This window comes from Caballeronia sp. LZ035, assembly GCF_031451175.1.
Lineage (GTDB): Bacteria > Pseudomonadota > Gammaproteobacteria > Burkholderiales > Burkholderiaceae > Caballeronia.
Genome location: NZ_JARUXS010000001.1, coordinates 495371 through 550062 on the forward strand (window position 1 = coordinate 495371; position 54692 = coordinate 550062).

The following is a 54692-nucleotide window of genomic DNA, read 5'->3' on the forward strand; positions in this document are numbered from 1 at the left end:
GCGGATTCGGGCATGTAGCACGTTCAGCACGGTGACGCGGTCGCTGACCCGATAAATCACGAGGTAATTCGGGTGAACGACCATTTCACGTGTGTTGGGAACGCGTCCACGGCGATAAATGAAAGGATTCTCAGCCAAGGTCATGACACTTTCCCTGATCGATTCAACCAGGCTTTCAGCCGCCGGCGGGTCACGCTCTTCGATGTATTCGTAGATTTCCTTCAGCTGCCTACGTGCGCGCGGCCTCCACTCAACGAGCATGCCGAGCCCTGCGCCGTGCGGCGATCAATGCGTCCATTTCCGCGAACACCTCGTCGTGGGGAATGGATGGTACAGGGTCTGAAAGCGAAGCCTCAACCTCCTCGCGAAACCATTTTTGGTAGCGTTCGGCGTCCTCGAAGGACTCGAATTCGGAAATACGCGGATCCAGTTTTCCGTCCATGTGATATGCCCTCGAATTGATGAAGTCATCATAGCGCGACGCCTCAAGCGCATGACAAGCCGAAAAATCCCAGTTTCACGCGCAGCGCCCATCGTGCCCGCAACCCCCATCCCGCTTCCCCAAACCAACCTTCGCTACAATGTCCCTTCACCCTTAACCGCGTCTTACCGCGCCATCGATCCTTGGACTTCGACACGCCGCCGCGCCTGAGAGTGGAAGCCGGTCAGCAGGGCAAGGTGGTCCGGCTCTCGGGTCAGTGGACCGCGCTCGCGCTCGCCCGCGACCGGGCCAAGAGCGGCGTCACGCGGCGGCTGCGGGCCATCGGGCGGGAGGCGATCGGCGAATGGGACCTGCTGGCCATCGACCGTCTGGATCACGTCGGCGGCCAGGCGCTCTGGCGCATCTGGGGCCGCAAGATGCCCGCCGCCATCGAGCTGTCCGACACCCAGCGTGAAATCTTCGAGCGCGTCGCGCTGCTCGACGCCGAGCGCGAGGAGCCCGAGCCCGTCGATCGCATCGATCCCGTCACGCGGCTCGGCCAGCTGATCTTCACGTTCTTCGACCACCTCCACGGCGGCCTCGCGCTGTTCGGCGGCTTCATGCTGGACCTGGTCGGTCTCGTGCGCCGTCCGCGCCGTATCCCGTGGACCGAAATCTCCGCCAACATCTATAGCGCCGGCGCCCAGGCGCTGCCGATCACCGCGCTCGTCGCGTTCCTGATCGGCATCGTGCTGAGCTATCTTTCCGCGCAGCAGCTGCGCGCGTTCGGCGCGAACCAGTACATCGTCAATATCCTCGGCCTCTCGGTGATCCGCGAACTCGGGCCGGTGCTCTCGGCCATTCTGGTCGCCGGCCGTTCGGGCTCCGCGATCACCGCGCAGATCGGCGTGATGCGCGTCACCGAGGAGCTCGACGCCATGCAGGTCATGGGCATCCCGCATGGCCTGCGGCTCGTGCTGCCGCGCGTGATCGCGCTGGGCGTCGCGATGCCGCTGCTCGTCATGTGGACCAACATCGTCGCGCTGATGGGCGGCGCGCTCGCTGCCAAGCTCGTGCTGTCCATCGACATGAATTTTTTCGTCCGCTCGCTGCCCTCGGTCGTGCCGATCGCCAATCTGTGGATCGGGCTCGGCAAGGGCGTCGTGTTCGGCATGCTGATTGCGCTGACCGCGTGTCATTTCGGCTTCCGCATCAAGGCGAATTCGCAGAGTCTCGGCGAAGGCACGACCACGTCGGTGGTGTCGTCGATCACCGTGGTGATCCTCGCCGACGCCGTGTTCGCCATCCTGTTCCAGAACGTGGGGCTGTAGACGCACATGTCCACGACGCTCGCCACCGCCGTCCGCCATCAGCCGCCGCCCGTCATCGCGGAGCCGGTGATCGAAGTGCGCGACGTGACCAAGCGCTACGGCCGCACGGTCATTCACGAACATCTGGACCTCGATGTGCGGCGCGGCGAGATCGTCGCGCTGCTGGGCGGCTCGGGCTCGGGCAAGACCACGCTCGTGCGGCAGATGCTCGGGCTCGAAGCGCCGACTTCGGGCAGCATCCATGTGCTCGGCGAGGAATGGGCGCGCATGGACGAGGACACCGCCAAGATGCTGCGCACGCGCTCCGGCATGATGTTCCAGCAGGGCGCGCTGTTCTCGTCGCTGACGGTGTACGACAACATCGCGCAGCCGTTCCGCGAGCTCGGCAAGATTCCCGAAGACCTGATCCGCGAATTCGTGATGCTCAAGCTGGAGATGGTCGGGCTGTCGTGCAAGCACGCGACCAAGATGCCTTCGGCGCTGTCGGGCGGCATGGTCAAGCGCGTGGGCATTGCGCGCGCGATCGCGCTCGAGCCGGAACTGCTGTTTCTCGACGAACCCACGGCCGGCCTGGATCCGAAGGCCTCGGACGAGTTCGTCGATTTGATCGCCACGCTGCATCGCGCGCTGGGCCTGACCGTCGTGCTGGTCACGCACGATCTCGATACGATGGTGGCGCTGTCCACCCGCGTCGCCGTGCTGGCCGACAAGCATGTGCTCGTCGCGGCGCCGGTGGAGGAGGCCTGCGCGGTGGATCATCCGTTCATCCGCGAGTATTTTCTCGGGCGGCGCGGGCGCCGCGCGCTGCAGGCGCTGCCGCCGGAGCGCCGCGCGAAGCTGCCCGCGGCGGCGCTCGAGGACGCGCCGATCACCGTCAACAAGTAGCCGCATCACGCATGGACGAAGCCGGCGCCGCCGCGAAGTCAAAGGAACCTGCCGATGGAAAACAAATCACATGCGTTCTGGACCGGGCTGTTCACGATCGCCCTCGTGCTGGCCATTGCGTTCGCCGTGTTCTTCTTCAACGTGGACCGTACGGTGCGCGTGCCGTACGACCTGATCGCGCGCACCAACGTGACCGGCCTCTACACGGATGCCTCGGTGCGCTATCGCGGGCTGGGCGTGGGCAAGGTGCAGTCGATCAGCTTCGACCGAGCCCATCCGGGGCAGATCCGCATCCGCATTCTCGTCGACCAGAACGCGCCGATGACGCACTCGACCTTCGCCACGCTCGGCTTCCAGGGCGTGACGGGCATCGCCTTCGTGCAGCTGGACGACACCGGCAAGGACACGAGCCCGCTGGCGTCGTCGGCGCAGCACATTGCCGAAGTGCCGATGCATCCCGGTCTGTTCGAGCAGTTGCAGCAGCGCGGCGACGTCATTCTGAAGCGCTTCGAGCGCCTTTCCGAAGACGCCGACAAGTTCCTGTCCGATGACGTCCGCAATCAGTTGATGGCGACCACGAAGAGCCTGCAGGGCGCGGCGGACGGCATCGCGACGCTCGCAAGCCAGGTGCAGCCGGCGACGGCGGAACTGCCCAAGACGCTCAAGCAGCTCGACACGACGCTCGCCTCGACCAATCAGCTGGTGCAGAACCTGAATCGCCCGGACGGTCCGCTCGTCACGAATCTGAACAAGGCGGGCAAGGCCGCCGAGGACGCCAGCGCTTCGCTTGCCGACATGAACGAATCGCTGCGCTTCGTGACGGCGCGAGTGGGATTCGAGGCCTTGCCGCGCTTCTATTCGTTCAGCGACGACGTGAGCGCCGCCGCGCGTTCGGTGGACCGCGCCGCCGATGCCTTCAGCACCAATCCGCGCAGCGTGCTGTTCGGCGCGCCGAAGCAGGCCCCGGGACCGGGCGAAGCGGGTTTCTCGTGGCCCGCGCAGCCCGCGCATTGAGTGAGAGAACGACATGCCAAACATCGACATGAAGACCGCCTGGGGGGCTCGCCTGATTCCTGGCGCGTGCGCGTGCGTCGCGCTGCTGGCAGGCTGCGCCTCGACGCCGGACGCGATGCCGAATGCCCGCTATGACCTGGGCGCGTTGCGGGTCGAGAATGCGTCGGCGGGGGCGTTGCCGCTGCCGCCGGTCAAGGTGCTGGCCGTGGCCGCGCCGCGCAATCTCGAAACGGACGCGTTCGCCTATCGCCTGAGTTACGTCGATGCACAGCGTATCGCGACCTACTCCGACAGCCACTGGACGATGCCGCCGGCTCGCCTGCTGACGCAGCGCCTGCGCGATGCGCTCGCGGCGCGCGGTCCGATCCTGTCGGGCGCCGATCCGGTGCGCGCCGCGCCGTTGCTCGAAGTCGAGCTGACCCGCTTCGAACAGGACTTCGATGCGCCCGAGCAGAGCCGCGGCGTCATCGACGTGCGCGCGACGCTCACGCAGCAGGGCCGCGTGGTGGGCCAGCGCAGCTTCAGCGCCAGCGTGCCCGCGCGCAGCGCGAATGCGGCGGGCGGCGCACAGGCGCTGGCGGCCGCCTCGGACGATGTGATCGCGCAGGTCTCCGCGTGGCTCGCCGCACAACCGCTCGCCGCCGCGCGATGACGCGCTGCTGTCCTTTCATCCGCCCTGCACGGAGGCATCCGGGCGGCTCATGACGATCAAGCAATGGCAGCGCCGCCCGTCGGCGTTTTCCCGGCAGGCGCTCGCCGCATATGCGGCGCTCGTCGTGTATGGCTCGCTGTATCCGTTCACCGGCTGGCGCTCGCTCGGCCTGAGTCCGTTCGCTTATCTCACCGATCCGCTGCCGCAATACCTGACGGTCTTCGACGTCGTCACCAACGTGCTCGGCTATATGCCGCTCGGCGCGTTGATCGTGCTTGCGCTCTATCCGCGCTGGCGCGGCACGCTCGCGGTGGGCGCGGCGCTGGCGGGCGGCACGCTGCTGTCGGGCGCGATGGAAGCGATTCAGACCTATCTGCCGACGCGCGTCGCCTCGAACCTCGATCTCGCGGCCAACGCGTTCGGCGCGCTGCTCGGCGGCGTGCTGGTCGCGCCCGCCACGAGCGCGCTGCTCGATCGTGGCTTGTTGCGGCGCATCCGCTTCACCTGGTTCGAGCGCGACGCGGCGTATGTGATCGGACTGACGGCGCTGTGGCCGTTCGCGGCGATGTTCCCGGCGCCCTATCTGTTCGGCGGCGGCGATCTGCCGCGCGTGCTGTGGGACACGCTCGACCCGGCGATGCAGGATGCGATCCTCGCGTGGACGCCCGTCGCCTGGGACGTGGAGAGCTGGCCGGACCGGCTCGGCGCGCTGCTGCCCGACGACGCATGGGAGGCGCTCATCACGTCGAGCAGCCTGTTCGGCGCGCTCGTGCTGGCGACGCTCCTGACGCGCACCCGCGCGCCGCGCATGCGCCTGATGCTGGGTCTCGTCGCGCTGACGCTGTTCGCGAAGGCGGGCGCGACCTTCCTGCAATCGCGCGCCGGACTCACCTTCGACTGGGCCACCGACGGCGCGCTCGAAGGCGTCGCCATCGCGATGCTGGCGGCACTGCTCTCGGTGTCGCTGCCGCGCGGCCTGCGCGCGGCGCTTGCGGGGGCGGCGCTGCTGGTGTCGCTCGCGCTCGTGAACCTGCTGCCGGTGAACCCGTACTTCGACATCGTCCTCGCCGACTGGCGACAGGGCCGCTACGTGCACTTCAACGGACTGGCGCACTGGCTGTCGTGGGTATGGCCGTACGCGGCGCTCGGGTGGCTCGCGTCGGCGGCGGAGCACGCGTGGCTTGCGCGGCGGCGCGCGCAGCGGGCGCGCTGAGCCTGGCCGAGTGCGGCCCGGAGCGGGCACGAACATCGCTGGCTATAATCGGCCGATACTCTCAGCGTGCCAGACTCATGGATTCCTTCTACAAGTATCACGTGTTCTTCTGCCTGAACCAGCGCGAACCGGGCGCCGCGCGGCCGAGCTGCGCCAACTGCAACGCGCAGTCCATGCAGGAATATGCCAAGAAGCGCGTCAAGAAACTGGGCCTCGCGGGCGAAGGCCAGGTGCGCATCAACAAGGCGGGCTGCCTCGACCGCTGCGAACTCGGCCCCGTCGTGGTCGTGTATCCGGAGGGCACGTGGTACACGTATGTCGATGAAACCGATATCGACGAAATCGTGGATTCGCATCTGGCCAATGGCAAGATCGTCGAACGCCTGCTGATCGATCAACCCGCATGAACGCGCAAACCGAGAAGTTCCTGATCGACGGGCCGGTCGGCAAGATCGAATGCGCGCTCGACCAGCCGGACACGTCGCCGCGCGGCATCGCGCTGGTCGCCCATCCGCATCCGCTGTTCGGCGGCACCATGGACAACAAGGTCGCACAGACGCTCGCGCGCACCTTCGTGCAACTCGGCTACACCACCTACCGTTCGAACTTTCGCGGCGTCGGGCAAACCGGCGGCGAGCATGACAACGGCATCGGCGAACAGGATGATCTGCTCGCGCTGATCGACCACATGCGCGCGCAGCCCGGCCAGTCGGACGTGCCGATCGTGCTCGCGGGCTTTTCCTTCGGCACCTTCGTGCTGTCGCATGTGGCGAAGCGTCTGCTCGAAGCGGGCAAGCCCATCGAGCGCATGGTGCTGGTCGGCACGGCGGCGAGCCGCTGGGAAGTGGCGCCGGTGCCGGAGAGCACGCTCGTGATCCACGGCGAAGTGGACGACACCGTGCCCATCCAGTCGGTCTATGACTGGGCGCGGCCGCAGGAACTGCCGGTGGTCGTGATCCCTGGCGGCGAGCACTTCTTCCATCGCAAGCTGCATATCCTCAAGCGCGTGATCGTCGACGCCTGGCGTTGATCGTCCTTCCCTGCGATGCACCCGCGCGCCCTGCCGCGCAGCGCTCGCTTCTCTCGAAAAACGCCGAAGCCGCCTCGGAAAAACGTTAAAACGCGCGGCAAGCACGCAGATTCGAAGGAAGACGCAAGCAGCCCGCGCGTATAATGGCGCAGAATTTTTTCGCTGTTCCCGGCCGTGCGACGCCTTCCGGCGCGCGTCGCGGCCTTCGGGAACACCGGCTTCCGAGAACCGATTTCGCTTCCGTCTGTCGAACGAGCGCTTTTTGCCGCAGCGCCGCTGCCATGGCCGCTGTGATGGCAAAAAGCCCGACCAACAGCGACGGTCTGCCTGTTCAACCCGTGCTTCGCCGATCATCCGATCCCCGATCGCCATTCGTCGCAGCCTGCTTTTTCCGCCGATCGATCCTATGCGCTTTGTCCCTCCCGGCCTGTCTCTTCCGTCTGTCTCCGTTGCCACGAAAGCCGCGCTCGTCCTGCCCGCCGTGCTGGCTGCGGCGAGCGCCTACGCGCAAGTCCCGCCGCCCGATGTGACGGCGAACTCGTGGGTGCTCGTCGATGCCACCAGCAATCAGGTGCTCGCGTCCGGCAATCCCGACGAACGTGTCGAGCCCGCTTCGCTCACCAAGCTGATGACCGCCTACCTCGTCTTCGACGCGCTCAAGGCGAAGAAGATCAACATGGACCAGACCGTCATGCCGAGCGAGGCCGTGCGCCGCGTGAAGACCGACGAGTCGCGCATGTTCATCGAGGCAAACAAGCCGGTCACCGTGCACGATCTCGTGTACGGCATGATCGTGCAGTCGGGCAATGACGCGGCCATCGCGCTGGCGGAACTGGTCGGCGGCAGCGAAAGCAACTTCGTGCAGCTGATGAACGCCACGGCGAAGCGCATCGGCATGGCGCACACCAACTATGCCGACGTGAACGGCATGCCCGACCCGCAGCACTACACGACCGCCGGCGACCTCGCCGTGCTGTCCGCGCGCCTGATCCGCGACTTCCCCGAGTACTACGGCATCTTCTCGGTGAAGGACTTCACCTACAACAAGATCAAGCAGCCGAACCGCAACCGCCTGCTGTGGATCGATCCGACGGTCGACGGCCTGAAGACCGGCCACACGAAGGCTGCCGGCTATTGCCTGATCGCCTCGGCGAAGCGTCCGCTGACGGGCGTTCCCGACGCGAGCCGCCGTCTGGTGTCCGTGATGATGGGCGAGCCGAAAGAGCACAACCGGGTGCAGGACAGCCTGAAGATGCTGAACTACGGCTACACCGCGTATGACGCGCTGCGCCTGTACAAGGCGGATCAGGTGATCGCGTCGCCGCGCGTCTACAAGGGTTCGGCCAACAACGTGCAGGCCGGTGTGACGACGGATCAGTACATCACCGTGCCCAAGGGCCTCGGCGACAAGGTCAAGCCGACCGTCACGCAGGATCAGCTGATCGTCGCGCCGATCAAGAAGGGCCAGCAGATCGGTTCGGTCAAGATGATGGCGGACGGCAAGGAAGTCGCGCAGTTCCCGCTGGTCGCGCTGCAGGACGTGCCGGAAGCCGGCATGGTCGGCCGTCTGTGGGATTCGGCGCTGTTGTGGTGGCAGAAGCGCAAGTAAAGCCGGGACTAATGAGGAGCGGTGTCGATGAGCCAGTCTGAGGATTTCGATCCCACGGTGTATCTGAACGGCGAATGGGGTCCGCTTTCCGAAGCGCGCATTCCCGTGCTCGACCGGGGCTTCATCTTCGGCGACGGCGTCTATGAAGTCGTGCCGCTCTACGCGCAGGCCGAAGGTCCGCGCCTGCCGTTCCGGTTGAGGCAGCATCTCGCGCGGCTCGAGCGCAGCCTCGGCAAGATTCGCATCGGCAATCCGTTCGACGAAGCCGGCTGGCGTGTTTTGATCGACCGCGCGGTTGCCGAGAATCCGGGCGAGGGCGATGCGCTCGTCTATATCCAGGTGACACGCGGCGTCGCGAAGCGGCGCGGCCATGCGTTTCCGGCGGGCATCACGCCGACCGTGTTCGTCATGCTCGGCAAGCTCGTCTTCCCGAGCGCGGCGGAACGCGCGCAAGGCGCCGTGGCCGTGACCGCCGAGGACAAGCGCTGGCTGCATTGCGACATCAAGTCGACTTCGCTGCTCGGCAACGTGCTGATGGCGCAACACGCGGCCGAACACGATGCGCTGGAGACCATCCAGTTGCGCGACGGGCTGCTGACCGAAGGCTCGTCGTCGAACGTGTGGATCGTGAAGCAAGGTGTGCTGCTGGGCGCGCCACGCGGGCCGCGCATTCTGGAAGGCATTCGGTATAGCCTGATCGAGACGCTGGCGAAGGATGCCGGAATTGCCTTCGAGGAACGCGACATCAGCGAAGCCGAACTGCGTTCCGCCGATGAAATCATGATCAGCTCCGCGACCAAGGAAGTGATGCCGGTCACGACACTGGACGGAGCGCGGGTCGGCGACGGCCGTCCCGGTCCGGTCTATGCTGCGTTGTACGAGGCCTATCAGCGGGCCAAGGCGCGCGAATTCGCCGACGAGGCGCCGCGCGCGAAGTGAAGGAGAACATCATGTCCGATACGAAACCAGACTCGAAGCCTCAAGCCACCGATCCCACCGACGCCGCCGCGCACAGCGCCGACGAACTGTTCGACTTCCCGTGCGATTTCCCGATCAAGGTGATGGGCAAGTCGCATCCGGAGTTCCAGGACACGATCGTCGGCGTGCTGAAGCAGTTCGACCAGGACTTCGATGCCTCGCGCGTCGAGACCCGGCCGTCGTCGGGCGGCAATTACACGGGCCTCACCTGCACGGTGAAGGCGCAGAATCGCGCCCATCTCGACGACATCTATCGCGCGCTGACCGGCCATCCGATGGTCAAGATAGTGCTTTGAGCGTGCCGGCGGGGGCGTCGCAGACGGCGGGCGTGCGCTCGTAGAGCTGCCTGAACTGCTCGGCCTCGTCGAACACCCAGTTCCTGAATGCCTGCACCCGCGCCGTCTCGAGCAGCGCGGGTGGGCACACGAAGAAATACTTCCACGGGCTCGGGCCGTCCACGTTGAACAGGCGCACGAGCCGTCCCGCGAGAATCTCCTGCATCGACAGCGAGCGGCGCACGAGTGCAATGCCCTGGCCGTCGATGGCCGCCTGCAGCAAATTCGACGAATCCTCATACAGCACGCCGCGTTTCGGTTCCGCGAGGTCGGTCAGTCCGGCCGCGTCGAACCAGGGCCGCCACAGTTCCTCGTCCGAGCGCAGCAGCGGCAGGTTCGCCAGATCGGCCGGCACGCGCGGCAGGTCGCCGCCGCGAAAGTTCGGCGAGCACGCCGGAAAGAACACCTCGTCCAGCAGTTCCTCCGTGTGAACGCCCGCGTACTTGCCGTAGCCGAAGCGGATCGCCACATCCACGTCGTCGCGGTTGAAGTCGGTGAGCGCGTTCGTCGACAGCAGTTCGAGGTCGATCTCCGGATGCTTCTCGATGAAGCGGCCCACGCGCGGCGTCAGCCAGCGCGCCGCGAACGACGACAGCATCGACACGATCAGGCGCCGGTCGCGGTCGCCGGAACGGATGCGGCGCGTGGATTCCGCCAGCGCGAGCAGCGCCGCGCGCACCTCCGTGGCGTACTGCCGGCCGCGATCCGTGAGCCGCACGCGCTTGCCGTCGCGGGCAAACAGCGGCACGCCGAGCTCGGACTCCAGCGCGCGAATCTGATGACTGACGGCGCCATGCGTGACGAAAAGCTCGTCGGCGGCGCGGGAAAAGCTTTCATGACGCGCCGCGGCCTCGAAGGCGCGCAACGCGTTCAACGCGGGAAGCTGTCGCAGGTCCATATGCAGGGTCGCCGGGTGCGTTGTCAAATTGGCTCACATAGCGGTGAAAATAGATCGTTTTGCCTGATGCCTTGCCACGCCTAGGATTGTAGTCATCGAAACGTTCCTTTGGCGGAGTCGGTCATGCGAGAAATTTCAACAAGCGTCACCTTCGAGATCAAGCCGGGCGAAACCGTGCCGATGCGCATTGCCCGCGGCACGCGACTCGCGGTGCAGGGCAACGCGGTCTGGGCGACGCGCAGCAACGACATCGACGACTACTGGCTCGAACCCGGCGACAGCCTCAAGCTGCGCGAACGCGAGCGGCTCTGGCTGTCGGTGGAAGGCGAACAGCCGGCGTATGTCGTCTTCACGATCGTCCCTCGTTGCGACGAACGCGCGATCCAGTGGTTCTCGGCAGGCATCGAACGACTCGCGCAGCGTTTCCGCGCCGGCTGGAGAACCGTCTGAAGCCTTCGGCAACTATTCGGTTTTGTCATCGCAAGCATGCGAATTCACCATCGGCGGGCATGATCCACTTTCGGTAAACTACCGGGATCATGTCCGCCACACCGCTCGCCCTCCCACAAGACACAGCCGACACGTCCGACACCGCCCTCGAGGCCGGTGAATGGCCGGTCACGCTGCGCTGGCTGGGGCTCGAATCCTACGATCACAGCTTCGACGCGATGCGCGCGTTCACCGACGCCCGCACCCCCGACACGCCTGACGAAATCTGGCTCGTCGAGCATCCGCCGGTGTTCACGCTCGGTCTGGCTGGCAATCCCGCTCACTTGCTGCTCGCCGACAGCGGCATTCCGCTCGTCAAAGTGGATCGCGGCGGACAGATCACGTATCACGGGCCGGGACAGGTGGTGGCCTATCTGCTGATCGATCTGCGCCGGCGCAAGCTGATGGTGCGCGAGCTGGTGCGGCGCATCGAGGAAGCCGTGATCGAAACGCTCGCGACGTATAATCTCGCGACCGACCGCAAGGCCGGCGCGCCCGGCATCTACGTGGCGCAGCCCTCCGGACGTCCGGAGGCGCAGGGCGCGAACGTTCGTCTGCGCGAGCTACACGCACTGCATGCGGGCGCGAAGATCGCCGCGCTCGGACTCAAGATTCGCAACGGCTGCAGCTACCACGGCGTGAGCCTGAATGTGAACATGGACCTGCAGCCCTTTCTCGCGATCAACCCGTGCGGCTACGCGGGGCTCGAAACGGTCGACATGGCGACGCTCGGCGTCGCGGCCGACTGGCGCGACGTAGCCTTCACGCTGGCCGAACGGCTGGCGCATCAAATCGGCGGCGTCCCCGCATCAGCCGCTGCAATAACCGGATCGACCGAATGACTGACGCAACCGCAAACCTGGCCGGCGACACCGCCGCTGCTTCGGCCTCTCCCGCGCCCTACGACGCCACCGCGAAGCAGAAGGCGCAGGCCAAGACCTCGCGCATTCCGATCAAGGTCATCCCGATCGAAAAGCTCAAGAAGCCGGAATGGATCCGCGTGCGCACGGCGACCGGCAATTCGCGCTTCAACGAGATCAAGCAGATCTTGCGCGAGCACAACCTGCATACGGTATGCGAGGAAGCGAGCTGCCCGAACATCGGCGAATGCTTCGGCAAGGGCACCGCGACGTTCATGATCATGGGCGACAAGTGCACGCGCCGCTGCCCGTTCTGCGACGTGGGCCACGGCCGCCCGGATCCGCTCGATCCCGATGAGCCGATAAACCTCGCCCGCACCATCGGCGCGCTGAAGCTGAAGTACGTGGTGATCACGTCGGTGGATCGCGATGACCTGCGCGATGGCGGCGCGGCGCACTTCGTCGAATGTATCCGGCAGGTGCGGGAGCAGTCGCCGGACACGCGCATCGAGATTCTCACGCCGGACTTCCGTGGCCGCCTGGATCGCGCGATCAACATCCTGACCGCCGCGCCGCCCGACGTCATGAACCACAACCTCGAAACGGTGCCGCGTCTGTACAAGGAAGCGCGTCCGGGTTCGGACTATCACCATTCGCTCAAGCTGCTGAAGGACTTCAAGGCGCTGCATCCGGAAGTGGCGACGAAGTCGGGCCTGATGGTCGGACTCGGCGAAATGGAAGACGAAATCCTCCAGGTGATGCGTGACCTGCGCGCGCACGACGTAGACATGCTGACGATCGGTCAGTATCTGCAACCGTCCGAACATCACTTGCCGGTGCGCGCGTACGTGCATCCGGATACGTTCAAGATGTACGAGGAAGAGGCCTACAAGATGGGCTTCACGCATGCGGCGGTGGGCGCGATGGTGCGGTCGAGCTATCACGCGGATGTGCAGGCGCATGGAGCGGGCGTGGTTTAAGGCTGTTTCTGCGCCTGGTGAGAAACCCATGGGAGACCGTGGGTTTTTTGTTTGTGCAGCGGCTGTTGGAAGCAACGAAGGCGAAAGCAGCGCGGAACGGCATTTGACCGCTCAGTCCTGTCCGGATCGCCGGACGCCTTTATTCCGGATTTCCGGAATCTCGGATTTAAAAAGCGCTGACTGAAAAAATGATTCATAAAAATCAGTAGGTTACGCAGAAATCAACGCTGGCACTCCCCTTGCAATAAGAAAGCCACGGCCCATGAGCCGCCCATAAAAGTCAAGGAGACAAGCCGATGACCCCTCTCGCATCCCGACGTCCCTGAATCCGCCGACGAAGCGGCTAAACGCTTACGCGGCGCGATTCACCGGGCGCATCCTCGAAGCTTCACTGCGCACGGACGAATCCTCCCGCACGTCAACGCTCGCCGCTGGCTGACTTCCCGCCAACTGCTGGTTATTGCCAGGAAACATCGTGAAAAAACCTCTCCATAAAATCCTGTACGTGCAGGTGATCGTGGCCATCATCATCGGCATCGCGCTCGGGCACTTCTATCCCGCGCTCGCCACCGACATGAAGCCGCTCGGTGACGCGTTCATCAAGCTCATCAAGATGGTGATCGGTCCGATCATCTTCTGTACCGTCGTGACCGGCATCGCCGGCATGGAAGACATGAAGAAGGTGGGACGCGTCGGCGGCAAGGCGCTGCTGTACTTCGAGATCGTCTCGACCTTCGCGCTGATTCTGGGCCTCGCCGCGACGCACATCCTGCGTCCGGGCGTCGGCTTCAACGTCGACCCGGCCACGCTCGACCACAAGGCCGTCGATTCCTTCGCGACCAAGGCGCACGGCCAGAGCACCGTCGACTTCTTCATGCACATCATCCCGGACACGCTGGTCTCGGCGTTCTCGCAAGGTGAAATCCTGCAGATCCTGCTGATCGCGCTGCTGTTCGGCGCGGTGCTCACGCACGTCGGCGAGCGCGGCAAGGTGGTGACGAACTTCATCGAAGGTCTGTCGAGCATCCTGTTCGGCATGGTCGGCATCATCACGAAGCTCGCGCCGATCGGTGCGTTCGGCGCGATGGCGTTCACCATCGGCAAGTACGGCATTGGCTCGCTGCTGCCGATGCTCAAGCTCATCGGCACCTTCTATCTCACCTCGATCATCTTCGTGGTCTTCGTGCTCGGCGCCATTGCCCGCATGGTCGGCTTCAACATCCTGAAGTTCGTCGCGTACATCAAGGAAGAGATGCTGATCGTGCTCGGCACGTCGTCGTCGGAAGCCGCGCTGCCGCAACTGATGCTGAAGCTCGAAAAGCTCGGCTGCTCGCGTTCGGTCGTGGGTCTCGTCGTGCCGACCGGCTACTCGTTCAACCTCGACGGCACCAACATCTACATGACGATGGCCGTGCTGTTCATCGCCCAGGCGACCAACACGGATCTCTCGTGGGGCCAGCAGTTGACGCTGCTCGCGGTGACCATGCTGACCTCGAAGGGCGCGAGCGGCGTGACCGGCGCGGGCTTCATCACGCTGGCGGCGACGCTGGCCGTCGTGCCGACCATTCCCCTCGCGGGCATGGTGCTGATTCTCGGCATCGACCGCTTCATGTCGGAGTGCCGCGCGCTGACGAACATCGTCGGCAACGGCGTGGCGACGGTGGTCGTATCGGCGTGGGAAAAGGAACTCGACCGCAGCAAGTTGAAAGCGGCCTTGTCCCGTGATGTCGACGTGACCGACGTCGAAGAAGCGAAGTCGGTCTAAGCCTGCCCAGGCGCCTTCCTCCGCACGACGTGATCATGCAAGCGGCGAAGCCTCACTCCACGAGCGCTTCGCCGCAGTCGTCTGCGGGTCCGGAACTCGCGGGCGCCTATGCCACAATGGTTGATCCTCTTTCGCGGGACTCAGCCCACGTGACGCGCCGCATCCTCGTGTTCTTCGTGCTCTTCGCGGCGCTGATGGCGTGTTGCGCGCTCACGTGGCAGGTGGCCTGGCAACGCGGCATCGACGAATTGCGGCTCAATGCGGCCGCGCGCGTCGATCGCACCACCAACACGCTCAAGAGCACGCTCGACCGCTACGAATACCTGCCGTACCTGCTGTCGCGGCATCCGGTCGTGCAGGACGTGCTCGATCATCCCGATGCGGCGCGCGTCGAACGGGCCGACCGCTATCTCGAAGACCTCAATGCGCGCGCGCACGCCACCGTCACCTATCTGATCCGCGCCAACGGCATCTGCGTGGCCGCCAGCAACTGGAACGGCGCGGACAGTTTCGTCGGCGTGGACTACAACTTCCGGCCGTATTTCATCGATGCGGTCAAAGGCGGTGTCGGCCGCTTCTTCGGCATCGGCACCATCTCGACCGAACCCGGCTACTACATCTCGCAGCCGGTGTATCGCGAAGGCACGAAGGAGTTCATCGGCGTCGTGGTCGTGAAGCTCAATCTGGAGTGGCTGCAAGGAGCGGATGCAGCGGAGCCGCTCATCGTCACCGATGACCACGGCGTGATCTTTCTCTCGTCGGTGCCGGGCTGGAAGTACCACACGGTGCGGCCACTGCCGCAGAACATCGAGGCGTCGGTGTACGCGACGCGCCAGTACGCGCAGCAGGCCATCACGCCCCTGCCGCTCAGCATCGTCAAGACGCTCGCGGGCGGCGCGCAGATCGTGCGCGTGGGCGGCGGCCGCAATGCGCCGGCGTTTCTCGCGACCCATCGTTCGATCGGCGAGCCCGACTGGCAGCTCATCACGATGGCCGCGCTCGATCCCGTCGAAAGCGCCGCGCAGAACGCCGTGATCGTCACCGCGCTCGTGTTCGTTTCGCTGTGCCTGCTCGCGTTCTACTGGCGCATGCGGCGCGCGCGCGTGCGCGAGATGATCCGCAGCCGCGGACTGCTGCAGACCGCTTATGCCGAGCTGAACCAGCGCGTCGCGGAACGCACGGTGGACCTTTCGGAGGCGAACGCGCAACTGACGAAGGAAGTGGCCGAGCGCACACGTGCCGAACAGGACCTGCGCGCCGCTCATGACGAACTGATCCAGGCGAGCAAGCTCGCCGCGCTCGGCCAGATGGCGGCGGGCATCACGCATGAACTGAATCAGCCGCTCGCCGCATTGCGCAGCTTTTCCGACAACACCCGCGTGCTGATCGAGCGGGGCGAGCATGTGGCTGCGCACGAGAATCTCGAAGCGATCGCCGCGCTGACGGAACGCATGGGCAACATCACGAACCAGCTCAAGCTGTTCGTCACCAAGGCGCGGCCGAAAAACGCGCGCGCCGACGTGGCGCGCGCGCTGCGCAACGTGTTCTCGATGCTGCGTCCGCGCATGAAGCACGTCACGGTCGACATCGCACCGGAACTCGACGGCGACAGCCCGCCGCTGTTCGTGCGCTGCGAGGACCTGCGGCTGGAGCAGGTGCTGATCAATCTGGTCGGCAACGCGCTGGACGCGGTGGCGTCGTGCGACCGGCCGCGCATCGTCATCGAGCTTGCCGTGCGCGCCGATACGATCGAACTCACGGTGCGCGACAATGGTCCCGGCATTCCCGCCGACGCATTGCCGCGCCTCTTCGAGCCGTTCTTCACCACCAAGGAAATGGGCCAGGGCCTGGGCCTCGGTCTCGCGATTTCATCGGCGATCGCGCGCGATTACAGCGGCACGCTGACCGCGCGCAATCGCGAGGCGCCGATCGTCGCGGACGGCCCCGAGGGCGGCACGCAGGCCGATGCCGATCATTCGCATGGCGCGGAGTTCGTGCTGACGCTGCGGCGCGCCTGAGTGTTGCGCAACTTCTAGCTGGAGCAAGACATGACCACCGGTTTGCAGGTGATCTTCATCGAAGACGACGAACTCGTGCGGCGCGCCAGCGTGCAGAGTCTGCAACTCGCCGGCTTCGACGTGACCGGGCACGGCAGCGTCGAGGCTGCGGAGCGGATGATCGTCGCGAACTTTCCTGGCGTGATCGTCAGCGACATCCGTCTGCCGGGCGCGAGCGGTCTCGACCTGCTCGCGCAGTGCCGCGAGCGCGCGCCGGAAGTGCCGGTGATTCTCGTCACCGGTCACGGCGATATCTCGATGGCCGTGCAGGCGATGCGCGACGGCGCCTACGATTTCATCGAGAAGCCGTTCGCCTCCGAGCGCCTGATCGAAGCGGTGCGCCGCGCGCTGGAGCGGCGTTCGCTGGTGCTCGAGAACCAGGCGCTGCGGCGCGAGCTGGCGGGGCAGAGCCGCATCATCGGGCGCAGTCCGGCGATCGGGCAGGTGCGCCAGCTGATCGCGAACATCGCGCCGACGGATGCGTCCGTGCTCATCAACGGCGATACCGGCGCAGGCAAGGAGCTGATCGCGCGGAGCCTGCACGAGATGTCGCCGCGTCGCGACAAGCCCTTCATCGCGGTGAATTGCGGCGCGTTGCCGGAGCAGATGTTCGAATCGGAGATGTTCGGCTACGAGGCCGGCGCGTTTACGGGCGCGCAGAAGCGGCGCATCGGCAGGCTGGAAGCTGCCTCGGGCGGCACGCTGTTTCTCGACGAAATCGAAAGCATGCCGCTCTCGTTGCAGGTGAAGCTGCTGCGCGTGCTGCAGGACGGCGTGCTGGAGCGGCTCGGTTCGAACCAGCCGGTGCGGGCGAACCTGCGCGTGATCGCGGCGGCGAAGGGCGACATGAACGAACTCGTCGCCGACGGCACGTTCCGCCGCGACTTGCTGTACCGGCTGAACGTCGTGACCATCACGCTGCCTCCGCTCAACGAACGGCGCGAGGACATCGTGCCGCTCTTCGAGCATTTCCTGCTCGATGCCGCCGTGCGCTACGAACGGCCCGCGCCGCTGATCACGGATCGCCGGCGCGCCGAACTGATGCAGCGCGACTGGCCTGGCAACGTGCGCGAGCTGCGCAACGCGGCGGACCGCATGGTGCTGGGGATTCTCGATGATGGCGGAGCGGCCGCGCTGGAACCGTCGACGCAATCGCTGAAGGAGCGCACCGAACTGTTCGAGCGCGCGGTGATTGCGGAAGCGCTGGAGCATTGCGGCGGCGTGGTCGCGGTCGCGGCGGACCGGCTGCAATTGGGCAAGGCAACGCTTTACGAGAAGATCAAGCGGTATGGGATCGTCGTGAAGGGGGAGGCGGCGGAGCGCTGAAATGAAAAACGCCCGCTGGAGTGACAGCGGGCGCTTCGGTTTCGGGTCAGGCAACGGCTGCGCTCAGGCCGAGCCAAGCGCCTCGTCGAGCAGCTGATCCAGTTCCGCGAAAGTCGGCTCGCCGACATAGCGCTTGAGGATCTTGCCGTTCTTGTCGATGACGAACGTCGTCGGCGTCAATTGCACGTTGCCGAACTGCTTGGCGACGCTGCCGTCGTCCATCGCCACCTTGAACGGCAGATTGCGCGTTTGCGCGTAATTGGTCACGTACATCGGCGCGTCGTAGTTCATCGCGACCGCGACGAATTCCAGTCCGCGTCCCTTGAACTTGTTGTACGTGTTGATCATGTCGGGCATTTCCTTCATGCAGGTCTCGCAGCTCGTCGCCCAGAAGTTGACGAGATAGACCTTGCCTTTCAGATCGCCCTGAGTGGACACCTTTTGCCCCGACAGCAGCGTGAAGGTCGCGTCCGGCACCTTCTGCTGGCCGCCGAAGGCGAAATAGCCGGTGCCGGCGATGACGCCCGCGACGAGCGCCATCGCGATATAGCGCAGCGGGCCTTTGGCGCGCGTGGAGGATTCTTGCGTGGCTTGGGACATGTGAACCTCGGATTGCCGGAAACGACGCTGGAGACACGCGCCGCCGCACAGGGAAGTGCTGCGTATTCTAGCGCCGTTTTCGGTATGGAGTCGTGACGCGCCGATAGGCCGGGAATCAGCGCGAGATAATGAAGGTTTTCACGCACGAGTCTTTCACGAGTCTTCCATGAAGCGAGTTTTCCCTCTGTCCGGCAGGTTTTCTCTTTCGAATTTCTGTCATACGAATCTCCTGGCTGGCCGAACGATGCGCGCCATGGTGTGCGCTTCTGTCGCATGCGGCGCCCTGCTGGCCTGCACGCCCGCCTACGACTGGCGCACCATCATGAACAACGATGATGGCTACGAAGTCACCCTGCCTGCGAAGCCTCGTTCGGAAGAGCGCAAGATCGAAATCGCCGGTCAGGCCATGACGATGCGCATGCAGACCGCCGAGGCCAACGATGCCGTGTTCGCGATCGGCACCGTGGTGCTGCCGAGTGCGGATCCCGCCCTGCAGCGCGCCGCGCTGGACTTTCTTCAGGCTGGACTGGCGCGCAACGTGAACGCCCGTCCGGCCACGCGCGATGCTCAGATCGATCTCGCCATGGGCGGACATGTGCCTGGAAGCGAGATCCAGGTTCAGGGCGAGAGTGGCGCGAAGCGCGAAGCGCGGACCATTTACGCGCGCTTCGTGGCGCGCGGCGCGCATGTCTATCAAATCGCGATTGTCGGGGACGAGATGCCGCCGGCAGAGCAATCAGATCAGTTCTTTTCCTCCTTCAAGCTGTTTTAGAGGGAACCTTCGAATTCAGCATCCACTGACATCGGAGGCGGCTTAGTTCCGCTTCCCGACTGAAAGTTCCGTCGCAGGTTTGGAAGCTAATCGACGGATTCATATGGGTTTTTTGGGCTATCCACAGTGTCTGTGGATAACTATGTGGAAAAGACTGAACGTTTACGCGCACATGCCCAATGCGTGCGGTTTACGTTACTTTGCCTGCGTTCGCGGCAAGTTAAATAATTCAATAAAATCAATGGTCTGTGCAAGGACGTGCTTGCAGGGATTTGATCGGACGAAAATCGGTCCCAGATCGCTCCAATGTGTATAAGTCAAGTCTTGACAAGCATGTTTCTGCCTCGGAGCGCCCGAACCAGAGCGTTTCAGCGTGATCAGGCCACTGAAAGCGCACGCCGGTATTGCACCGCCTCGGCCACATGTGCGGCGTCGGGCCGGTCGGCGCCGGCCAGATCGGCGATCGTCCGCACGACTTTCAATACGCGGTAGTACGCGCGCGCCGACCAGCCGAACCGCTCGCCGGCCGCGCGAAGCAGCGCTTCGCCGTCGGCATCGGGGCGGCAGCACTCGTCCGCTTCGCGGCCGCTCAGCTCACGATTGGTCTTTCCCTGGCGCTGCAACTGGATCTCGCGGGCTGCCGCCACGCGCGCCGCAACCACGGCGCTCGACTCGCCGCGCGCGGCCCCGCGTGCCGACAATTCGGCCGGCGACAGCGCAGGCAATTCAATCTGGATGTCGATGCGGTCCATCAACGGCCCCGACAGCTTGCGCAGATAGCGCGTGGCAACTTCTGGCGTGCAGCGGCAGCGTCCGCTCGGATCGCCCCGCCAGCCGCAGGGACACGGGTTCATGGCCGCGATCAGCTGGCACGCCGCAGGAAAGTCGGCTTGCTGGGCAGCGCGCGAGATGGTGATGTGCCCGACTTCGAGCGGTTCGCGCAGCGTTTCGAGCACCTTGCGATCGAACTCGGGGATTTCATCGAGGAACAGCACGCCAAGATGGGCAAGCGTGATCTCGCCCGGCTGCGGCGGATTGCGACCGCCGACCAGCGCGGCCGAGCTCGACGAATGATGCGGGGCGCGAAACGGCCGTTGTCGCCACTGCTCGGGCGCGAAGCCGATGGAGCTGGCCGAGAGAATCGCGGCGGAGGTGAGCGCTTCGTCGTCGCTCATCGGCGGCAGGAGGCCGGGCAGACGCGCGGCGAGCATCGATTTGCCCGCGCCCGGCGGTCCCACCATCAACAGATGATGTCCGCCGGCCGCGGCAACTTCGAGCGCACGGCGAGCGGCCGGGTGACCGATGACGTCGGCGAGGTCGGGACCGGGCGCTGCACGCTGTGCGAGCGACGGCGCCTGCACCGGACGCAGGCGCGCGCCGGGCACGCCGTTCAGATGGGCGCAGAGCGCGGGCAGGTCCGCGGCGCCGAACACTTCGATGCCCGGCACGAGCGCCGCTTCGGCCGCGCTCGCGAGCGGCACGTAGATTTCCGGCACGCGCTCGCCCCGCTCGTGTGCGCACGCATGCTGGCGCGCGGCGCCGCAGACCATGGCAAAGGCGCCGCGCATCGGACGCAGCGCGCCGGTGAGCGACAGTTCGCCTGCGAATTCGCGGGATTCGAGCGATTCCGCGGGAATCTGCCCGCTAGCGGCGAGAATGCCGAGTGCGATCGGCAGGTCGAAGCGGCCCGTTTCCTTCGGGAGATCGGCGGGCGCGAGATTGACGGTGATCCTGCGTACGGGAAACTCGAAGCCGCAGTTCTGCAGCGCGGCGCGCACGCGTTCGCGGCTTTCGCGGACTTCGAGATCGGGCAGGCCGACGATGGAGAATGACGGCAACCCGTTGGCGAGATGGACTTCGACGACGACTTCCGGCGCGCGCCCAGGAGCGGGCGCGCGGCTGCGTACCACGGCAAGCGACATGATTTCACCTGAAACGGCGCGGCACGCGCGCCGGCAACACAGCTGGGAACTGACGGCTCGCTGGCCGGAATACGCAGTAGAGGAGTGAGGGACCTCAGTCCTGCGCGGTACTCGCTCCGCTTCCGCCCGCGCCCCCGAGACGCTGTTCGAGCTGCGCGACGCGCTTCTCGAGTTCTTCCAGCCGCGCGCGCGTGCGCATCAGCACTTGCGTCTGCGTGTCGAATTCCTCGCGCGTCACGAGATCAAGCTTCGAAAAGCCCTGCGACAGCATGGCCTTCATGTTCCGTTCGACATCCTTGGCCGGCGAATTCTTGAAGAGATCGCTCATTTTCTGCTGCAGATCGTTGAAAACATCGTTGGGCTGTTTCATCGTTGCTCCCTTCTTTGCACAGAAATAGTGCATTCATTGTTAGGTCAGTGCCCCGAATAATCGAATGTTCGATTTTGGTGCGTGCGGGCTTCGCTGCCTGCACGCCTCGGCGCACCTTCAAGGCGCCGCGATTTTAGCGCCGCAGCGCCTCGCGTATCCCGCCCGTGCCCCTTTTTGCGGGACTTCGAGGCCACTCTAGCAATGAACCATCCTCGACGCCAGCAGGCGCGGCGCGCGCTGGCCGTTCGGCCGAGGCTTTCCCCATGCGTTTCTCAACATCGCGCAAACCCGCATGAACACTCGCATGGCATACGAGTTGCATAACTGGCGCGACCTTTTCGGCACGCTGCTCCCGGCGGCGTGGACCTGCGGACATGGCGGTCACACCCGGCGCATCCCGCTTCAGAAGGCAATGAAGGAACAGCACACCACCGCGAGGGATACATGAAGCTCATTACCGCAATCATCAAGCCGTTCAAGCTGGACGAGGCGCGCGAAGCGCTGTCGGCCATCGGCGTCTCGGGCATCACGGTGACCGAGGTGAAAGGCTTCGGCCGGCAGAAGGGACACACCGAGCTCTACCGTGGCGCGGAATACGTCGTCGACTTCCTGCCGAAAGTGAAGATCGAGGCCGCCGTGTCGGACGACATCGTCGATCAGGCAATCGAAGCTGTCGAACGCGCCGCGCGCACCGGCAAGATCGGCGACGGCAAGATCTTCGTCACCGCGATCGAACAAGTTATCCGCATCCGCACCGGCGAGACCGGCGCCGACGCGCTCTAAGAAGAAATTGGCGATAAGAGGAACCAGAAGAATGCGTAATTTTTTGATGTCACTGATGGTGGCTGGCGCGCTGATCGGCGCGAATGTCGGCACCGCTCTCGCCCAGGACGCGTCGGCTCCGGCCGCGGCCTCGGCGCCCGCGTCGTCGGACACCGCCGCCAGCGCACCGGCTTCCGCCAACACGGCGATGGCCTCGTCGGCTGAAGCAGCCGCTGCGGCTTCCGGCGCCTCGGACGCAGCGCCCGCCGCGCCGACCGAACCGTTCATGGTCGATTCGTCGAAGATCAGCTCGGGCGACACCGCGTGGATGCTGACTTCGGTGGCCCTCGTGCTGTTCATGACGATTCCGGGTCTCGCGCTGTTTTACGCCGGCATGGTCCGCAAGAAGAACGTGCTCGCGACCGTGATGCAGAGCTTCGCGATCTGCTGCCTGATCACGATCATCTGGACCGTGGTGGGCTACAGCATCGCGTTCACGCCGGGCGGCTCGTTCCTGGGCGGGTTCTCGCGCGTGTTCCTGCACGGCATGGCCTACATCAAGGGCGACAAGGCGACGACGCTCACCGTGAGCCACCTCGCCTCGACGATTCCGGAGTCGGTCTACTTCGCGTTCCAGCTGACCTTCGCGATCATCACGCCGGCGCTCATCACCGGTGCATTTGCCGACCGCATGAAGTTCTCGGCGATGCTCGTGTTCATGACGCTGTGGTCGCTGATCGTCTACTCGCCGATCGCCCACATGGTCTGGGAACCGACCGGCTGGCTCGCGTCGGCTGGCGTGCTCGACTTCGCCGGCGGCACCGTGGTTCACATCAACGCCGGTATCGCGGGCCTGATGTGCTGTCTGGTGCTCGGCAAGCGCGTCGGCTACGGCCGCGAAGTGATGGCGCCGCACAACCTGGTGCTGTCGCTGATCGGCGCATCGATGCTGTGGGTGGGCTGGTTCGGCTTCAACGCGGGTTCGGCGGTCGCGGCTGACGGCCGTGCCGGCTTCGCGATGCTCACGACGCAGATCGCGACCGCCTTCGCCGCGTTCGGCTGGATGTTCGCGGAGTGGCTCACCAAGGGCAAGCCGTCCGTGCTGGGCATCATCTCCGGCGCGGTTGCCGGCCTGGTGGCAGTGACGCCGGCGTCGGGCTTCGTCGGCGTGACGGGTGCGATCGTGATCGGCATCGTGGCGGGCGTGGTCTGCTTCTGGTCGGCCACCTGGCTCAAGCACAAGTTCAACTACGACGACTCGCTCGATGCGTTCGGCGTGCACGGCGTGGGCGGGATCATCGGCGCGCTGCTGACGGGCGTCTTCGCGGTGAAGGACATCGGCGGTTTCGACGGCAGCCTGCTCGTCCAGGCGAAGGGCGTGCTCGTCACGCTGATCTACAGCGGCGTCGTCACTTTCATCCTGCTGAAGGTCATCGACATGACGATGGGCCTGCGCGTCACCGAAGAACAGGAACGCGAGGGTCTCGACATCACGCTGCACGGCGAACACGTGGAGTAAGAACGAGGTTTGCCGGACGTCGCGAGAGGATGTCCGGCCAGCGCGAAGATATGAGCGCAGCGACTTTGCCCGCCCCTCCAGGCGGGCATTTTTTTTCGTTTTTCTGTTTGGCGGGCGCGTCGGGGTTTCGTCCATGGGGGTGGGGCGGAGTCGCCCGAAAGGCCGGCGCATCAAGCCCGGGAAACCTTGCCAATTGCCGGTTCATCCCCAATTAGGCAAGGCAATTGCTCTACAATCTTCCCTCCCCTGTATCGGCCGGCGGGGCTTCTCCGCCAGTTCCGGTCACATGCAAAACGCACTGCGAGCACTACATGGTTCCGCATTTAGTCACGGCGTTGAATGGCCCGCTGCTCGATCTCGAGCGGAAAATCCTCGAGGCCATGCCCGCCATCGAGCGGTGGTTCCGGCTCGAATGGCAGGAGCACACGCCGCCGTTTTACTGTTCGGTCGACCTGCGCAATGCGGGGTTCAAGCTCGCGCCCGTCGATACCAACCTGTTCCCCGGCGGCTTCAACAATCTCCCGCAAGAAGTGTTGCCCCTCGCGGTGCAGGCGGCGATGGCGTCGATCGAGAAGATCTGTCCGGACGCGAAGAATCTGCTCGTGATTCCCGAGCGCCACACGCGCAACGCGTTCTATCTGGAGAACGTCGCGCGGCTCGCGCTCATCATGCGGCAGGCCGGGCTCAATATCCGCTTCGGCACGCTCGATGAAAACATTCACGGCCCGGTGACCATCGCGCTCGCGGACGGGCAGAAGATCGTGCTCGAACCGCTCGAACGCACGCCGCGCCGTCTGGGCCTGAAGAACTTCGACCCGTGTTCGATCCTGCTCAACAACGATCTCTCGGCCGGCATCCCGCCCGTGCTGGAGAATCTGCACGAGCAATACGTGCTGCCGCCGCTGCATGCGGGCTGGGCGGTGCGGCGCAAGTCGACGCACTTTTCCTGCTATGACGACGTCGCGAAGAAGTTCTCGAAGCTGGTCGAGATCGATCCGTGGATGGTGAATCCGTACTTCGCGCACGTGGAAGGCGTCGATTACGAAGCGCGCACCGGCGAGGAAGCGCTGGCCGATGCCATCGACGGCGTGCTCAAGAAGATTGCGAAGAAGTATCGCGAGTACGGCATCAGCGAGAAGCCGTACGTGGTCATCAAGGCCGATGCGGGCACCTACGGCAAGGGCGTGATGACCGTGCACGACGCCAGCGAGGTCGCCGCGCTGACCAAGCGCGAGCGCGTCCGCATGAACGACGCGAAGGAAGGCTTGCAGGTGCATGACGTGATCGTGCAGGAAGGCGTGCACACCTTCGAGCGCGTCGAGAACGCGGTGGCCGAGCCGGTCGTGTACATGATCGACCGTTATGTGGTCGGCGGCTTCTACCGCGTGCATGAATCGCGCGAGCGCGACCAGAACCTCAACGCGCCGGGCATGCATTTCGTGCCGCTCGGCTTCGAGCACACGGCGCTGCCCGATACCCACGCGAAGCCCGGCGCCGCGCCGCCGAACCGCTTCTACATGTATGGCGTGGTGGCGCGGCTCGGGCTTCTGGCAGCGTCGGTCGAGCTCGAAAAGACCGATCCGGAAGCCATTCAGGTGTGATCGGGCGGCTTGCGGTAAGCTCGCAGGCCGCGCACCGAACCCGCAAATCGTCATGAACATTCTCTTTATCGCCGACCCGCTCGATCGCTTCAAGATCTACAAGGACACGACCTACGCGATGATGGCCGAAGCCGCGCGGCGCGGCCACGTGCTGTACGCGTGCGAGCCGCAGCATCTCGCGTGGACCGGCTCGAAGGTCGAGGCGGCTGTGCGGCGCATTGCGATCGTCGGTGACGAGGCGAACAGCGACCGCTGGCCGTGGTTTGCGGCCGAACAGGCCGAGCATCTCGCGCTCACCCATTTCGACGCGGTGCTGATGCGCAAGGATCCGCCGTTCGATATGGAGTATGTGAACGCCACATGGCTGCTGGAGATCGCCGAGCGCAACGGCGCGCGCGTCTTCAACAAGCCGCAGGCGATTCGCGATCACTCGGAGAAGCTCGCCATTGCGGAATGGCCGCAGTTCGTCACGCCTACTCTGGTCACGCGCGACGCCGCACGGCTGCGCGCGTTCCACGCCGAGCATGGCGACGTCATCCTGAAACCGCTCGACGGCATGGGCGGCATGGGCGTGTTCCGCGTGAAGGCGGACGGCATGAATCTGGGCTCGATCGTCGAGATGCTTTCGGAGGACGGCGCGCGCACGGTGATGGCGCAGCGCTTCATTCCCGAGATCAAGGACGGCGACAAGCGCATTCTCGTGATCGGCGGCCAGCCGGTGCCTTACTCGCTCGCGCGCATTCCGCAGGGCAGCGAGGTGCGCGGCAATCTGGCGGCGGGCGGGCTCGGTCGCGCGCAGCCGCTGTCGGCGCGCGATCGGGAAATCGCGGAAACGCTCGGGCCGGTGATGCAGGAACGCGGGCTGTTGCTCGCGGGGCTGGACGCCATCGGCGACTATCTCACCGAGGTCAACGTTACGAGCCCCACGTGCTTCCGCGAAATCATGGACCAGACGGGCTTCGACGTCGCGGGCATGTTCATCAATGCACTGGAGCGCGCTGCTCACTGATCGCGGTGCCCGTCACGGAGCGAGTGAGCAGCGTCAGAACCGAGTCTGGAGAGACTGTTACAATTGACCTCCCTGTGCCGTGAGAGCGGACAGGTTTGCGCTTTAAAGCTGCTTTAAGCTGGCGAGCGCACGCTGATGCAACAGTTTCGAAAGCTGCGGGCGCATGGATTGCAAGCACGTTGATTTCCACCGTCCCGCGCCCATCTTCTTTGCATGGCCGCGCCGCTCGCGCGCTTTCGAGCGAACTCTGACGATTCCGTCTGATTTTTGCTGAGATGGCATTCCTGACATGGCTGGCATTCTGATCATCGCGCACGCTCCTTTCGCCACCGCGCTACGCGAGTGTATTGCTCATATCTACGGCGGTTTGCCCGCGCGCATCGGCGTCATCGATGTCACGCCGGACTGCGATCCGGTCGAAGTGCGGGCGTTCGCGCGGTCGGAGATCGATCGTCTGAAGGAAGACAACGGCGCCATCGTGTTGACGGATGTATTCGGCGCGACGCCGGCGAACATCGCCGCCAGCCTGCATGATGCCGACGTGCGCGTGCTCGCCGGCTGCAACCTGCCGATGCTCGTGCGCGCCGTCTGCTACCGCGCCACGCCGCTCGACACGCTAACCGAAAAGATTCTCCAGGGCGGTTCGAAGGGCATTCAGGAACTGGACGCATCCACGCCGATGAACCCGTGCGCGCTCGCCGCCAAAGCCGCCGGTTCGCCCGACCCGGCCTGTTCCGCGAGCGCCGATCTCGAGAACGCCAAGGCCGCTGCCAGCCACTGACGCCGCTCACTTCATCCATCTAGCGTTCGGAGCATCATGCTGCAACAAGAAACAACCATCGTGAACAAGCTGGGTCTCCACGCACGGGCTTCGGCGAAGCTCACGCAACTGGCAGGCAACTTTCAATGCGAGATCTGGATGAGCCGGAACGGCCGCCGGATCAATGCCAAGAGCATCATGGGCGTGATGATGCTGGCGGCGGGCATCGGCAGCACGGTCACCATCGAAACCGAAGGCTCTGACGAAGCCGAAGCCATGCAGGCCATCCTGGCGCTGATCGCCGACAAGTTTGGGGAAGGTCAGTAACGCGCTGTCACCCGTCATGGAAATATCCGAGAAAGCCGCGCACCGACGCGGCTTTTTTGCACCCGCGCCGTTTGCCGCAACGGCTGGGCAACCGTGCCGGCCCTGCTGCGACCCGCTGTTCCGGGACTGAGCGGCGGTTTCGAATTTATAATGTGCGAGCGGCTGGCGCCCACCGAGGGGCGCTCGAGGGGCTGCGACATCACAACTAGAGGAGGTGCGCGTGTCGTTCACGCTGCATGGAATTCCCGTCTCGCGCGGCATTGCCATCGGACGCGCTTATCTGATCGCGCCGGCGGCGCTCGACGTGGCGCATTACCTGATCGACCCCGATCAGATCGACGCGGAAATCGCCCGGTTTCTCGCGGCGCAGGCCGCCGTCGTCGCGGAACTCGCGGCACTGCGCAGCGACCTCGCCGCCGATGCGCCCAGCGAGATGGGCGCGTTCATCGACGTCCACACCATGATCCTGAACGACGCCATGCTCGTGCAGGAAACCATCGACCTCATCCGGACGCGCCGCTATAACGTCGAGTGGGCGCTGACCGAACAACTGGATATCCTCGGCGGCTATTTCGACGACATCGAAGACGAGTATCTGCGCGAGCGCAAGGCGGACATCGAGCAGGTGGTCGAACGGCTGCTGAAGGCGCTGGCCGGCGCGCCTACGGCTGCTTCGCTCGTCGTGCATACGGCCGCGAGCAACGGTCACAACGAAATGATTGTCGTCGCGCACGATATCGCGCCGGCCGACATGCTCCAGTTCAAGACGCAGGCGTTCAAGGGCTTCGTGACGGACCTCGGTGGCCGCACGTCGCATACGGCCATTGTCGCGCGCAGTCTGGGCATACCGGCGTCGGTCGGCGTGCAGCAGGCGAGCGTGCTGATCCGGCAGAACGATCTGATCATCGTTGACGGCGACCATGGCATCGTGATCGTCGATCCGGCGCCGATCGTCCTCGAAGAGTATTCCTACCGCCAGAGCGAAAAGCAGCTGGAACAGCGCAAGCTCCAGCGTCTCAAGTTCTCGCCGACCCAGACGCTGTGCGGCACGAAGATCGAGCTGTGCGCGAACATCGAATTGCCGGAGGACGCGAAGGTCGCCGTGGAGGCGGGCGCGATGGGCGTCGGCCTGTTCCGCACCGAGTTCCTCTTCATGAATCACAAGAACCAGCTGCCGGAAGAAGAGGAACAGTTCGAGGCGTACAAGCGCGCGGTTGAGCTGATGAACGGCAAGCCCGTGACGATCCGCACGATCGACGTCGGCGCCGACAAGCCGCTCGATTCGATGAGCAGCGGCGACGGCTACGAAACCGCGCCGAACCCGGCGCTCGGCTTGCGCGCGATCCGCTGGAGCCTGTCCGAGCCGCAGATGTTCATGACGCAGTTGCGGGCGATTCTGCGTGCGTCCGCGTTCGGCCCGACCAAGATCCTGATCCCGATGCTGGCGCACGCGCAGGAGATCGACCAGACGTTGGATCTGATCCGCGAGGCCAAGCGTCAGCTCGACGACGCGGGCATTGGCTACGACCGTCAGGTGCAGGTCGGCGCAATGATCGAGATTCCCGCTGCGGCCATTGCCGTCCGGCTGTTCCTGAGCCGGCTAGATTTTCTGTCGATCGGCACGAACGATCTGATCCAGTACACGCTGGCGATCGATCGCGCGGACAATGCCGTCGCGCATCTTTACGATCCGCTGCATCCGGCGGTGCTGAACCTGATCGCGTTCACCTTGCGCGAGGCGAAGCGCGCCGGCGTGCCGGTGTCGGTGTGCGGGGAAATGGCCGGCGATCCGTCCGTCACGCGGCTGCTGCTCGGGCTCGGCCTGACCGAGTTCTCGATGCATCCGAGCCAGTTGCTCGTGGTCAAGCAGGAGATTTTGCGCTCGAATCTGAAGGCGTTCGACAAGCCGGTCGCGGACGTGCTCGCGGCCTACGAGCCCAATGAACTGCTGGCCGCGCTCAACGTGCTGCAGAAGGTCTGAACTTCTTCAAGCCCTGGGATGCGCGCCGCAGACCGGACAGTCCGGCTGCCGCGCGATCCTCATCGTGTTCCATTCCATGCGCAGCGAGTCGAGCATCATCAGCCGGCCCGCGAGCGTCTCGCCAAAGCCGCCGATCACGCGCAGCGCTTCCGCCGCCTGCATCGCGCCGATGATGCCGACCGTCGGCGCGAACACGCCCATGGTCGAGCAGGCGACTTCCTCGAACGCCTGATCCGGCGGAAACACACACGCATAGCAGGGCGAGTCCGGCGAACGCAGATCGAAGGTGCTGATCTGGCCGTCGAAACGCAGCGCCGCGCCCGACACGAGCGGCACTCCATGCGCGACGCAGGCCGCGTTGATGGCGTGACGCGTGGCGAAGTTGTCGCTGCAATCGAGCACGACCGAGGCGCTCGGCACGTTGAGCGCGAGCCAGGCGGCGTCGGCGCGGGCGTTCACCGCGATGACGTTCACCTCCGGATTCAGCGCGTTCAGCGTCGCGCGTGCCGATTCCACCTTGGGCGTTCCGACCGAGCGCGTCATGTGCACGATCTGCCGTTGCAGGTTGGTCAGATCGACGGTATCGGCATCCACCAGCGTGATCCTGCCGACGCCCGCCGCCGCCAGATACATCGCCGCGGGCGCCCCCAGCCCACCCGCACCGACGATGAGCGCATGCGCATCGAGAAAGCGCTGCTGCGCCTCGATGCCGATTTCATCGACGAGAATATGGCGGGAATAGCGGAGGAGTTGATCGTCGTTCATCGAGCTTGCGCGCGCTGGAATGCGCTGTGTGTGCCGCGAAGGGAACGCCGGTGAGAACGGCGCGCTGGAACCGGATATTTTAAGCGCACCAAAGACGAAGGGCTTCGCGGCGCCGTGCCGCGAAGCCCTTCGTGTACGACGCTGACTCGCTTACTTCGACTGCTGCGCGGTCGGCGAAGAAGCGGGCTGCGCACCCGACGCCGGCGCGGAACCCGGCGTGGCCGGCAGTGCCGGCGGCGCGACGACCGGCGCCGAAGCCGAACGTCCCGGCTTGTTCTGCGCGAGCTTGCGTTCGCTATACGACTTCGACTCGACCACCGTCTTGCCTTCCAGCTTGTTCAGGGCCTGTTGCAGCATGAAGTCGTCGGAGCTGCCGAACTCGACCGGCTTGCGCTCGCGATCCTTGCGGCGCTGCTCGGGCGTCTTCTTGTCGTTCTGCTCTTCGAGAATGCGCAGTTGCTCGAGACGATCCGCCTCGCGTTGCTCCTGCTCCTTCTTCTCGTTCGGATCCTGGGTGTTCGCGAGGTGATTCGAGTAGTCCACTTCGCGCGTGACGAGTGCGTCGTCCGGATCGCCGTCCGCGTACTGGTCCACCGGCACATCAGGACGCACGCCCTGGTTCTGGATCGACTTGCCGCTCGGCGTGTAGTAATACGCCGTGGTGAGACGCAGCGCGGTGTCCGCGGTCATCGGGCGCACGGTCTGCACCGAGCCCTTGCCGAAGGTCGTCTTGCCGACGATCAGCGCGCGGTGATGATCCTGCAGCGCACCCGCGACGATCTCCGACGCCGACGCCGAGTAGGCGTTGGTCAGCACGACCATCGGCACCTTCTTGAAGATCTCCGGCACGCTCTTCAACGGGTCGGAATCGAAGGACGGCAGACGGTAGTTGTCGTAGGTGTCGCGGAAGGTCTGCTTCGCGTCCGCGATCTGGCCGTTCGTGGAAACGACCACGGAGTTGTCCGGCAGGAACGCGCCGGCGACGCCGACTGCGCTTTGCAGCAGGCCGCCGCCGTTGTTGCGCAGGTCGAGCACGAGGCCCTTCAGGTTCGGTTGCTGGCGCGCGAGGTCTTGCAGCTTCGCGGCGAGGTCCGGCACTGTGCGTTCCTGGAAGCTCGTGATGCGGATGTAGCCATAACCCGGCTCGGGGATCTTCATCTTCACCGACTGCACGCGGATCACGGCGCGCGTGACGGTGAGCGGGAAGGTGCGGTCGTCGCTCTTGCGGAAGATGGTCAGCGTGACCTTGGTGCCCGGCTCGCCGCGCATCTGCTTGACGGCCTTGTCGAGCGTCATGCCGCGCACGGGTTTGTCGTTGATGCGCGTGATCAGGTCGCCCGGACGGATGCCGGCACGGAACGCAGGCGTGTCTTCAATGGGCGAGATGACCTTGATGAGCCCGTCTTCCGACGAGATCTCGATGCCCAACCCGGCGAAGCGGCCCTTGGTCTGTTCCTGGAGTTCCTCGTAGTCGGTCTTGTCGAGGTAGGACGAGTGCGGATCGAGGCTCGACACCATGCCCTTGATGGCAGCGGTGAGAAGCTTCTTGTCATCGACCGGTTCGACGTATTCATGCTTGATCTGACCGAAGACCTCGGCGAAGAGCCTCAATTGGTCGAGCGGCAGAGGCGATGATGCGGCTTGTTGCGCAGAGGCAGAGATCTGCAGGGTTGCCAGTGCGCCGGCAGCTACGCCAACGGCGACCAGGCTGAAGTTTTTCAGGTTCTTTCGCATAGAGGGGTGCGGTCGGAAACGGATGGGCTGCATCGTGGTGACGGGCCAGTATACCTGCTCGTCTCAAATGGCGACTTAACCGCAACTTAAATGCCCGGGGCTTGCATGCCCGTCAGCAGGGGATGAGCCCGGTCCCGGAAGTTGCTGGCGATGCTGCCGGTGAGGCGTCAGCGGGGTGCCATATACAGGAAAGGCAGGGCAAGGGGCGTTCTATGCGGGAAGGTGCGCACTTCGCGAAAGTGCCTCTTCCCGCACGATGTGCGCGCCTGCGTGTAGGCCAACGCGTTGCCCTGCGCACTAGCCAAACACGCGCCGGCGGCCCCGGCCGAAGCCGGGATCGCCGACGAACCCTTCGTGCCGTCAGCCCGCCTTGCCCTGCTTGGCGACCGCGGCCTGCGCCGCCGCGATGGCTTCCGGATCGCCCAGGTAGTAATGCTTGATGGGCTTCAGGTCGCTGTCCAGTTCATACACGAGCGGTACGCCGTTCGGAATGTTCAGCCCGACGATGTCCTGATCCGAAACGTTGTCGAGATACTTGACCAGCGCGCGGATGGAATTGCCGTGCGCCGAGATCACGACCTGCTTGCCCGACTTGATGGCCGGCGCGATGGATTCGTTCCAGATGGGCAGGACGCGCGCGACCGTGTCCTTCAGGCATTCGGTCAGCGGCAGTTGCTCGCGCGGCACCTTGGCGTAGCGCGGATCGTTGAACGACGCACGCTCGTCCGAGGGATCCAGCGCGGGCGGCGGGGTGTCGTAGCTGCGGCGCCAGACGAGCACCTGGTCGTCGCCGTACTTCTTCGCGGTCTCGGCCTTGTTCAGGCCCGCAAGCGCGCCGTAGTGGCGCTCATTCAGACGCCACGAGTGCACGACCGGGATATACATCTGGTCCATCTCGTCCTGCACGTGCCACAGCGTGCGGATGGCGCGTTTCAGAACCGAAGTATAGGCAATGTCGAACGCGTAGCCGGCTTCCTTCAGCAGCACGCCGGCCTGGCGAGCTTCGCGGTTGCCTTGCTCGGTCAGGTCGACGTCGACCCAGCCGGTAAAGCGGTTTTCCTTGTTCCACGTCGATTCGCCGTGGCGGATGAGCACTAGCTTGTACATGATTTCGGTCGGTCAGTTGGAAAAGCGGGTGCGCCGATCGCACCCCGTCATCCTGCCTGCGCGCGCGTTGCGGCGCCATTGGCCGAATGGCAGAGGCCATCGCGGGAAACGGTTATTTTATAATGCGCCGATTGCCCTCATTTCCCTTTCTCCCTTTTTCACTCAATTTCGGCGGCTCGACGTGAAGTTTTTCACTGAATACCAGAACATCGCACTCATCGTCATCGCGCTCGTGTCGGGCGCGCTGCTCCTGTGGCCGGCCATCATGCGGCGCGGCCGGGGCGGCATTTCCGCCGCCGAGGCCACCACGCTGATCAATCGCCGCAATGCGGTCGTGGTGGACCTGCGGCCGGCCGCGGAATTCGCCAACGGCCACCTGCCGTCCGCGCGCAATCTCGAAGTCTCCGAGCTCCAAGCAAAAATTGGCCAGATCGCGAAGAATAAGAGTAATCCGGTCGTGCTCGTCTGCCAGACTGGTCAACAATCGCAACGTGCGAGCCGCAGCGTGTCCGAAGCAGGCTACGCCGAAGTCCATGTCCTGGAAGGCGGCGTCAATGCCTGGCAGAAAGCCGGCATGCCGGTGGTGAAACAAGGAGCAGTGAAGTGAAGAAAGTCATCATGTACAGCACCGTCGTGTGCCCGTATTGCCAGATGGCCGAACGTCTTTTAAAGTCCCGCGGGGTCGAAGCCATCGAGAAGATCCTGATCGACCGCGAACCCGGCCGCCGCGAGGAAATGATGACGCGCACCGGCCGTCGCACCGTGCCGCAGGTGTACATCGGCGAAACGCACGTCGGCGGCTATGACGACCTTTCCGCGCTCGACCGCCAGGGCGGCCTCGTGCCGCTGCTCGAATCGGCCTGAAGCAGCTCGCATTCCGGCGCGCGGTTCATCCTGACACCGCGCGTCCATCCCGAATCACCTAGGAAATCACTATGTCCGACGAGAACAACCAGCCGTTTTTCAATATCCAGCGTATCTATCTGAAGGACATGTCGCTCGAACAGCCGAATTCACCGGCCATCTTCCTCGAACAGGAAATGCCCTCGGTGGAAGTCGAAGTCGACGTGAAGGCTGACCGTCTTGCGGAAAGCGTGTTCGAAGTGCTGGTGACGGGCACCGTCACGGCAAAGGTCACGAGCAAGGTCGCGTTCCTGATCGAAGCAAAGCAGGCAGGCATCTTCGACATTCGCAACATTCCGGCTGAGCAGATCGATCCGCTCGTCGGCATTGCGTGCCCCACGATCCTGTTCCCGTACTTGCGCTCGAATATTGCCGACGCCATCACGCGCGCTGGTTTCCCGCCCATTCATCTCGCGGAAATCAACTTCCAGGCGCTGTACGAACAGCGCATGGCCCAGCTCGCCACGGCGCAGGAAGGCGCGGCGAACGGCGCCACGCATTAAGTTATCGAGACTTCTGCCGACCGGAGCCGAGCAATGAAAGTAGCCGTTCTCGGCGCCGGCGCGTGGGGCACCGCACTAGCGGGCCACCTCGCGGTCCGGCACGACACGACCTTGTGGGCGCGCGACGCCGCGCTCATCGAATCGCTCTCCCGCACGCACGAGAACACGCGCTATCTGGCCGGCGTGACGTTGCCGCCGTCGCTTGGCTTCGAAACGGATCTCGCCGCCGCGCTGCGGCACGCGTGCGCAGATGACGCGCTTTGCGTCGTCGCCGCGCCGGTCGCGGGGCTGCGCCAGCTTTGTCGCGCCATGCGGCAGGAAGGCATCGTTCCGGCGCATATCGTGTGGCTCTGCAAGGGCTTCGAGTCCGACACGCAGTGTCTGCCCAATGAAGTCGTCGCGGCCGAGCTGCCCGGGCACCGGAGCAACGGCACGCTGTCCGGCCCGAGCTTCGCGCGCGAAGTGGGGCAGGGCCTGCCGGTCGCGTTGACCGTTGCGAGCGCATCGGCGGAACTGGCCGCGCGCACCGTCGCGGCGTTTCATCACCGCGCCATGCGCATCTACACCGGCGACGATGTCATCGGCGTGGAAGTCGGCGGCGCGGTGAAGAACGTGCTCGCCATCGCCACCGGCATTTCCGACGGCCTCGGCCTCGGCTTGAACGCGCGTGCCGCGCTGATCACGCGCGGGCTGGCCGAGATGTCGCGGCTGGGTGTGGCGCTCGGCGGGCGCGCGGAGACGTTCACGGGCCTGACCGGTCTGGGCGATCTGATCCTCACCGCGACGGGCGACCTGTCGCGCAACCGTACGGTCGGCATGCAGCTCGCGAGCGGCCGCACGCTCGACGAGATCCTCACGGCACTCGGCCACGTCGCGGAAGGCGTGCGTTGCGCACGTGCCGTGCTGGCGCTCGCGCAGTCGCGCGGCATCGAGATGCCGATCACGCAGGCGGTGTGCCGTGTGCTGTTCGAGCAGATAGCGCCGCGCGATGCCGTGCAGGCGCTGCTCAATCGGGACGCGAAGGCGGAATAGGTCCGCGCAGGACTGGAAAGGCGCGTCTTCAACGTTCCCGCAGTCCCCGAACCCGGAGGCGCGCCATGGTCCAGCTTGAAGCCCGGAAGGTCGACATCACGACCCTGCAAGTCGATGCCATCGTCAACGCCGCCAACAAGTCGCTGCTGGGCGGCGGCGGTGTCGACGGCGCGATTCATCGCAAGGCGGGGAAGAAGCTGCTACGCGAATGCGAAACGCTCGGCGGCTGTGAAACCGGCGACGCGAAGCTCACCGCAGGCTACGACCTGCCGGCGAAATACGTGATTCACGCCGTCGGGCCACGCTGGAACGGCGGCAACAAGAACGAGCCCGAACTGCTTGCGCGGTGTTACCGGCGCTCGCTCGAACTGGCGGCTCAGGCCGGTTGCGAGTCGATCGCTTTCCCGGCCATCAGTTGCGGCATCTATCACTTTCCCGTCGAGCAGGCCGTGCCGATTGCCGTGCGCACGGTCATTCAAACCCTGCGTGCCGCGCCCGGCATCCAGCGCGTGATCTTCGCCTGTTTCCAGGACGACATGCTCGCGCGCTATCAGGCCGAACTCCAGGCCCAACTTCGGGCCGAACTCGACGCTCAGGCGCCGCCTTCGAAACCCGCCTGACGCCAGGCCTCGAACGTCACGATCGCCACCGTATTCGACAGGTTCAGGCTGCGGTTGCCTGGCCGCATCGGCAGGCGCACGCGCTGATCGTTCGGAAAGCGTTCGAGCAATTCGGGCGCGAGCCCGCGCGTTTCGGCGCCGAACACAAACCAGTCGCCGGGCCTGAACGCGTGATCGAAGAACGGCGTCGAGCCGCGCGTCGTGAACGCGAACATGCGCGCCGTGTCCGGCGCTTCCTTCCCGATGAAGGCGTCCCAGCTGGCATGCACGTTCATCTCGGCATATTCGTGATAGTCGAGACCGGCGCGACGCATCTTGGTGTCGTCGAGCGGAAAGCCGAGTGGCTCGATCAGATGCAGCCGCGCCCCGGTGTTGGCGCACAGGCGGATCACATTGCCGGTGTTCGGCGGAATTTCGGGTTCGACGAGTACGACGTTGAACATGACAGTCTGAAGATGAGAAAAGTTAATCCTGCGGCGTGCGCAGCGCCACGAAGTTGCTGACGCGGCGCGCGCCCGCTTGCTTGAGCGTGTGGGCGAGCGCATCGAGCGTCGCGCCCGAGGTCATCACGTCATCCACCACGCCGACGTGCATGCCGCGCACGGCCTGCGAGATCGAAAACGCCTCCGCGACATTGCGGAGCCGGGTGTCCTGATCGAGCCGCGATTGCGCCGGCGTGTGCCGGTTGCGCACCACGAGCGCGGCGTCGCTTCTCACACCCAGCAGGCGCCCAAGCGGACGCGCGATCGCCCACGCCTGGTTATAGCCCCGTTCGATGAGCCGTTTGCGCGACAACGGCACGGCAACGATCACGTCCGGCCGGGGCAGGCCGCTGTCCTCGAACGCGCCATGCAGATGCCGCGCGAAGGCCGTGGCCGCCGCGAGCTGGCCGCGAAACTTGAGTCCGATGGCAAGCGTATCGAGCGGCGCGCGATAGTCGGCGAGGGCGAGCGTATCGTTGAAGGCAGGCGGGTTTTCGAGACACGCGCCGCAATGACCACGCGCATCATCGTTGCGCCGACGGAGCTGAAAGCCGGTCAACGGCAGGGCGCAGGTGGCGCAGCGTACCCGCGGCTCGTTCCAGGCTTGTGCATCGCAACCGGGGCAAAGCAGACTTTGCGACAAATTGCCGCATAGCGCGCACTGTCCTGGAAGCGCCGCGGAGCCAAGCCGCTTAAAGGCCGTACCGAGTGCGCGCAGGCGCATGACGCCCGCGACGGCTGGCGATTGAGGCGAGGGATGAATCGTGTCGGCGTTCAAGGCCACCTGCTTGAAAAAATGACGGGTCGGCCTGGCCGCCTCCACGCATTCGTTGCGCTTCCCGCGGCCTTTATGCCTCGTATCAGCACTTCGCATGGGTCGTTTGCGGGACGACCGAGTATACTTCGCACTCTTCGCAAATAGATCGACATGTCCCCATCCTCCTCCGAAACCAGCCGTCCGGCCTATGATTCGCGTCGTTTGCGCGCGATCTTCGACGACCGCGCCGCTGCCTTCGACGAGGTCGCCTTCCTGCCGCGCGAGATCGCCGGACGGATGCGCGAACGGCTCGACTACATCAAGGTTGCCCCGTTGCGCGTGCTCGACGCGGCGTGCGGCATGGGCGCCGATCTGCCCGGTCTGCGGGAACGGTTCGCCGAGGCATCGGTGACGGGTGTCGATCTTTCGTCCGCGATGCTCGCACGCGCGCACGCCGCCGAGGCCGCCGATAACGATGCCAGCGCAGGCTGGCGGCGCTTTCTCCCCGCGACGCTCGCCAAGGCGCTCGGCGCGCGCGGTCCGCAACTCGCACAAGCCGATTTTTCCGAGTTGCCGTTTGCATCGGGCGCATTCGAACTGCTCTGGTCGAATCTCGCGCTGCACTGGCACGTCCGCCCGGATCTCGTATTTCCGGAATGGCAGCGCGTGCTGAAGGTGAACGGCCTGCTGATGTTCAGCACCTTCGGCCCCGACACGCTGCGCGAACTGCGAGCCGCTTACCGCGAAGCCGAGCGCACGCTGGGTCTCGCGCCCGTGCCGCACACGATCGATTTCGTCGACATGCATGATCTCGGCGACATGCTCGTGGAAAGCGGCTTCGAAATTCCGGTGATGGATCAGGAAGTCCTGACCATTACCTACAAGTCCCCCGAATCCTTGCTGGCCGACGTGACGCGCTGGGGCGCGTATCCGTCCGTCCGGGCTTATGCGCCGGGCCGCGCGGATACGCAGGCCGTGCGCGGCGCAGTGCATCAGGCGCTGGAGGCGCTGCGCCGCGACGACGGCACCATCCCGCTGACCTTCGAGGTGATCTACGGCCACGCATGGAAGGCCGTGCCGCGCACCACGGCGGAAGGACACGGCATCGTGCGGCTCGAGGATATCGGACGAGGACCGAAACGAAAGCTGTAGGAAGAGAAGCGCCGAAGCCGTAAATAGGGCTCAGGTTATGTCTGAAATTTGCGTGGAAAAGCTGCGCAAAAAGGTGCGTCAAAAGGGCGCAGAAGCTTGTGGCGCTTGGCTTTGCAGCGTTACGACCCTTGCTTGTGGATGCCCCTCAAGACGCCTATAATGCGTCAGTTTGTCGCCCGGGCTGACACAATTTTGGGCGAAATCCGAGCAAAAGTATGCGATTGCGTGCGGATTGATGGAGGCAGCGATGCAAGCCAGCCAGACGCTGACGGATACCGAGCCGGTCATCAAGGACTGGCTCATGAAGCGCAACTGTTCGGTATCACCGCGTCAGTTCGTGGGCTTCTATCTGTCGCTTGCATTGTTTTCGCTGGCAATCGCAACGCCGCTGTTCCTGAATGGCGCCTGGCTGGTGCTGCCGTTCACCGGAATCGAGCTGACGGTCACAGGCATTGCGTTCGTGATTTACGCGCGCCACGCCGTGGACTACGAGCGAATCCGGCTGTATCAAAACCGGTTGTTGATCGAACAGATGAATGCCGAAGAGCTGACGCAGTTCGAGTTCAATCCGCGTTGGGTGCGGGTCGAAGCGGGCGCGACACCGAGGGAGCCGCTCACGATCATCTCGCGCGGTCAATCGGTGAAAATCGGACAACACCTTGCACAGCATCGTCGCCAACACTTTGCTGCCGAGCTGCGGGCCTCGCTGAGATGTACTTGAAGCGCGCCTGCGGGAGGAGCCGGCCGATGCGCGATGCCACGGGGGTCGAGGGTTTGAATGAAAAATTTGGGTAAGGATGCTATGAAAACAATCAAGCGAGCCCTCTCGGGCGTGCTGGCGGCAGGCGCACTGCTTTCCGCTGGCGCAGCCCTGGCGGTCGAAAACAGTCCAGGCGGTCCCGCTGTCAACGAGATCAACTTTCAGCCGCCCGTGACGAAGATCGCCGAGGAGCTCTACGGCCTCCATATCTTCATGCTCATCATCTGCACCGTCATCTTCGTTGGCGTGTTCGGGGTGATGTTCTATTCGATGTTCGTGCATCGCAAGTCGAAGGGCTTCAAGCCCGCCAACTTCCACGAAAGCACCACGGTCGAAATCATCTGGACCATCGCGCCGTTCATCATCGTGATCCTGATGGCGCTGCCCGCCACCAAGGCCGTCGTCGCGATGAAGGACACCTCCAACGCCGACCTCACCGTGAAGGTCACCGGCTATCAGTGGAAGTGGGGCTATGACTATGTGAAGGGTCCGGGCGAAGGCATCAGCTTCCTGTCTACCCTGTCCACGCCGCGCAGCGAGACCAACGGCCAGAAGCCCATCTCCACGCTTTATCTGCAGGAAGTCGACAACCCGCTGGTCGTGCCGGTCGACAAGAAGATCCGCATCATCACCACGGCGAACGACGTCGTGCACTCGTGGTACGTCCCGGCATTCGGCGTGAAGCAGGACGCGATTCCCGGCTTCGTGCGCGACACCTGGTTCAAGGCGGAGAAGGTCGGCACCTACCGCGGCTTCTGTACCGAACTGTGCGGCAAGGAGCACGCGTACATGCCGGTGGTAGTGGAAGTCCTCTCCACCGACGACTACGCGAAGTGGGTCGATGGCCAAAAGAAGAAGATGGCCGCCGGCCAGGACGATCCGCTCAAGACCTACACGAAAGATGAGTTGATGGCGCGCGGCCAGCAGGTCTACACGTCGAACTGCGCGGTCTGCCACCAGCCGACCGGCAAGGGCGCGGGCCAGTTTCCGGCGCTCGACGGCTCGAAGATCGCGAACGGTTCGATCGCCGAGCACCTGAATCTCGTGCTGCACGGCAAGGGCGCGATGCCTTCGTGGCAGGGCGTGCTGAACGACGTCGAGATCGCTTCGGTCGTGACCTTCGAACGCAATAGCTGGAGCAATCACACCGGCGACGTGCTGCAACCGAAGCAGGTGATCGACGCCAAGGCCGGCAAGATGCCCGAAGGCGGCGGCACGGCAGCGGCGGCATCGGCCTCCGCGCCGGAAGCGGCGAGCGCCGCGCCCGCCGCCGCCGAAGCCAGCGCCCCGGCAGCATCGGGCGCGGACGCCGGCAGCGCGACGCAGGCCGCCGGCCTGCCCGCCAGCATCTATTTCGAGACGGGCAAGGACACGCTGCCCGCCGACGCGAAAAACGCGGTGGACGCCGCAGCGGCCTACGCAAAGGCGCATCCGGACGCGAAGATCGCGTTGTCCGGTTTCACCGATGCCACCGGCGGCGCCGACCTCAACGCCGACCTCGCCAAGCGCCGCGCGCAAGCCGTGCGCGATGCGCTGAAGGCAGCGGGCGTGGCGGAAGACCGTATCGTGTTGAAGAAACCGGAAACCACCACGGGGGGCGCCGACAACAAGGAAGCCCGTCGCGTTGAAATCAGTCCGGCTGCTTGACGTGCCTGGCGTGCTGTTTTCCTTCGCGAACCCGCAACGGAAAACCACGCGTCATTGCCAAGTGCCCCGAGTATTCGCTTTAGGAGATGATTGTCATGTCTAGCATCGGACACGATGTAGGCGCAGGCCACGACCACGCGCACGATGACCATGCGCACGAGTTGCCGCATGGCTGGCGCCGCTGGCTTTTCGCTACCAACCACAAGGACATCGGTACGCTGTACCTGTTGTTCTCCTTCATCATGTTCCTCTCCGGAGGCGTGATGGCGCTCGGCATTCGTGCCGAGTTGTTCGAGCCGGGCCTGCAGATCATGCGTCCCGAGTTCTTCAATCAGCTGACCACCATGCACGGCCTCATCATGGTGTTCGGCGCGATCATGCCGGCGTTCGTCGGTTTCGCGAACTGGATGGTGCCGCTGCAGATCGGCGCATCGGACATGGCGTTCGCTCGGATGAACAACTTCAGCTTCTGGCTGCTGCCGGCCGCCGCCGTGCTGCTGGTCGGCTCGTTCTTCGCACCGGGCGGCGCGACCGCCGCGGGCTGGACGCTGTACGCACCGCTCTCCACGCAGATGGGCCCGGGCATGGACTTCGCGATTTTCGCGGTCCACATCATGGGCGCGTCGTCGATCATGGGCGGCATCAACATCGTCGTGACCATCCTCAACATGCGCGCGCCGGGCATGACGCTCATGAAGATGCCGATGTTCGCGTGGACCTGGCTGATCACCGCGTACCTGCTGATCGCCGTGATGCCGGTTCTGGCGGGCGCCATTACGATGGTGCTGTTCGACCGTCACTTCGGCACGTCGTTCTTCAACGCGGCGGGCGGCGGCGATCCGGTGATGTACCAGCACATTTTCTGGTTCTTCGGTCACCCCGAGGTGTACATCATGATCTTGCCGGCGTTCGGGATCGTGTCGCAGGTGATCCCGGCGTTCTCGCGCAAGCCGCTGTTCGGCTATAGCTCGATGGTGTATGCAACGGCATCGATCGCGATCCTGTCGTTCATGGTCTGGGCGCACCACATGTTCGCGACCGGCATGCCGGTGACGGGCCAGCTGTTCTTCATGTACGCCACGATGCTGATCGCCGTGCCGACGGGCGTGAAGGTGTTCAACTGGGTGGCCACGATGTGGCGCGGCGCGCTGAGCTTCGAAACCCCGATGCTGTTCGCGATCGGCTTCCTGTTCGTGTTCACGATGGGCGGCTTCACGGGCCTGATCCTCTCGATGGCGCCGCTCGACATCCAGATGCACGGCACCTATTACGTGGTGGCGCACTTCCACTACGTGCTGGTGGCGGGTTCGCTGTTCGCGCTGTTCTCGGGCTGGTACTACTGGGCGCCGAAGTGGACCGGCTGGATGTACAACGAGATGCGCGGCAAGATCCACTTCTGGGCGTCGATGATCTTCTTCAACATCACGTTCTTCCCGATGCACTTCCTGGGTCTCGCGGGCATGCCGCGCCGCTATGCGGACTACCCGGCGCAGTTCACCGACTTCAACCAGATCGCGACCATCGGCGCGTTCGGCTTCGGCCTGGCGCAGGTGTACTTCCTGTTCGCGGTCGCGTTGCCGACGTATCGTGGCGGCGGCGAGCTGGAGAAGGCGAGCGACAAGCCGTGGGATGGCGCGGAAGGCCTCGAATGGACCGTGCCGAGCCCGGCGCCGTTCCATACCTTCGAGCATCCGCCGACGGTCGAGTAAAAAGAGTCTGAAGTTTCGCGGGGCGGCTCTCACGAGCGCCCCGCGAACCAAAAGTAAGGAAAGCATGGCCCCGGATCCACAAAAAAGACGCACGCCCGAAGAAATCCGCGCGGGCAACAAGCGGCTCGGAATCATCATGGTGTTGATTGCCGCCGTTTTCTTTGTGGGTATCGTCGTCAGGCAGTACCTGTTGTCACGAGGGTAGGAAAGCCAAGTGTCTACTCCGCAGGAAAATTCGCATGTCGACCGGTCGTTCAACCGGTCGATGCTCGTCAAGCTGTTCGTCGTGGCCGCGCTGATGTTCGGCTTCGGCTTCGCGCTGGTGCCGATGTACAAGGCCATCTGCGAAGTCACCGGCATCAACAACCTCGTGCAGCGCGACGTCAGCGCACGCGAGGCGAAGAACACGCAGGTGGATGCGAGCCGCACGGTGTCCATCGAGTTCGATGCGAACGCGCGCGGTCCGCTGCAGTTCAAGCCGGAGCAGAACACGCTGGACATTCACCCCGGCGAAGTGATGACGGTGATGTATCAGGTGACCAACCAGCAGGGCCGCACGGTGAAGGCGCAGGCCATCCCGAGCTATGCCCCGAAGCAGGCCACCGAGTATTTCAACAAGATCGAATGTTTCTGCTTCACGCAGCAGACGCTCGGCCCGAACGAAACCAAGCGCCTGCCGGTGGTGTTCGTCGTCGACCCGAAGCTGCCGAAGGACATCAGGACGATCACCTTGTCGTACACGTTCTTCGAGCTGGATGCGCCGAAGACAGTCGAGAAAGGAACCTGACGGCCATGAGCGCGGATTCGCCGAAGGGTGGTTTCCTCAAGCTCATGAAGGCCGTGTTCTGGTCGTTCTTCGGCGTACGCCGGCGCGCGGACCTGGAAAGCGATGCGGCCCAGCTGAACCCGCTGCATCTGATCGCGGCAGGCGTCATCGGCGCGGTGCTGTTCATCGTCGTGTTGCTGCTGATCGTGCGCGCGGTAGTGGGATAGACGGAACGCCGGGACGTGGCCCAGCCATGCGCTCGGCGGGAAAAGAAAATTCAAGCAACTGGATCGAAGTGGAGAATCAACAATGAGCGGTCAAAACGAGAGCCCGTACTATTTCGTGCCGCATCCGTCGCGGCATCCGGTGATGGCTGCCACCGGCCTGCTGGTCATGCTGGCGTCGCTGGCATCGTGGGTGAACGGTCATAGCTTCGGGCCTGCGGGCACGTTCATCGGCCTGCTGTTCGTGCTGTTCGTGCTGTGGCACTGGTTCGGCGACGCCATCTCCGAATCCGAAGGCGGCATGTACGGCAAGCGCGTGGATGTGTCGTACCGCTGGAGCATGAGCTGGTTCATCTTCTCGGAAGTCATGTTCTTCGCGGCATTCTTCGGCGCGCTGTTCTACGCGCGGCAGATCGCGCTGCACGAACTCGGCAGCCTCGACTACAAGCTGATCTGGCCGGACTTCAGCGCCGTCTGGCCGAACAACGGTCCCGCCGCGCTCGTGCCGCATTTCCGCGCGATGGTGCCGTGGCCCCTGCCGACCATCAACACCGCGCTGCTGCTGTCGTCCGGCGCTACGTTGACGGTGGCTCACCACGCGCTGCGTGAAGACCATCGCAAGAAGGCGATCATCTGGCTGAGCGCGACGGTGCTGCTCGGCGTGATCTTCCTGTTCTGCCAGGGTTACGAATACTTCCACGCGTATAACGAACTGAACCTGACGCTCAATTCCGGCGTGTATGGCTCGACGTTCTTCCTGCTGACCGGCTTCCACGGCTTCCACGTGTTCCTCGGTGGCACGATGCTGGCGGTGGTGACGGTGCGTCTGATCCGCGGCCACTTCACGGCGGAGCACCACTTCGCATTCGAAGGCGCCGCGTGGTACTGGCACTTCGTCGACGTCGTGTGGCTGGGGCTGTACGTCGTCGTCTACTGGCTGTAAGAAGACTGGAAGCAGAACGGCGCGCTGCGTCGTTCGCGATGCGGGTCCGGCGGCGCGCTGGACTCAGAGAGCACAGAAGCAGTGATCAACACGCCGCCCTCGAAGTCCACAGGGGCGGCGTTGTCGTTTGAAGGGCAGGGAAAGCGGGGCGCGACAATAGGCCTCGCGAGTGAGGCCCGTAACGGCGTTATCGTCCGATCGGAATGCCCGACGATTGAATCCAGCCCATCCAGTGAGCGAACAGGATGAAGAGGAACAGCGAGATGGACAGGCCGACGCGCGCGGCGAGCGACCAGACCATCCGCTTGGTGCGGCCCTTGTCGGTCATCATGAAGTAGAGCGCCGAGCCCAGGCTGCCGATGATCAGGATGAATGCGATAGCAACGAAGATGTGCATGAAACCAGCCAGCGATGTTTGCTCATGGATCCGGTTGGTGACACTTCGGGATCACCTCAGGAACCACCTCGAGCACTATGGAATCGAAACATCCCATTATGTCACCCGACGGATTGTGCCGTGCATCGCCTAAGCGGATGCCGGCGGTAAGGCTTGCCGCATGAAGATTCGTTTCTGGCCCACGCTCCTCATCCTGATCGTCGTCGCGGTGACGGTGCGGCTGGGTTTCTGGCAGCGCGACCGCGCCCATCAGAAGGAAGCGCTCAACGCGCACATCCTCGCGTTCGAACATGCGCCAGCGCAGACCGTCGGCGTCGAGCCGCTGCCGCTCAAGTCGATCGAATTCCATCGCGTCGAGGCGCGCGGGGAGTTCATGCCGGAACGCGTCGTGTATCTGGACAATCGTCCGTATAACGACCAGCCGGGCTTTTATGTCGTGATGCCGCTTAAACTCGAGAACGGCGGCTATGTGCTCGTGAATCGCGGCTGGTTGCCGCGCAACATGGCGGACCGCACGGGCATCGAGGTGTACGACACGCCGAAAGGTGTCGTCGACGTGCAGGGCATCGCCCGCGCCAATGCGTCGCAGGCTTTCGAACTGGGACATGGCGGCTCAGCCGCGCACAAGGAGATCCGGCAGAACCTGGACATCCGCGCGTATGCCGCCGAAACCGGTCTGCCGTTCCAGCCGTTCGTGATCCAGCAGACCAACGACACCGGCGACAAGCTCGTGCGCGACTGGCCCGCGCCGACACTGGGCGTCGACCGCAACTATGGCTACATGTTCCAGTGGTGGGGCATGGCGGCGGCGGCGGTCGGCTTCGGGCTGTATGCCGCGCGGCGCGCCGCGAAGAAAGGCACGACACGCGACGCGCTCGACGAAGAAGCCGAACACCACGCCTGACAACCGAAGAACCGAGGCACGTTCCATCGATGCAAACACAACGCTCCACCGCCGCCGACACCGACCCCGACAAGTCCCCCCGCGCACGGCAACGCACGGCCAGACAAGGCTCCTGGACCAGCGGACGCTGGATGCTGATCTTGCTGGCGCTCGTGTGCGCGGCGCCGGTGATCGCGTCCTATCTGATGTATTACGTGTTCAAGCCCGCGGGCGGCACGTCGAGCTACGGCGCGCTGGTCGAGCCGCAGCGGCCGATTCCATCGCAGCTCGTCGTGACGAACGAGCAAGGCCAGAGCGTGCCGCTCAAGTCGCTCGAAGGCAAATGGCTGATGGTCACCGTGAACGGTAGCGCGTGCGACGAGCAATGCGTGACGCGCCTGTACTTCATGCGCCAGGTGCGCGTGCTGCAGTCGGGCGAGCGCGAGCGCGTGGTCAACGTGTGGCTGCGTACCGATGACAAACCGGTCTCCGACGTCATCAAGGCCGCCTATCCGCAACCCGACACGCGCATGCTGGTCGCCGACGAGAAAGCGCTGGCCGCGTGGCTGCCCGTCGATGACGGCACGAAGCTCACGGACCACATCTATCTCGTCGATCCGAACGGCAACCTGATGATGCGTTTCCCGAAGAACCCCGATCCGAAGAAGATCAATGCGGACGTGGCCAAGCTGTTGAAGTGGTCGCGGATCGGTTGATGCCCGCCTGATACTGAAGTGCAAGGGTAAGAGAGCATGTTTCTATTGCAACTGGGGCTGATCGGCGTGTGCATCGCGCTGCTGCCGCTGTCCTACGTGTGGGTCAAGGCCGATGACGGCAAGTTCCGCAAGCTCGTCTGGCTCACGACGTTCCTGACGCTCGACCTCATCATGTTCGGCGGTTTCACGCGCCTGACCGATTCGGGCCTCGGCTGCCCCGACTGGCCGGGCTGCTACGGCACGTCGTCGCCGTTCATCGCGCATGCGCAGATCGCCGCCGCCTATCACGCGATGCCCACCGGTCCCGTCAGCATGATGAAGGCATGGATCGAGATGCTGCACCGTTACTTCGCGATGGCGATCGGCGTGCTGATCATCGCGCAGACGATCATTGCGTGGACGGCGCGCATCAGGAAGCGGCCGCTGCACGTGTCGCCATGGTGGCCGACCGGCATCCTGGCGCTGATCCTGCTGCAAGGCGCGTTCGGCGCGTGGACGGTCACGCTCAAGCTGCAGCCGGTGATCGTCACCACGCATCTGCTGCTCGGACTGGCGCTGCTCGGCGTGCTCGGCTGGCTGGCTGCGCGCATGACGCCGATTCCGTCCCTCGACAGCGCCGCCGCGCGCTGGATGCCCGCCGCGATGTTCGGCTTGCTGTTGCTGGTCGTGCAGATTGCACTGGGCGGCTGGGTCAGCACGAACTACGCGGTGCTCGCCTGTACCGACTTCCCGCTGTGCAACGGTCAATGGATTCCGCCGATGAACTTCGAGCACGGCTTCCATCTGTGGCGCGCGCTCGGCATGACCGGCGACGGCGATGTGATCTCGCAGGACGCGCTGGTCGCGATCCACTGGACGCACCGCACGTTTGCGGTGGTCGTGGTGGTGTACCTGCTGTGGCTCGCGAGCCGCCTGCGACGATTCGAATCGCTGCGCAAGCCCGCGAACGGCGTATTGTTCGTGATCGTGATCCAGTTCCTGACCGGCCTGTCGAACATCGTGCTGCAATGGCCGCTGCCCATCGCCGTCGCGCACAACGGCGGCGCCGCGATCCTGTTGCTGCTACTCGTTATGCTAAACTTTCGAATCTCTTCCAGCCGTCCCGGCCGCGCCACGCTTCCCGCGCGCGACGTCGTTTCAGCGTGACTCCACATCATGGACAGCACGACTCTCAACTCCCCCATCGGTAGCCGCGCGGCGCAGTATCTCGCGCTGACCAAGCCGCGCGTCACGCAACTCGCGGTGTTCTGTGCCGTCATCGGCATGTTCCTGTCCACGCCCGGCATGGTGCCGTGGGACAAGCTGATTGGCGGCGCCGTCGGCATCTGGCTGCTGGCGGGCGCGGCTTTCGCCATCAACTGTCTCGTCGAGCAGAAGGTCGATGCCAAGATGCGTCGCACCGCGTGGCGTCCTTCCGCGCGCGGCCAGATCACCACCGCGCAGATCCTGTGGTTCTCGGCGGTGCTGGGCGGCATCGGCATGGGGACGCTCTATCGCTTCACCAATCCGCTCACGATGTGGCTCACCCTTGCCACCTTCGTCGGTTATGCGGTCATCTATACGCTGTTGCTCAAGCCGTACACGCCGCAGAACATCGTGATCGGCGGCGCATCCGGCGCCATGCCGCCCGCGCTCGGCTGGGCCGCGGTCACGGGCGCCGTGCCCGGCGACGCATGGATTCTCGTGCTGATCATCTTCGTCTGGACGCCGCCGCATTTCTGGGCGCTCGCGCTGTATCGCCGCAAGGACTATGAGAACGCCGGCCTGCCCATGTTGCCGGTCACGCATGGCGAGAAGTACACGCTGCTCAACATCTTCCTGTACACGCTGGTGCTGTTCGCCGTCACGCTGATGCCGTACATCTCCGGCATGAGCGGCGTCGTGTATCTGGCGAGTGCGATCGCGCTTGGAGCGGGGTTCATCGGCTATGCATGGAAGATGTATCGCAACTACTCCGATGCCCTCGCGCGCAGGACCTTCCGCTATTCCATCGTGTATCTGTCGCTGCTGTTCGGCGCGCTGCTCGTCGATCATTACGTGCGCACGGTGATCGGGGCATGATGGCCGGTTTGCGTCGCCTGCTCGCGCTGCTATTCCTTGCAGCGCTGCTTTCCGCCTGCGAGAAAGCGCCCGATTTCAAGAATCTCGACATCACCGGCAACAAGCAGTTCGGCAGCGCCTTCTCGCTGCCCGACACGCATGGGAAGACGCGTACGCTCGGTGATTTCAAGGGCAAGGCTGTCGTGCTGTTCTTCGGCTACACGCATTGTCCCGACGTCTGCCCGACCACGCTCGCCGAACTCTCGCAAGCGCTGCAACAGCTCGGCGACAAGGCGAAGGACGTGCAGGTGCTGATGGTGACGGTCGATCCCGCACGCGACACACCTGAACTGCTGGGTCAGTACGTTGCGGCCTTCAATCCATCGTTCATCGGCCTGCGGCCCGATAGCGACGCGCAGCTCGCGCAGGTCGCCAAGGATTTTCGCGTGTACTACGCGAAGTCGGCGGGCAAGACGGCCGACGACTACACGATGGATCACACTGCTGCCAGCTACGTCTTCGACAAGGACGGCAAGCTGCGTCTCTTCGCGCGTGACGGCCAGGGCGTCGAGCCCTGGGTGCACGACCTGAAGCTGCTGATCGACTGATGCTGCAAACGGCCCGCTCGACGGGCCGTTTTCTCATGCGTCGGAAGAAGGCACGGGCAGGTTCAGCCCCGGTGCAAGCCGCGTGGCCTTGAACTCGGTGATCTCGTAATGCACGAGCTTCTGCCGCGCGAACGGGTCCTCGGCGAGGATCGCGTCGAGCTGCTCACGTTCGATGCCCGACGCCACAATCACGCCGCCATCGCGCGGCACCTTCGGCCCCGCGATGACGAACACGCCCGCGGCGAAATAGCGTTCGAGGAACACGCGGTGGGCGTCGAGTGCGTCGTCGATTTCGGCCAGCGCGCCGGTGTAGCGCAGGTTGATCAGATACATGATGTGTTCGCCTCCTGCGTGAGCGAAAGAGTGTTCTTGTGTCGCGATTCTAGCCGCGTCATGACGCGCGTGATAAAGACATGAGCAAACGGTATTTCAGTTTGCACCAGCGCTGTGCGAACATCCGTGACCCTTCGCGCATCATTCATGAGCGCCAACACGCAAGCCACGCATCATCGAAACAGGAACACCATGCAGCGCAGAAATTTGCTCAAAGCTCTTACCGCCCTCACGTCCGCCGCGTTGTTCGCGAGCGCCGCCGCGCACGCGGATGACAAGGTCATCAAGGTTGGCACCATCGGTGGCCCGGACGCGCAGATCTGGCAAGTCGTCCAGAAGGTAGCGAAGCGCGAAGGGCTCAACGTGAAGGTCATCGAGTTCAACGACTACGTGCAGCCGAACGCCGCGCTCGACGCAGGCGATCTCGACGCCAACAGTTTCCAGCATCAGCCCTATCTCGACAGCCAGATAAAGCAGCGCGGCTACAAGATCGTCAGCGCGGGCCTGACCTATATCTCGCCGTTCGGCGTGTATTCGAAGAAGCTGAAGTCGTTGAAGGACTTGCCGCAGGGCGCGAAGGTGGCGGTGCCGAACGATCCGTCGAACGAAAACCGCGCGCTTCTGCTGTTGCAGACGCAGGGCGTGATCAAGTTGAAGGCGGGTGCCGGCACGAACGGCAACAACGCGACCGCGCTCGACGTGGCGGAGAATCCGAAGAAGATCAAGCTCGTCGAACTCGATGCGGCGCAGTTGCCGCGCACGCTCGCCGACGTCGATGCCGCCGCGATCAATACGAACTACGCGCTTGCCGCAGGCCTGCAGCCGACGAAGGACGCGATTGCGCTCGAAGACGTGCATAGCCCGTACGCGAACCTGATCGCCGTGCGCGCGAAGGACAAGGACCAGCCGTGGGTGAAGAAACTCGTGGCCGCCTACCAGTCCGACGACGTGCGCCAGTTCCTCAAGAGCGAGTTCAAAGGCTCGGTGGTGCCGTCGTTCTGAGGGCGTCCGAAGGGCTCGCGCCCTTGCCCGTCGTGACCAGCAACGGCGTCCCGCGGGACGCCGTTGTGCCTTTCATGCCGCACCGGTTCATTCGACGAACAACTGCTGCAATTCACGTTGCCAGATCAGGTTTGCCGAGTCGTCCAGCACGGGCGTGAAGCCCGTGTGCAGGAACAGTCCGCACAGGTCTTCCTGGGCCTCTTCGAGACGGCAGATCACCTGTCCATAGCCGGCGCCGTGCGCGAAGTGGGTGGCGGCCGCCAGCATCCGCTCACCGAGTCCACGACGGCGCGCACCCGGCTCGACGAACAACATGTCGATGCACGCCTGGGTTTGCGACGCCTCGGTCAGCATGACTGCGCCGATGCGCGTGGCATTGTCCTGTTCGGCCACCCAGCACGCGATGCGCGGCGTGTTCGCCTGCATCGCCGTCAGAAAGCGCGCGACCAGTTTTGCGGCGAACGCCTCGGTGTGCAACTTCGGCCGTCCGGCTGTGCACAGGTGAGCATGGCGCTCGATCATCCAGCCGAAATCGCCACCGCGCGGACCACGCAGACGCGTTTCGACATCGGGACGCGCCGGCGACAGCAGGCGTTCGACATCCGCCATGGCCGAACACAGCTGCTCGATCTCGGCGCACGTGAGCCTCTTCAGCAACATGGCGGTGTCGCCGGAAACATGCAGGTCGATCTCGTCGACCTTGGCCTTTGCTTCGGGCGTGATGGACAGCAGATGCGCGCGTCCGTCCGCCTCGTTCTTTCGGCGTGCGATCAGTCCGAGCTTCTGAAAGTTGCTGATCAACCGGCTGAGATAGCCAGTGTCCAGTCCGAGATTGCGCGACAGGTCCGCCGCCGTGCTGGCCTTGTGCTGCGCCAGCTCGTGAAGGATGCGAATCTCGGTAAGAGAAAGCGAACTCTTGTGAAGCCGCTCATGGAGCGCGCCGGTGTGGCGCGCATAGAAGCGGTTGAAGCGACGCACTGCTTCAACGGCCCGGCTCGGATCTGGATGGCCCATCGCGTAGTCTCTCAAAAATTTTTGATTGAATTTAGTTTTGAATCCGAATTAGCGTGAGCATTGTGCCAAGAAGGAATGGGCATGCGAATACGAAAATGCCCGAAAGTTGAATGAATTCAACATTGCAAACCACTTGTAAAAGTGGAATGCGGATACGGGTAAATCCTGATGTTCGTCAAAGTCGAAAAAACGCGAATAAGTTGAGATAAATATCTGATTTTAAATAATTAAAATGGACTTTGGCGAAGTGCTGGGCAGGCGTTGACTGGTATTATGTTGGTTATATAATGGGCTCCGTTCAAGGTTTTCGGGGTCGCGGATGGATGACGATTGGCAGGCATTGACGCCGGATGCGAAGAGCGCAACGCCGCTCTACTTGCAGCTTGCGTCGCGTCTGGCCAGCGCCATTCATGCGGGCACCTGGAGCGCGGGCGAGGCGTTGCCGGCCGAGCGCACGTTGTCGGAAGCGGTGGGTGTTTCGCGCATCACGGCGCGCAAGGCGCTGGCGCTGCTGGTCGAGCAAGGCTTGATCCGCCGCGCGCGCGGTGCCGGCAGTTTCATCACGCCACGTACGGAAGATCCACTGTCCCGTCTGACCGGCTTCACGCGAAAAATGGAGCAGCGCGGCTTCAAGTCCGATTCCGTCTGGCTGGATCGCAGACTTCGCGCAGCGAATCGGGAGGAAACGGTGCGTCTGGGTCTGTCTCCGGGTGCGTCCGTTGCGAGCCTGAAGCGTCTGCGTCGTGCGGACGGCATCGTGATGGCCGTGGAGCAATCGACCCTGCCGGTCGCGGTGGTGCCGGACCCGGACGCAATCGGGCTGTCGCTGTATCGCTATCTGGAGGAGCGCGGTCGGTCCGTGGTTCGCGCGTTGCAGCACTTTCGCGCGGTGAATGCGAGTGTGGACATCGCCCGTCTGATGGATGTCTCGCCGCGCGCCGCCTTGCTCGTGATCACGCGTATCGGCTACTCGGCGGATCAACGCGCAATCGAACTGACGGATACCTATTGCCGCGACGACTACTACGACTTCGTCGCGGAACTGCACCAATGAATGCCTGGTAGCGAAATCAGCAGCAAGCCCCGCAACACCCACAGTAAAGAACAGAACGAGAGGACCGAAGGAAGCCGTCCGCCTTTCCATCCGATGGAAGCCTGCTCGCAGCAGGGCGCGGACGACACTGAACCTCAATCAAGCATCGCGTACTTCCAGAGAACTTCATGCTGAAAGGAAACATCCTCACGACCGATGGCTGGATCCACGGCTCGGTGCGTTTCGAGAACGGCCGCGTGACGGCGCTCGAAGGGCACATCGTCGATCCGCTCGCGAATGACGCCCCATACATCCTGCCGGGTTTCATCGACCTGCACGTACATGGCGGCGGCGGGCGCGACATCATGGAAGGCGGCGACGCCGCCGACACCGTGACGCGTCAGCACGCGCAACATGGCACGACGAGCCTGCTCGCCACGACCATGACCGCGCCGCGCGACGAACTCATGCAGGTCGTGGCTGGCCTGGGTGAACAGGCGAAGCGACGCGCGTCGGGCGGCGCACGTGTGCTCGGCGTGCATCTCGAAGGGCCGTACATCAATCCCGGCAAGCTGGGCGCGCAACCGGACGCGGCCGCCGTCGCGGTGCGCAGCGAGGTGCTGAAGTACCTCGAACTCGCGCCGATTCGCGTGGTCACGATCGCGCCGGAAATCTCCGGCCATCTCGACATCATTTCCGACATGGCGGCGCGCGGCGTGCGCGTGCAGCTCGGCCATTCGCTCGGCACCTATGACGACGCCGTCAATGCGCTCAAGCACGGCGCGCGCGGCTTCACGCATCTGTTCAACGCCATGTCGCCGCTGCATCACCGCGATCCGGGCATGGTCGGCGCGGCGCTCGCGCATGCCGAATACGCCGAGCTCATTCCCGATCTGCTGCACGTGCATCCGGGCGCGATCCGCGCCGCGTTGCGTGCGATCCCGCGTCTGTATGTGGTCACCGACAGCACGTCGGCGGCCGGCATGCCCGACGGCGAATATCGCCTGGGCAGCCAGCACGTGACCAAGTGCATGGGCGGCGTGCGTCTCGCGGACGGCACGCTCGCCGGCAGCACGCTCACCATGGACCAGGCGCTGCGCAATCTCGTCTCGCTGGGCATCCCGCTCGCGGACGTCTCGAATCGCCTGTCGCGCTATCCCGCCGATTACCTCGGACTCGAAGATCGCGGCCGCATTGCGCGCGGCGCATGGGCCGACCTCGTCGTGCTCGACCGGGACCACGCGCTGACCGCCACGTATGTCGAAGGAGAATCCATTGTCGAATATGCTTAACGAAGCGCTGCAAGCCGCGGATGTCGTCGCGGCCCAGCTCGCTGATACCTCGCGCGTCGAGGCGCTCGCCGTCAAACTGGCGGAGCAGCCGCGTCACGTCGCGCTGACCGTGGCGCGCGGCAGTTCGGATCACGCCGCCAGTTATTTCGCAAGCCTGACGATGAGCCGCCTCGGCGTGCCGGTCGCCTCGCTGCCGATGTCGGTGGCCACGCTGCAACAGGCGCCGCTGCGCGTGTCGGGTCAATTGGCCGTCGCGTTCTCGCAATCGGGCAAGAGCCCGGATCTCGTCGGCACGATGCAGGCATTGCGCCAAGCGGGCGCATTTACGGTCGCGGCCGTCAACGTCGAAGGTTCGCCGCTCGAAAGCGCCTGCGAATATTTCCTGCCTTTGCTCGCGGGCCCCGAACTGTCGGTGGCCGCGACCAAGAGCTATATCGCGATGCTGTCGCTCTCGGCCATCGTGGTCGCCCACGTGCAACGCGATGCCGAACTACTGAAGGCGCTCGAATCGCTGCCGGACGCCCTGCGTGCCGCGGGCCGGCTCGACTGGACGCGCGCGGTGACGGAGCTGACGAACATCGACCGGATGATCGTGATCGGCCGAGGTCTCGGTCTCGCGATTGCGCAAGAAGCTGCGCTCAAGCTCAAGGAAACCTCGGGCATCCAGGCTGAAGCGTTCTCCAGCGCCGAAGTGCGTCATGGCCCGATGGAAATCATCGACCGCGACTATCCGCTGCTCGTGTTCGCGCCGCGCGGGCCCGAACAGGCGGGGCTGATCCAGCTTGCCGCCGACATGCGCGCACG

The 54692-nt window shown here is 64.3% G+C and carries 61 protein-coding genes (2 of these 61 running past the window's edge); 47 read left to right on the plus strand and 14 right to left on the minus strand.

Annotated elements, in window-relative coordinates; all coding sequences use genetic code 11:
* Positions 1–261: the 5' portion of a type II toxin-antitoxin system RelE/ParE family toxin gene (locus tag QCE88_RS02365; protein ID WP_309898853.1), read on the minus strand. 24 nt of this gene lie to the left of the window's left edge; 261 of the gene's 285 nt are visible here — the first part of the coding sequence; it begins with the start codon at positions 259–261; its stop codon lies off the left edge, out of view.
* Positions 251–442 carry an antitoxin gene (locus QCE88_RS02370; protein ID WP_309898855.1) on the minus strand — a complete coding sequence of 64 codons (192 nt, stop codon included), beginning with the start codon at positions 440–442 and terminating at the stop codon, positions 251–253. The genes QCE88_RS02365 and QCE88_RS02370 overlap by 11 nt, the downstream gene beginning before the upstream one ends.
* A gap of 182 nt (positions 443–624) precedes the next feature.
* Between QCE88_RS02370 and QCE88_RS02375 the strand changes: the two genes are divergently transcribed.
* The 10 genes from QCE88_RS02375 to QCE88_RS02420 all read left to right on the plus strand — a co-directional run bounded on the left by QCE88_RS02375 (position 625) and on the right by QCE88_RS02420 (position 9429).
* Positions 625–1752: an ABC transporter permease gene (locus QCE88_RS02375; RefSeq protein ID WP_309898857.1), complete on the plus strand. Its 1128-nt coding sequence runs from the start codon at positions 625–627 to the stop codon at positions 1750–1752.
* A 6-nt stretch (positions 1753–1758) separates the two neighbouring features.
* Positions 1759–2637, plus strand: a complete 879-nt coding sequence (locus QCE88_RS02380; RefSeq protein ID WP_309898859.1) for an ATP-binding cassette domain-containing protein — start codon at positions 1759–1761, stop codon at positions 2635–2637.
* 54 nt (positions 2638–2691) lie between these two features.
* Positions 2692–3651: an MlaD family protein gene (locus QCE88_RS02385; protein WP_309898861.1), complete on the plus strand. Its 960-nt coding sequence runs from the start codon at positions 2692–2694 to the stop codon at positions 3649–3651.
* Positions 3652–3664: 13 nt separating this feature from the next.
* On the plus strand, positions 3665–4303 hold the full coding sequence (locus QCE88_RS02390) for an ABC-type transport auxiliary lipoprotein family protein (RefSeq protein WP_309898863.1): 639 nt from the start codon (positions 3665–3667) through the stop codon (positions 4301–4303).
* 49 nt (positions 4304–4352) lie between these two features.
* Positions 4353–5516, plus strand: a complete 1164-nt coding sequence (locus QCE88_RS02395; protein WP_309898865.1) for a VanZ family protein — start codon at positions 4353–4355, stop codon at positions 5514–5516.
* Between the two features lie 77 nt (positions 5517–5593).
* Entirely contained in the window at positions 5594–5923 is a 330-nt protein-coding gene (locus QCE88_RS02400) for a (2Fe-2S) ferredoxin domain-containing protein (RefSeq protein WP_309830177.1), read from the plus strand.
* Positions 5920–6546 (plus strand): alpha/beta hydrolase, encoded by a 627-nt coding sequence (locus QCE88_RS02405; protein WP_309898866.1) that lies wholly within the window; start codon positions 5920–5922, stop codon positions 6544–6546. Before QCE88_RS02400 ends, QCE88_RS02405 begins: the two co-directional genes overlap by 4 nt.
* 406 nt (positions 6547–6952) lie before the next feature.
* Positions 6953–8155, plus strand: coding sequence for a D-alanyl-D-alanine carboxypeptidase family protein (locus QCE88_RS02410; RefSeq protein WP_309898868.1), 1203 nt, complete (start codon positions 6953–6955; stop codon positions 8153–8155).
* Between the two features lie 27 nt (positions 8156–8182).
* Complete coding sequence (locus QCE88_RS02415; RefSeq protein WP_309898870.1) at positions 8183–9094, plus strand: D-amino acid aminotransferase; 912 nt, start codon at positions 8183–8185, stop codon at positions 9092–9094.
* 11 nt (positions 9095–9105) lie between these two features.
* Positions 9106–9429, plus strand: coding sequence for a DUF493 family protein (locus tag QCE88_RS02420; RefSeq protein ID WP_309898872.1), 324 nt, complete (start codon positions 9106–9108; stop codon positions 9427–9429).
* Here QCE88_RS02420 and QCE88_RS02425 read toward each other — a convergent pair.
* Positions 9413–10366: a transcriptional regulator GcvA gene (locus QCE88_RS02425; RefSeq protein WP_309898873.1), complete on the minus strand. Its 954-nt coding sequence runs from the start codon at positions 10364–10366 to the stop codon at positions 9413–9415. The two genes, QCE88_RS02420 and QCE88_RS02425, sit on opposite strands and share 17 nt — an antisense overlap.
* Positions 10367–10489: 123 nt before the next feature.
* Between QCE88_RS02425 and QCE88_RS02430 the strand changes: the two genes are divergently transcribed.
* The 6 genes from QCE88_RS02430 to QCE88_RS02455 all read left to right on the plus strand — a co-directional run bounded on the left by QCE88_RS02430 (position 10490) and on the right by QCE88_RS02455 (position 17843).
* Complete coding sequence (locus QCE88_RS02430) at positions 10490–10816, plus strand: DUF2917 domain-containing protein (protein WP_309898875.1); 327 nt, start codon at positions 10490–10492, stop codon at positions 10814–10816.
* Between the two features lie 89 nt (positions 10817–10905).
* Positions 10906–11697 (plus strand): lipoyl(octanoyl) transferase LipB, encoded by a 792-nt coding sequence (gene lipB / locus QCE88_RS02435; RefSeq protein ID WP_309898877.1) that lies wholly within the window; start codon positions 10906–10908, stop codon positions 11695–11697.
* On the plus strand, positions 11694–12695 hold the full coding sequence (gene lipA, locus QCE88_RS02440; RefSeq protein ID WP_309898879.1) for a lipoyl synthase: 1002 nt from the start codon (positions 11694–11696) through the stop codon (positions 12693–12695). The genes lipB and lipA overlap by 4 nt, the downstream gene beginning before the upstream one ends.
* A 475-nt stretch (positions 12696–13170) precedes the next feature.
* Positions 13171–14460, plus strand: a complete 1290-nt coding sequence (locus QCE88_RS02445) for a dicarboxylate/amino acid:cation symporter (RefSeq protein WP_309830193.1) — start codon at positions 13171–13173, stop codon at positions 14458–14460.
* Between the two features lie 35 nt (positions 14461–14495).
* Positions 14496–16478: an ATP-binding protein gene (locus tag QCE88_RS02450; RefSeq protein ID WP_409018026.1), complete on the plus strand. Its 1983-nt coding sequence runs from the start codon at positions 14496–14498 to the stop codon at positions 16476–16478.
* Between the two features lie 30 nt (positions 16479–16508).
* Positions 16509–17843: a sigma-54 dependent transcriptional regulator gene (locus QCE88_RS02455; RefSeq protein ID WP_309898883.1), complete on the plus strand. Its 1335-nt coding sequence runs from the start codon at positions 16509–16511 to the stop codon at positions 17841–17843.
* A gap of 63 nt (positions 17844–17906) precedes the next feature.
* Here QCE88_RS02455 and QCE88_RS02460 read toward each other — a convergent pair whose 3' ends face one another.
* The gene (locus tag QCE88_RS02460) at positions 17907–18443 is read right to left on the minus strand and encodes a TlpA disulfide reductase family protein (RefSeq protein ID WP_309898885.1); all 537 of its coding nucleotides are present in this window, start codon (positions 18441–18443) and stop codon (positions 17907–17909) included.
* Positions 18444–18498: 55 nt separating this feature from the next.
* Between QCE88_RS02460 and QCE88_RS02465 the strand changes: the two genes are divergently transcribed.
* The gene (locus QCE88_RS02465; RefSeq protein WP_309898887.1) at positions 18499–19215 is read left to right on the plus strand and encodes a hypothetical protein; all 717 of its coding nucleotides are present in this window, start codon (positions 18499–18501) and stop codon (positions 19213–19215) included.
* Positions 19216–19592: 377 nt separating this feature from the next.
* Here QCE88_RS02465 and QCE88_RS02470 read toward each other — a convergent pair whose 3' ends face one another.
* A complete protein-coding gene (locus QCE88_RS02470; RefSeq protein WP_309898888.1) occupies positions 19593–21137 on the minus strand; it encodes a YifB family Mg chelatase-like AAA ATPase in 1545 nt (514 codons plus the stop codon).
* Between the two features lie 94 nt (positions 21138–21231).
* Positions 21232–21507, minus strand: coding sequence for an accessory factor UbiK family protein (locus QCE88_RS02475; RefSeq protein ID WP_309898890.1), 276 nt, complete (start codon positions 21505–21507; stop codon positions 21232–21234).
* Positions 21508–21799: 292 nt separating this feature from the next.
* Between QCE88_RS02475 and QCE88_RS02480 the strand changes: the two genes are divergently transcribed.
* From QCE88_RS02480 to ptsP, 8 genes are all read left to right on the plus strand, one after another.
* A complete protein-coding gene (locus tag QCE88_RS02480) occupies positions 21800–21955 on the plus strand; it encodes a hypothetical protein (protein WP_309898892.1) in 156 nt (51 codons plus the stop codon).
* Positions 21952–22290, plus strand: coding sequence for a P-II family nitrogen regulator (locus QCE88_RS02485; RefSeq protein WP_014190273.1), 339 nt, complete (start codon positions 21952–21954; stop codon positions 22288–22290). The genes QCE88_RS02480 and QCE88_RS02485 overlap by 4 nt, the downstream gene beginning before the upstream one ends.
* Positions 22291–22321: 31 nt before the next feature.
* A complete protein-coding gene (locus tag QCE88_RS02490; RefSeq protein ID WP_309898894.1) occupies positions 22322–23788 on the plus strand; it encodes an ammonium transporter in 1467 nt (488 codons plus the stop codon).
* A gap of 311 nt (positions 23789–24099) precedes the next feature.
* Positions 24100–25389, plus strand: coding sequence for a glutamate--cysteine ligase (gshA, locus tag QCE88_RS02495; protein WP_309830208.1), 1290 nt, complete (start codon positions 24100–24102; stop codon positions 25387–25389).
* Positions 25390–25441: 52 nt separating this feature from the next.
* Positions 25442–26398 (plus strand): glutathione synthase, encoded by a 957-nt coding sequence (gshB, locus tag QCE88_RS02500; RefSeq protein ID WP_309898895.1) that lies wholly within the window; start codon positions 25442–25444, stop codon positions 26396–26398.
* Positions 26399–26687: 289 nt separating this feature from the next.
* The gene (locus tag QCE88_RS02505) at positions 26688–27179 is read left to right on the plus strand and encodes a PTS sugar transporter subunit IIB (RefSeq protein WP_309898897.1); all 492 of its coding nucleotides are present in this window, start codon (positions 26688–26690) and stop codon (positions 27177–27179) included.
* A gap of 36 nt (positions 27180–27215) precedes the next feature.
* A complete protein-coding gene (locus tag QCE88_RS02510) occupies positions 27216–27485 on the plus strand; it encodes an HPr family phosphocarrier protein (RefSeq protein WP_061165596.1) in 270 nt (89 codons plus the stop codon).
* A 220-nt stretch (positions 27486–27705) separates the two neighbouring features.
* Positions 27706–29466 (plus strand): phosphoenolpyruvate--protein phosphotransferase, encoded by a 1761-nt coding sequence (ptsP, locus tag QCE88_RS02515; RefSeq protein WP_309898901.1) that lies wholly within the window; start codon positions 27706–27708, stop codon positions 29464–29466.
* 6 nt (positions 29467–29472) lie between these two features.
* Here ptsP and QCE88_RS02520 read toward each other — a convergent pair whose 3' ends face one another.
* The 3 genes from QCE88_RS02520 to gpmA form a co-directional block, all read right to left on the minus strand.
* Positions 29473–30231 (minus strand): molybdopterin-synthase adenylyltransferase MoeB, encoded by a 759-nt coding sequence (locus QCE88_RS02520; RefSeq protein ID WP_309898905.1) that lies wholly within the window; start codon positions 30229–30231, stop codon positions 29473–29475.
* A 150-nt stretch (positions 30232–30381) separates the two neighbouring features.
* Positions 30382–31965 carry a S41 family peptidase gene (locus tag QCE88_RS02525; RefSeq protein WP_309898907.1) on the minus strand — a complete coding sequence of 528 codons (1584 nt, stop codon included), beginning with the start codon at positions 31963–31965 and terminating at the stop codon, positions 30382–30384.
* A gap of 360 nt (positions 31966–32325) precedes the next feature.
* A complete protein-coding gene (gene gpmA, locus QCE88_RS02530; protein WP_309898909.1) occupies positions 32326–33072 on the minus strand; it encodes a 2,3-diphosphoglycerate-dependent phosphoglycerate mutase in 747 nt (248 codons plus the stop codon).
* 181 nt (positions 33073–33253) lie between these two features.
* Between gpmA and QCE88_RS02535 the strand changes: the two genes are divergently transcribed.
* The 5 genes from QCE88_RS02535 (at position 33254) to QCE88_RS02555 (ending at position 36130) form a co-directional block, all read left to right on the plus strand.
* On the plus strand, positions 33254–33679 hold the full coding sequence (locus tag QCE88_RS02535; RefSeq protein WP_309903335.1) for a rhodanese-like domain-containing protein: 426 nt from the start codon (positions 33254–33256) through the stop codon (positions 33677–33679).
* Positions 33676–33936: a glutaredoxin 3 gene (gene grxC, locus QCE88_RS02540; protein ID WP_309830221.1), complete on the plus strand. Its 261-nt coding sequence runs from the start codon at positions 33676–33678 to the stop codon at positions 33934–33936. Before QCE88_RS02535 ends, grxC begins: the two co-directional genes overlap by 4 nt.
* Before the next feature lie 71 nt (positions 33937–34007).
* A complete protein-coding gene (secB, locus tag QCE88_RS02545) occupies positions 34008–34478 on the plus strand; it encodes a protein-export chaperone SecB (RefSeq protein ID WP_309807086.1) in 471 nt (156 codons plus the stop codon).
* 33 nt (positions 34479–34511) lie between these two features.
* Entirely contained in the window at positions 34512–35510 is a 999-nt protein-coding gene (locus QCE88_RS02550) for an NAD(P)H-dependent glycerol-3-phosphate dehydrogenase (protein WP_309898911.1), read from the plus strand.
* Positions 35511–35575: 65 nt separating this feature from the next.
* Complete coding sequence (locus tag QCE88_RS02555; protein WP_309898913.1) at positions 35576–36130, plus strand: O-acetyl-ADP-ribose deacetylase; 555 nt, start codon at positions 35576–35578, stop codon at positions 36128–36130.
* On the opposite strand, the gene trmL is transcribed toward QCE88_RS02555, so the two are convergent.
* Together trmL and QCE88_RS02565 are read right to left on the minus strand one after the other, a co-directional pair.
* The gene (trmL, locus tag QCE88_RS02560) at positions 36103–36573 is read right to left on the minus strand and encodes a tRNA (uridine(34)/cytosine(34)/5-carboxymethylaminomethyluridine(34)-2'-O)-methyltransferase TrmL (protein WP_309898915.1); all 471 of its coding nucleotides are present in this window, start codon (positions 36571–36573) and stop codon (positions 36103–36105) included. The genes QCE88_RS02555 and trmL overlap by 28 nt on opposite strands.
* 22 nt (positions 36574–36595) lie before the next feature.
* Positions 36596–37336, minus strand: a complete 741-nt coding sequence (locus tag QCE88_RS02565) for a ComF family protein (protein WP_309903337.1) — start codon at positions 37334–37336, stop codon at positions 36596–36598.
* A 204-nt stretch (positions 37337–37540) separates the two neighbouring features.
* Between QCE88_RS02565 and QCE88_RS02570 the strand changes: the two genes are divergently transcribed.
* From QCE88_RS02570 to QCE88_RS02605, 8 genes are all read left to right on the plus strand, one after another.
* Entirely contained in the window at positions 37541–38521 is a 981-nt protein-coding gene (locus tag QCE88_RS02570; RefSeq protein WP_309898917.1) for a methyltransferase domain-containing protein, read from the plus strand.
* 247 nt (positions 38522–38768) lie between these two features.
* Positions 38769–39242, plus strand: coding sequence for a DUF2244 domain-containing protein (locus QCE88_RS02575; protein WP_309903339.1), 474 nt, complete (start codon positions 38769–38771; stop codon positions 39240–39242).
* A 57-nt stretch (positions 39243–39299) separates the two neighbouring features.
* The gene (gene coxB, locus QCE88_RS02580; RefSeq protein WP_309898919.1) at positions 39300–40928 is read left to right on the plus strand and encodes a cytochrome c oxidase subunit II; all 1629 of its coding nucleotides are present in this window, start codon (positions 39300–39302) and stop codon (positions 40926–40928) included.
* 95 nt (positions 40929–41023) lie between these two features.
* Complete coding sequence (gene ctaD / locus QCE88_RS02585) at positions 41024–42637, plus strand: cytochrome c oxidase subunit I (protein WP_309807093.1); 1614 nt, start codon at positions 41024–41026, stop codon at positions 42635–42637.
* Positions 42638–42701: 64 nt separating this feature from the next.
* A complete protein-coding gene (locus QCE88_RS02590; RefSeq protein ID WP_309807094.1) occupies positions 42702–42842 on the plus strand; it encodes a cytochrome oxidase small assembly protein in 141 nt (46 codons plus the stop codon).
* Between the two features lie 9 nt (positions 42843–42851).
* Positions 42852–43424, plus strand: coding sequence for a cytochrome c oxidase assembly protein (locus tag QCE88_RS02595; protein ID WP_309898921.1), 573 nt, complete (start codon positions 42852–42854; stop codon positions 43422–43424).
* Between the two features lie 5 nt (positions 43425–43429).
* Positions 43430–43630: a DUF2970 domain-containing protein gene (locus tag QCE88_RS02600; RefSeq protein WP_309807096.1), complete on the plus strand. Its 201-nt coding sequence runs from the start codon at positions 43430–43432 to the stop codon at positions 43628–43630.
* A gap of 82 nt (positions 43631–43712) precedes the next feature.
* Positions 43713–44570, plus strand: coding sequence for a cytochrome c oxidase subunit 3 (locus QCE88_RS02605; RefSeq protein WP_309830240.1), 858 nt, complete (start codon positions 43713–43715; stop codon positions 44568–44570).
* Positions 44571–44757: 187 nt separating this feature from the next.
* On the opposite strand, the gene QCE88_RS02610 is transcribed toward QCE88_RS02605, so the two are convergent.
* A complete protein-coding gene (locus QCE88_RS02610) occupies positions 44758–44967 on the minus strand; it encodes a twin transmembrane helix small protein (RefSeq protein ID WP_309830243.1) in 210 nt (69 codons plus the stop codon).
* A 160-nt stretch (positions 44968–45127) separates the two neighbouring features.
* Between QCE88_RS02610 and QCE88_RS02615 the strand changes: the two genes are divergently transcribed.
* Genes QCE88_RS02615 through QCE88_RS02635 form a run of 5 tightly spaced genes read left to right on the plus strand, consistent with a single transcriptional unit; the run spans position 45128 to position 49214 of the window.
* The gene (locus QCE88_RS02615) at positions 45128–45871 is read left to right on the plus strand and encodes an SURF1 family protein (RefSeq protein ID WP_309898923.1); all 744 of its coding nucleotides are present in this window, start codon (positions 45128–45130) and stop codon (positions 45869–45871) included.
* A gap of 29 nt (positions 45872–45900) precedes the next feature.
* Positions 45901–46566, plus strand: a complete 666-nt coding sequence (locus tag QCE88_RS02620) for an SCO family protein (RefSeq protein ID WP_409018027.1) — start codon at positions 45901–45903, stop codon at positions 46564–46566.
* Positions 46567–46602: 36 nt separating this feature from the next.
* On the plus strand, positions 46603–47712 hold the full coding sequence (locus tag QCE88_RS02625) for a COX15/CtaA family protein (protein ID WP_309898926.1): 1110 nt from the start codon (positions 46603–46605) through the stop codon (positions 47710–47712).
* A gap of 9 nt (positions 47713–47721) precedes the next feature.
* Positions 47722–48627: a heme o synthase gene (cyoE, locus tag QCE88_RS02630; protein WP_309898927.1), complete on the plus strand. Its 906-nt coding sequence runs from the start codon at positions 47722–47724 to the stop codon at positions 48625–48627.
* Entirely contained in the window at positions 48624–49214 is a 591-nt protein-coding gene (locus tag QCE88_RS02635; RefSeq protein WP_309898929.1) for an SCO family protein, read from the plus strand. The genes cyoE and QCE88_RS02635 overlap by 4 nt, the downstream gene beginning before the upstream one ends.
* A gap of 33 nt (positions 49215–49247) precedes the next feature.
* Here the strand turns inward: QCE88_RS02635 and QCE88_RS02640 are convergent, their stop codons facing one another.
* Positions 49248–49547, minus strand: a complete 300-nt coding sequence (locus tag QCE88_RS02640) for a YciI family protein (protein WP_309898931.1) — start codon at positions 49545–49547, stop codon at positions 49248–49250.
* A gap of 192 nt (positions 49548–49739) precedes the next feature.
* Between QCE88_RS02640 and QCE88_RS02645 the strand changes: the two genes are divergently transcribed.
* Complete coding sequence (locus QCE88_RS02645) at positions 49740–50549, plus strand: MetQ/NlpA family lipoprotein (protein ID WP_309898933.1); 810 nt, start codon at positions 49740–49742, stop codon at positions 50547–50549.
* A gap of 87 nt (positions 50550–50636) precedes the next feature.
* Here QCE88_RS02645 and QCE88_RS02650 read toward each other — a convergent pair whose 3' ends face one another.
* Positions 50637–51563 (minus strand): bifunctional helix-turn-helix transcriptional regulator/GNAT family N-acetyltransferase, encoded by a 927-nt coding sequence (locus QCE88_RS02650; RefSeq protein ID WP_309898935.1) that lies wholly within the window; start codon positions 51561–51563, stop codon positions 50637–50639.
* A 319-nt stretch (positions 51564–51882) separates the two neighbouring features.
* Here QCE88_RS02650 and QCE88_RS02655 point away from each other — a divergent pair, with 319 nt between their 5' ends.
* The 3 genes from QCE88_RS02655 to QCE88_RS02665 all read left to right on the plus strand — a co-directional run.
* Positions 51883–52617, plus strand: a complete 735-nt coding sequence (locus tag QCE88_RS02655; protein ID WP_309898937.1) for a GntR family transcriptional regulator — start codon at positions 51883–51885, stop codon at positions 52615–52617.
* 167 nt (positions 52618–52784) lie between these two features.
* A complete protein-coding gene (nagA, locus tag QCE88_RS02660) occupies positions 52785–53888 on the plus strand; it encodes an N-acetylglucosamine-6-phosphate deacetylase (protein WP_309898939.1) in 1104 nt (367 codons plus the stop codon).
* Positions 53881–54692: the 5' portion of an SIS domain-containing protein gene (locus QCE88_RS02665; RefSeq protein ID WP_309903343.1), read on the plus strand. The gene runs 196 nt beyond the window's last position; the window shows 812 of its 1008 coding nt (coding positions 1–812); its start codon is at positions 53881–53883; its stop codon lies off the right edge, out of view. Before nagA ends, QCE88_RS02665 begins: the two co-directional genes overlap by 8 nt.

Bases quoted from the DNA above. Each gene is read 5' to 3' on its own strand.
- QCE88_RS02370 (WP_309898855.1), bottom strand. From the start codon at position 442: ATGGACGGAAAACTGGATCCGCGTATTTCCGAATTCGAGTCCTTCGAG.
- QCE88_RS02380 (WP_309898859.1), top strand. From the start codon at position 1,759: ATGTCCACGACGCTCGCCACCGCCGTCCGCCATCAGCCGCCGCCCGTC.
- QCE88_RS02385 (WP_309898861.1), top strand. From the start codon at position 2,692: ATGGAAAACAAATCACATGCGTTCTGGACCGGGCTGTTCACGATCGCC.
- QCE88_RS02390 (WP_309898863.1), top strand. From the start codon at position 3,665: ATGCCAAACATCGACATGAAGACCGCCTGGGGGGCTCGCCTGATTCCT.
- QCE88_RS02395 (WP_309898865.1), top strand. From the start codon at position 4,353: ATGACGATCAAGCAATGGCAGCGCCGCCCGTCGGCGTTTTCCCGGCAG.
- QCE88_RS02400 (WP_309830177.1), top strand. From the start codon at position 5,594: ATGGATTCCTTCTACAAGTATCACGTGTTCTTCTGCCTGAACCAGCGC.
- QCE88_RS02405 (WP_309898866.1), top strand. From the start codon at position 5,920: ATGAACGCGCAAACCGAGAAGTTCCTGATCGACGGGCCGGTCGGCAAG.
- QCE88_RS02410 (WP_309898868.1), top strand. From the start codon at position 6,953: ATGCGCTTTGTCCCTCCCGGCCTGTCTCTTCCGTCTGTCTCCGTTGCC.
- QCE88_RS02415 (WP_309898870.1), top strand. From the start codon at position 8,183: ATGAGCCAGTCTGAGGATTTCGATCCCACGGTGTATCTGAACGGCGAA.
- QCE88_RS02420 (WP_309898872.1), top strand. From the start codon at position 9,106: ATGTCCGATACGAAACCAGACTCGAAGCCTCAAGCCACCGATCCCACC.
- QCE88_RS02425 (WP_309898873.1), bottom strand. From the start codon at position 10,366: ATGGACCTGCGACAGCTTCCCGCGTTGAACGCGTTGCGCGCCTTCGAG.
- QCE88_RS02430 (WP_309898875.1), top strand. From the start codon at position 10,490: ATGCGAGAAATTTCAACAAGCGTCACCTTCGAGATCAAGCCGGGCGAA.
- lipB (WP_309898877.1), top strand. From the start codon at position 10,906: ATGTCCGCCACACCGCTCGCCCTCCCACAAGACACAGCCGACACGTCC.
- lipA (WP_309898879.1), top strand. From the start codon at position 11,694: ATGACTGACGCAACCGCAAACCTGGCCGGCGACACCGCCGCTGCTTCG.
- QCE88_RS02450 (WP_409018026.1), top strand. From the start codon at position 14,496: ATGCAAGCGGCGAAGCCTCACTCCACGAGCGCTTCGCCGCAGTCGTCT.
- QCE88_RS02455 (WP_309898883.1), top strand. From the start codon at position 16,509: ATGACCACCGGTTTGCAGGTGATCTTCATCGAAGACGACGAACTCGTG.
- QCE88_RS02460 (WP_309898885.1), bottom strand. From the start codon at position 18,443: ATGTCCCAAGCCACGCAAGAATCCTCCACGCGCGCCAAAGGCCCGCTG.
- QCE88_RS02470 (WP_309898888.1), bottom strand. From the start codon at position 21,137: ATGTCGCTTGCCGTGGTACGCAGCCGCGCGCCCGCTCCTGGGCGCGCG.
- QCE88_RS02475 (WP_309898890.1), bottom strand. From the start codon at position 21,507: ATGAAACAGCCCAACGATGTTTTCAACGATCTGCAGCAGAAAATGAGC.
- QCE88_RS02480 (WP_309898892.1), top strand. From the start codon at position 21,800: ATGAACACTCGCATGGCATACGAGTTGCATAACTGGCGCGACCTTTTC.
- QCE88_RS02485 (WP_014190273.1), top strand. From the start codon at position 21,952: ATGAAGCTCATTACCGCAATCATCAAGCCGTTCAAGCTGGACGAGGCG.
- QCE88_RS02490 (WP_309898894.1), top strand. From the start codon at position 22,322: ATGCGTAATTTTTTGATGTCACTGATGGTGGCTGGCGCGCTGATCGGC.
- gshA (WP_309830208.1), top strand. From the start codon at position 24,100: ATGGTTCCGCATTTAGTCACGGCGTTGAATGGCCCGCTGCTCGATCTC.
- gshB (WP_309898895.1), top strand. From the start codon at position 25,442: ATGAACATTCTCTTTATCGCCGACCCGCTCGATCGCTTCAAGATCTAC.
- QCE88_RS02505 (WP_309898897.1), top strand. From the start codon at position 26,688: ATGGCTGGCATTCTGATCATCGCGCACGCTCCTTTCGCCACCGCGCTA.
- QCE88_RS02510 (WP_061165596.1), top strand. From the start codon at position 27,216: ATGCTGCAACAAGAAACAACCATCGTGAACAAGCTGGGTCTCCACGCA.
- QCE88_RS02520 (WP_309898905.1), bottom strand. From the start codon at position 30,231: ATGAACGACGATCAACTCCTCCGCTATTCCCGCCATATTCTCGTCGAT.
- QCE88_RS02525 (WP_309898907.1), bottom strand. From the start codon at position 31,965: ATGCGAAAGAACCTGAAAAACTTCAGCCTGGTCGCCGTTGGCGTAGCT.
- gpmA (WP_309898909.1), bottom strand. From the start codon at position 33,072: ATGTACAAGCTAGTGCTCATCCGCCACGGCGAATCGACGTGGAACAAG.
- secB (WP_309807086.1), top strand. From the start codon at position 34,008: ATGTCCGACGAGAACAACCAGCCGTTTTTCAATATCCAGCGTATCTAT.
- QCE88_RS02550 (WP_309898911.1), top strand. From the start codon at position 34,512: ATGAAAGTAGCCGTTCTCGGCGCCGGCGCGTGGGGCACCGCACTAGCG.
- QCE88_RS02555 (WP_309898913.1), top strand. From the start codon at position 35,576: ATGGTCCAGCTTGAAGCCCGGAAGGTCGACATCACGACCCTGCAAGTC.
- trmL (WP_309898915.1), bottom strand. From the start codon at position 36,573: ATGTTCAACGTCGTACTCGTCGAACCCGAAATTCCGCCGAACACCGGC.
- QCE88_RS02565 (WP_309903337.1), bottom strand. From the start codon at position 37,336: ATGCGCCTGCGCGCACTCGGTACGGCCTTTAAGCGGCTTGGCTCCGCG.
- QCE88_RS02570 (WP_309898917.1), top strand. From the start codon at position 37,541: ATGTCCCCATCCTCCTCCGAAACCAGCCGTCCGGCCTATGATTCGCGT.
- QCE88_RS02575 (WP_309903339.1), top strand. From the start codon at position 38,769: ATGCAAGCCAGCCAGACGCTGACGGATACCGAGCCGGTCATCAAGGAC.
- coxB (WP_309898919.1), top strand. From the start codon at position 39,300: ATGAAAAATTTGGGTAAGGATGCTATGAAAACAATCAAGCGAGCCCTC.
- ctaD (WP_309807093.1), top strand. From the start codon at position 41,024: ATGTCTAGCATCGGACACGATGTAGGCGCAGGCCACGACCACGCGCAC.
- QCE88_RS02590 (WP_309807094.1), top strand. From the start codon at position 42,702: ATGGCCCCGGATCCACAAAAAAGACGCACGCCCGAAGAAATCCGCGCG.
- QCE88_RS02600 (WP_309807096.1), top strand. From the start codon at position 43,430: ATGAGCGCGGATTCGCCGAAGGGTGGTTTCCTCAAGCTCATGAAGGCC.
- QCE88_RS02605 (WP_309830240.1), top strand. From the start codon at position 43,713: ATGAGCGGTCAAAACGAGAGCCCGTACTATTTCGTGCCGCATCCGTCG.
- QCE88_RS02610 (WP_309830243.1), bottom strand. From the start codon at position 44,967: ATGCACATCTTCGTTGCTATCGCATTCATCCTGATCATCGGCAGCCTG.
- QCE88_RS02615 (WP_309898923.1), top strand. From the start codon at position 45,128: ATGAAGATTCGTTTCTGGCCCACGCTCCTCATCCTGATCGTCGTCGCG.
- QCE88_RS02620 (WP_409018027.1), top strand. From the start codon at position 45,901: ATGCAAACACAACGCTCCACCGCCGCCGACACCGACCCCGACAAGTCC.
- QCE88_RS02625 (WP_309898926.1), top strand. From the start codon at position 46,603: ATGTTTCTATTGCAACTGGGGCTGATCGGCGTGTGCATCGCGCTGCTG.
- cyoE (WP_309898927.1), top strand. From the start codon at position 47,722: ATGGACAGCACGACTCTCAACTCCCCCATCGGTAGCCGCGCGGCGCAG.
- QCE88_RS02635 (WP_309898929.1), top strand. From the start codon at position 48,624: ATGATGGCCGGTTTGCGTCGCCTGCTCGCGCTGCTATTCCTTGCAGCG.
- QCE88_RS02640 (WP_309898931.1), bottom strand. From the start codon at position 49,547: ATGTATCTGATCAACCTGCGCTACACCGGCGCGCTGGCCGAAATCGAC.
- QCE88_RS02645 (WP_309898933.1), top strand. From the start codon at position 49,740: ATGCAGCGCAGAAATTTGCTCAAAGCTCTTACCGCCCTCACGTCCGCC.
- QCE88_RS02650 (WP_309898935.1), bottom strand. From the start codon at position 51,563: ATGGGCCATCCAGATCCGAGCCGGGCCGTTGAAGCAGTGCGTCGCTTC.
- QCE88_RS02655 (WP_309898937.1), top strand. From the start codon at position 51,883: ATGGATGACGATTGGCAGGCATTGACGCCGGATGCGAAGAGCGCAACG.
- nagA (WP_309898939.1), top strand. From the start codon at position 52,785: ATGCTGAAAGGAAACATCCTCACGACCGATGGCTGGATCCACGGCTCG.